The 57,671-nt window shown below is 56.2% G+C and carries 38 protein-coding genes, 2 tRNA genes, 1 pseudogene and 2 riboswitches (1 of these 43 running past the window's edge); of the genes and pseudogenes, 10 read left to right on the top strand and 31 right to left on the bottom strand.

Annotated features, from left to right (window positions below; all coding sequences use genetic code 11):
- The 8 genes from M3089_RS04370 to M3089_RS04335 all read right to left on the bottom strand — a co-directional run.
- Window positions 1-22: the 5' end (the start) of a hypothetical protein gene (locus M3089_RS04370; protein WP_249081932.1), read on the bottom strand. Its footprint begins 1,724 nt before the window's first position; only the first 22 of its 1,746 coding nucleotides appear in the window; it begins with the start codon at window positions 20-22; its stop codon lies off the left edge, out of view.
- A gap of 441 nt (window positions 23-463) precedes the next feature.
- A complete protein-coding gene (locus M3089_RS04365) occupies window positions 464-1,069 on the bottom strand; it encodes a thiamine phosphate synthase (protein ID WP_249082198.1) in 606 nt (201 codons plus the stop codon).
- Complete coding sequence (thiC, locus tag M3089_RS04360; RefSeq protein ID WP_249081931.1) at window positions 1,069-2,646, bottom strand: phosphomethylpyrimidine synthase ThiC; 1,578 nt, start codon at window positions 2,644-2,646, stop codon at window positions 1,069-1,071. Before thiC ends, M3089_RS04365 begins: the two co-directional genes overlap by 1 nt.
- A 161-nt stretch (window positions 2,647-2,807) precedes the next feature.
- Entirely contained in the window at window positions 2,808-3,422 is a 615-nt protein-coding gene (locus tag M3089_RS04355; RefSeq protein ID WP_249081930.1) for a thiamine phosphate synthase, read from the bottom strand.
- Window positions 3,419-4,237 (bottom strand): bifunctional hydroxymethylpyrimidine kinase/phosphomethylpyrimidine kinase, encoded by an 819-nt coding sequence (thiD, locus tag M3089_RS04350; RefSeq protein WP_249081928.1) that lies wholly within the window; start codon window positions 4,235-4,237, stop codon window positions 3,419-3,421. The genes M3089_RS04355 and thiD overlap by 4 nt, the downstream gene beginning before the upstream one ends.
- Before the next feature lie 119 nt (window positions 4,238-4,356).
- Window positions 4,357-5,487, bottom strand: a complete 1,131-nt coding sequence (thiH, locus tag M3089_RS04345) for a 2-iminoacetate synthase ThiH (protein ID WP_205108496.1) — start codon at window positions 5,485-5,487, stop codon at window positions 4,357-4,359.
- Window positions 5,488-5,491: 4 nt separating this feature from the next.
- Window positions 5,492-5,692, bottom strand: a complete 201-nt coding sequence (thiS, locus tag M3089_RS04340) for a sulfur carrier protein ThiS (protein ID WP_249081926.1) — start codon at window positions 5,690-5,692, stop codon at window positions 5,492-5,494.
- Window positions 5,693-5,927: 235 nt separating this feature from the next.
- The gene (locus M3089_RS04335) at window positions 5,928-6,701 is read right to left on the bottom strand and encodes a thiazole synthase (protein ID WP_205108492.1); all 774 of its coding nucleotides are present in this window, start codon (window positions 6,699-6,701) and stop codon (window positions 5,928-5,930) included.
- A gap of 81 nt (window positions 6,702-6,782) precedes the next feature.
- A riboswitch (TPP riboswitch) is annotated at window positions 6,783-6,883 on the bottom strand.
- A 489-nt stretch (window positions 6,884-7,372) separates the two neighbouring features.
- Here M3089_RS04335 and M3089_RS04330 point away from each other — a divergent pair.
- The 7 genes from M3089_RS04330 (at window position 7,373) to M3089_RS04300 (ending at window position 16,063) form a co-directional block, all read left to right on the top strand.
- A complete protein-coding gene (locus M3089_RS04330; protein ID WP_249081924.1) occupies window positions 7,373-8,050 on the top strand; it encodes a response regulator transcription factor in 678 nt (225 codons plus the stop codon).
- The gene (locus tag M3089_RS04325) at window positions 8,047-9,327 is read left to right on the top strand and encodes a sensor histidine kinase (protein ID WP_249081923.1); all 1,281 of its coding nucleotides are present in this window, start codon (window positions 8,047-8,049) and stop codon (window positions 9,325-9,327) included. Before M3089_RS04330 ends, M3089_RS04325 begins: the two co-directional genes overlap by 4 nt.
- A 192-nt stretch (window positions 9,328-9,519) precedes the next feature.
- A complete protein-coding gene (locus M3089_RS04320; RefSeq protein ID WP_205108644.1) occupies window positions 9,520-9,954 on the top strand; it encodes a PepSY-like domain-containing protein in 435 nt (144 codons plus the stop codon).
- 276 nt (window positions 9,955-10,230) lie between these two features.
- Entirely contained in the window at window positions 10,231-11,121 is an 891-nt protein-coding gene (locus M3089_RS04315) for a YitT family protein (protein WP_205108487.1), read from the top strand.
- 131 nt (window positions 11,122-11,252) lie between these two features.
- Window positions 11,253-11,327, top strand: a tRNA-Val gene (locus M3089_RS04310).
- Window positions 11,328-11,544: 217 nt separating this feature from the next.
- Window positions 11,545-14,133, top strand: coding sequence for an ATP-dependent chaperone ClpB (clpB, locus tag M3089_RS04305; RefSeq protein ID WP_249081922.1), 2,589 nt, complete (start codon window positions 11,545-11,547; stop codon window positions 14,131-14,133).
- Window positions 14,134-14,389: 256 nt separating this feature from the next.
- A complete protein-coding gene (locus M3089_RS04300; RefSeq protein ID WP_394802241.1) occupies window positions 14,390-16,063 on the top strand; it encodes a glycoside hydrolase family 43 protein in 1,674 nt (557 codons plus the stop codon).
- Window positions 16,064-16,133: 70 nt separating this feature from the next.
- Here M3089_RS04300 and M3089_RS04295 read toward each other — a convergent pair whose 3' ends face one another.
- Complete coding sequence (locus M3089_RS04295; protein ID WP_249081921.1) at window positions 16,134-16,841, bottom strand: MBL fold metallo-hydrolase; 708 nt, start codon at window positions 16,839-16,841, stop codon at window positions 16,134-16,136.
- 912 nt (window positions 16,842-17,753) lie between these two features.
- On the opposite strand from M3089_RS04295, the gene M3089_RS04290 reads away from it, so the two are divergent.
- On the top strand, window positions 17,754-19,010 hold the full coding sequence (locus M3089_RS04290; RefSeq protein WP_249081920.1) for an aminoacetone oxidase family FAD-binding enzyme: 1,257 nt from the start codon (window positions 17,754-17,756) through the stop codon (window positions 19,008-19,010).
- 195 nt (window positions 19,011-19,205) lie between these two features.
- Here the strand turns inward: M3089_RS04290 and M3089_RS04285 are convergent, their stop codons facing one another.
- The 4 genes from M3089_RS04285 to M3089_RS04270 all read right to left on the bottom strand — a co-directional run bounded on the left by M3089_RS04285 (window position 19,206) and on the right by M3089_RS04270 (window position 26,321).
- Window positions 19,206-20,504, bottom strand: a complete 1,299-nt coding sequence (locus tag M3089_RS04285; protein ID WP_205108477.1) for a hemolysin family protein — start codon at window positions 20,502-20,504, stop codon at window positions 19,206-19,208.
- Between the two features lie 73 nt (window positions 20,505-20,577).
- Complete coding sequence (locus tag M3089_RS04280) at window positions 20,578-22,377, bottom strand: M6 family metalloprotease domain-containing protein (protein WP_249081919.1); 1,800 nt, start codon at window positions 22,375-22,377, stop codon at window positions 20,578-20,580.
- Window positions 22,378-22,453: 76 nt separating this feature from the next.
- Window positions 22,454-24,103: a fumarate hydratase gene (locus M3089_RS04275; RefSeq protein WP_205108473.1), complete on the bottom strand. Its 1,650-nt coding sequence runs from the start codon at window positions 24,101-24,103 to the stop codon at window positions 22,454-22,456.
- 478 nt (window positions 24,104-24,581) lie between these two features.
- A complete protein-coding gene (locus M3089_RS04270) occupies window positions 24,582-26,321 on the bottom strand; it encodes an ATP-binding protein (RefSeq protein ID WP_249081918.1) in 1,740 nt (579 codons plus the stop codon).
- Window positions 26,322-26,911: 590 nt separating this feature from the next.
- Between M3089_RS04270 and M3089_RS04265 the strand changes: the two genes are divergently transcribed.
- Complete coding sequence (locus tag M3089_RS04265; protein ID WP_249081917.1) at window positions 26,912-27,427, top strand: hypothetical protein; 516 nt, start codon at window positions 26,912-26,914, stop codon at window positions 27,425-27,427.
- Window positions 27,428-27,719: 292 nt separating this feature from the next.
- On the opposite strand, the gene M3089_RS04260 is transcribed toward M3089_RS04265, so the two are convergent.
- The 16 genes and pseudogenes from M3089_RS04260 to M3089_RS04185 form a co-directional block, all read right to left on the bottom strand.
- Window positions 27,720-28,298 (bottom strand): flavodoxin family protein, encoded by a 579-nt coding sequence (locus M3089_RS04260; RefSeq protein ID WP_205108467.1) that lies wholly within the window; start codon window positions 28,296-28,298, stop codon window positions 27,720-27,722.
- Window positions 28,295-29,686: a phosphoglucosamine mutase gene (glmM, locus tag M3089_RS04255; RefSeq protein WP_249081915.1), complete on the bottom strand. Its 1,392-nt coding sequence runs from the start codon at window positions 29,684-29,686 to the stop codon at window positions 28,295-28,297. Before glmM ends, M3089_RS04260 begins: the two co-directional genes overlap by 4 nt.
- Window positions 29,687-30,310 (bottom strand): DUF4827 domain-containing protein, encoded by a 624-nt coding sequence (locus M3089_RS04250; RefSeq protein ID WP_205108463.1) that lies wholly within the window; start codon window positions 30,308-30,310, stop codon window positions 29,687-29,689.
- A gap of 142 nt (window positions 30,311-30,452) precedes the next feature.
- A complete protein-coding gene (locus M3089_RS04245) occupies window positions 30,453-31,490 on the bottom strand; it encodes a DHH family phosphoesterase (protein ID WP_249081913.1) in 1,038 nt (345 codons plus the stop codon).
- A 407-nt stretch (window positions 31,491-31,897) separates the two neighbouring features.
- Window positions 31,898-33,430, bottom strand: a complete 1,533-nt coding sequence (locus tag M3089_RS04240) for an acyl-CoA carboxylase subunit beta (protein ID WP_249081911.1) — start codon at window positions 33,428-33,430, stop codon at window positions 31,898-31,900.
- On the bottom strand, window positions 33,427-33,942 hold the full coding sequence (locus M3089_RS04235) for an acetyl-CoA carboxylase biotin carboxyl carrier protein subunit (RefSeq protein ID WP_249081909.1): 516 nt from the start codon (window positions 33,940-33,942) through the stop codon (window positions 33,427-33,429). The genes M3089_RS04240 and M3089_RS04235 overlap by 4 nt, the downstream gene beginning before the upstream one ends.
- Window positions 33,943-34,098: 156 nt before the next feature.
- Window positions 34,099-35,610 (bottom strand): acetyl-CoA carboxylase biotin carboxylase subunit, encoded by a 1,512-nt coding sequence (gene accC / locus M3089_RS04230; protein ID WP_249081907.1) that lies wholly within the window; start codon window positions 35,608-35,610, stop codon window positions 34,099-34,101.
- A gap of 46 nt (window positions 35,611-35,656) precedes the next feature.
- A riboswitch (cobalamin riboswitch) is annotated at window positions 35,657-35,868 on the bottom strand.
- Window positions 35,869-36,252: 384 nt separating this feature from the next.
- Window positions 36,253-37,164, bottom strand: a complete 912-nt coding sequence (locus M3089_RS04225; protein ID WP_205108453.1) for a glycosyltransferase family protein — start codon at window positions 37,162-37,164, stop codon at window positions 36,253-36,255.
- Window positions 37,165-37,957: 793 nt separating this feature from the next.
- The gene (tamL, locus tag M3089_RS04220; RefSeq protein WP_249081906.1) at window positions 37,958-40,279 is read right to left on the bottom strand and encodes a translocation and assembly module lipoprotein TamL; all 2,322 of its coding nucleotides are present in this window, start codon (window positions 40,277-40,279) and stop codon (window positions 37,958-37,960) included.
- A complete protein-coding gene (locus tag M3089_RS04215) occupies window positions 40,263-44,900 on the bottom strand; it encodes a translocation/assembly module TamB domain-containing protein (protein ID WP_249081904.1) in 4,638 nt (1,545 codons plus the stop codon). Before M3089_RS04215 ends, tamL begins: the two co-directional genes overlap by 17 nt.
- Window positions 44,901-45,501: 601 nt before the next feature.
- Window positions 45,502-46,432: pseudogene (locus M3089_RS04210) on the bottom strand (acyltransferase family protein).
- A 1,431-nt stretch (window positions 46,433-47,863) separates the two neighbouring features.
- Window positions 47,864-48,547 (bottom strand): RluA family pseudouridine synthase, encoded by a 684-nt coding sequence (locus M3089_RS04205; RefSeq protein WP_249081902.1) that lies wholly within the window; start codon window positions 48,545-48,547, stop codon window positions 47,864-47,866.
- 448 nt (window positions 48,548-48,995) lie between these two features.
- Window positions 48,996-50,492 (bottom strand): DUF7017 domain-containing protein, encoded by a 1,497-nt coding sequence (locus M3089_RS04200; protein ID WP_249081901.1) that lies wholly within the window; start codon window positions 50,490-50,492, stop codon window positions 48,996-48,998.
- A 2-nt stretch (window positions 50,493-50,494) separates the two neighbouring features.
- Entirely contained in the window at window positions 50,495-52,552 is a 2,058-nt protein-coding gene (locus M3089_RS04195) for an ATP-dependent DNA helicase (protein WP_249081900.1), read from the bottom strand.
- 919 nt (window positions 52,553-53,471) lie between these two features.
- Window positions 53,472-54,218: a 3-oxoacyl-[acyl-carrier-protein] reductase gene (gene fabG, locus M3089_RS04190; protein WP_205108441.1), complete on the bottom strand. Its 747-nt coding sequence runs from the start codon at window positions 54,216-54,218 to the stop codon at window positions 53,472-53,474.
- Between the two features lie 65 nt (window positions 54,219-54,283).
- On the bottom strand, window positions 54,284-54,877 hold the full coding sequence (locus M3089_RS04185) for a TetR/AcrR family transcriptional regulator (protein ID WP_205108439.1): 594 nt from the start codon (window positions 54,875-54,877) through the stop codon (window positions 54,284-54,286).
- Window positions 54,878-55,204: 327 nt separating this feature from the next.
- Here M3089_RS04185 and M3089_RS04180 point away from each other — a divergent pair.
- Window positions 55,205-55,277: transfer RNA gene (locus M3089_RS04180), tRNA-Met, on the top strand.
- A gap of 157 nt (window positions 55,278-55,434) precedes the next feature.
- On the opposite strand, the gene M3089_RS04175 is transcribed toward M3089_RS04180, so the two are convergent.
- Entirely contained in the window at window positions 55,435-56,055 is a 621-nt protein-coding gene (locus tag M3089_RS04175; RefSeq protein WP_249081899.1) for a GDSL-type esterase/lipase family protein, read from the bottom strand.
- A 275-nt stretch (window positions 56,056-56,330) separates the two neighbouring features.
- Window positions 56,331-56,756, bottom strand: coding sequence for a lytic transglycosylase domain-containing protein (locus M3089_RS04170; RefSeq protein ID WP_205108437.1), 426 nt, complete (start codon window positions 56,754-56,756; stop codon window positions 56,331-56,333).
- Window positions 56,757-57,671: the final 915 nt, after the last annotated feature.

The following is a 57,671-nucleotide window of genomic DNA, read 5'->3' as shown; positions in this document are numbered from 1 at the left end:
CCAAATGCTTCATCTGCTTCACAAAAGTTTTATCCCATGCTTGCTACGTGACTTAGGGGGCGTGGCTACAGGGCACAACGATTTAGGCGAACATGCACGAAAGGCACAAACACAAAGGCGGGAGAACGCCCGGTGAACTCCGGGCGCGGCCTACCGAAATGCAAAGATAAGCAAAAAACCACGGAAAAACGATGCCAAGGGCAGATAACTGCAACGGCATGGATGTAAAAAATGTTTGCAACCGCCCGGGCGTGCCTGCCGCGAAGGCAAAGCGCTGCAGGCCAGGCCATTGGCGCAACGGGCCGTTTCGCCCTGCGAAACAGGCCAAACAGCATTGCCGCACGGCCTGTTTTGAAAGGCAAAACGGCCCATGCGGCAACGCTAAACGGCTGCCTCTGGCAAGCATGTGAAGATTTTTTACCGACCCGGACAAAAGTTGCCGCCAGGCAGAGCAGACGGCAACCTACTCCGGCAGGCCGTCGAGCGCCGAGCGCAGCCGGGCGAGATAGCCATCAAAGCCGGGCTGCCCCGCACGCTCCCACACATCGCCAAGAAAGGCGGCACCGCCGAAGCCCCAGTCGCGAAGCATGGGTATGCCCTGCAGGCTCACCCCGCCGAGGGCCACCACACGGCTGTCGATGATGCCCGCCGAGGCCGCGCCGCGCAGTTGGGCATCGGTGTAGGCCGAGCGGTAGCCCTGCTTTGATATGCTGTCGAACACGGGGCTGAGCGTGACATAGCTCAGCCCGGGCTTGCGCCGGGCCACCTCGGCCAGTGAATGGCACGAGGCCGACACCGACCGCGGCACAAAGCCCGACGGCGGCAAGGGGTTGCGGCTGTTCAGGTGCACCCCCATGAGGCCGTAGTCGCGGCAGAGCCCGAAATGGTCGTGCACCACTATGCGGCCATGCCACTGCACGGGTATGGCATCGAGCAGTGCCGCGCAATGGGCGGCCGAGGCCCCCGGCTTGCGCAGGTGGAGCACGTCGACACCGGCGTAGAACAGCCGGCGTATATAAAAATCCTCCCCGGAGAAGAACTCCGGGGAGGTAAACACGATAAACTTCATCACAAGTCGCAGTCTTTGAGCGAGTGGCTTATGCGCGCAGCGCAGAAGTTCGGGCCGCACATGGTGCAGAAACGGCCCTCCACCTCGTTTGACGTCTTGTAGTATTCGAGCGCGCGCTCCGGGTCGAGAGCCAGGTTGAACTGGTCTTTCCAGCGGAATTCGTAGCGCGCCTTGCTAAGCGCGTTGTCGCGGATGGTGGCCCCGGGATGGCCCTTGGCCAGGTCGGCCGCATGGGCGGCAATCTTGTATGTTACCACACCCGTGCGCACATCGTCCTTGTCGGGCAGCGCAAGGTGCTCCTTGGGCGTCACGTAGCAGAGCATGGCCGTGCCATACCAGCCTATCATCGACGCCCCTATGGCGCTAGTGATGTGGTCGTAGCCGGGGGCGATATCGGTGACGAGCGGGCCCAGAGTGTAGAAAGGCGCGCCGTGGCACTTCTCTATCTGCCGCTCCATGTTGGCCTTTATCTTCTGCATCGGCACGTGGCCCGGCCCCTCGATGAAGGCCTGCACGTCTTTGGCCCAAGCCCTCTCGACGAGCTCGCCCATGGTGTCGAGCTCGGCAAACTGTGCGGCGTCGTTGGCGTCGTGGATGCTTCCGGGGCGCAGTCCGTCGCCGAGCGAGATGGCAACGTCGTACTTGCGGCAGATGTCACAGATGTCGTCGAAGTGTGAATACAGGAAGCTCTCCTGCTTGTGCACCATGCACCACTTCGAGATGATGCTTCCGCCGCGGCTCACCATGCCCGTGAGCCGGCCCTGCGAGAGCGGCACGTTCTTCAGGCGGATGCCACAGTGGATGGTGAAATAGTCGACGCCCTGCTCGCACTGCTCGATGAGCGTGTCGCGGAATACCTCCCACGAGAGGTCTTCGGCGCGCCCGCCCACCTTCTCGAAGGCCTGGTACATGGGCACGGTGCCCACCGGCACGGGGCAGTTGCGCAATATCCACTCGCGCGTCTCGTGTATGTTGTCGCCCGTAGAGAGGTCCATCAGCGTGTCGCCTCCCCACTTGCAGCTCCAAACGGCCTTCTCCACCTCTTCGTCAATGCCCGAGGTGGTGGCCGAGTTGCCTATGTTTGTGTTTATCTTTACAAGGAAGTTGGTGCCTATCACCATCGGTTCCGACTCGGGGTGGTTGATGTTGGCCGGTATGACGGCGCGCCCGGCGGCCACCTCCTGGCGCACGAACTCGGGCGTGATGTGGGTCTCTATGCCCAGCTCGGCGCAGTTCATGTTCTCGCGAATGGCCACATACTCCATCTCTTCGGTTATCACCCCGCGCTTGGCAAGGGCCATCTGCGTCTCTCCCGGCTGGCGCTTGGCTATCCAGGGGGCACGCAACTTGGGCAGGCCGCGCTTGAGGTCGGTCTCCACGTCGGGGTCGCTGTACGGGCCGCTGGTGTCATACACGTAGACGGGAGCGTTCTCCGTCATAACTTTCTTGCCGTCAACAATGTCGACGGTCGGGGTCAGACGCACCCGGCGCATGCCCACTCTGAGGTCGGGATAGAGCTTTCCGCTCATGTAAACCTTTTCCGAACTCGGGTAAGTAATCTTGATATTGTTGTCCATAATTAAGTTGTTTACTGTTGTAAATTTTAGGATTCGTTGGGTCGGGATGTATGGGGAGTCAAGGAGTAAGGAAGTAAAGGAGTCAAGACATTTGCCATGCCAGCCTGCCGGGCGGCGGCCATGCGGCGGCACCTGCGGCCATAGCCGCAACTCCCCGGCGCCTAAGCGTCGATCATCCGGCGCATCTCTGCCACGGGGTCGGCAGCGTTTAGCACTGCCCCCGAAACGGCAATGCCGCGCACGCCGGTACGCATGATGGCCGGAATGTCTTCGTAACAGATGCCACCGATGGCCACCACAGGCAGCGGTATGCCCGCCGCGCGCATGCGGTTGACGATGGTGAAGTAGCCCTCGAGCCCCACTATGGGTGCCAGGTTCTGCTTGGTGGTGGTAAAGCGGAACGGGCCGCAGCCTATGTAGTCGGCCCCCTGGCGGTATAGCCGCTCTATGTCTTCGAATGTGTTTGCCGTTCCACCGATGATGAACTCCTCGCCGAGCACTCGCCGGGCCTCGTCGACAGGCATGTCGTTTTTGCCGAGATGCACCCCGTCGGCCTTTATCTGCTTGGCCAGGTGCACCCTGTTGTCGATGACAAACAGAGCCTCGTGCTGCCTGCACAGGGGCTGTATCTCTGCTGCCGCGGCCAGCACCTCGGCATCGGTGGCGCCTTTCATGCGCAGCTGCACCCACCGGCAGCCCCCCTCAAGGGCCATTCGCGCCCCGTCAACATAGCCGAAACGGTCGGTGGCGTGGGTTATAAACTGTATCTGAGTCATACTGTCAGCATCTTTAACGGGTTGAAAAAATGGTTTACCGGGCCATGTCCCTGCCCTATGCCAACGCCTGCCCCGGCCGCAAGCGCGGCCGTGACATAGTCTTTTGCCAGCCTGACGGCATCGGCAACGGCATATCCGCGGCCCATGAAACAGGCTATGGCAGACGAGAGCGTGCACCCCGTGCCATGTGTGTTGACGGTGTCTACCGACTCGGCGGCAAACGTTTCGACCAGCCGTCCGTCAGCGTCGTAAAGCCTGTCTACCTTGTGGCCGCCCTCAAAGTGGCCGCCCTTGATAAGCACTGAGCAGTGGCTGTCGCGCGCAATCACCAGTCCGGCGGCATGGCACGATGCCTCGTCGGTTATGGCAAGGCCCGAAAGCGTGGCTGCCTCATGCATGTTTGGCGTGAGGATGGTGGCCAACGGCACCAGTTCGCTGCGGAAGGCGGCAAGCGCATCGGCCTGCATGAGTGCCGAGCCGCTGGTTGACACCATGACGGGGTCGACCACGACCACCTTCGGCCCGTATGGCCGTAGCGCTCCGGCAATGGCCTTTATCGTTGCGGCATCGTTGACCATGCCCACCTTTACGGCAGCCGGGCGGATGTCGTCCATGACCGCCCGTATCTGGCCGGCCACGACTGCGGGGCTGACAGGCTCAACGGCGCCCACCCCCATGGTGTTTTGCACGGTGAGGGCCGTTATTGCCGAGGCCGCATAGCAGCCCAGGGCAGATATCGTCTTGATGTCGGCCTGTATGCCGGCCCCGCCGCTGCAGTCGCTCCCGGCTATTGAGAGAATTGGTATGTAACGCATAATATGGATTTTAAACAGTTAACGGCTGTGGCCGACGGCCGCACGCCCGGCTGTGCCACCCGGCGACAAGAAGCCGCCTGAGGGGCCCGGCAGCGCGGCGGCCCGGCCACGCCACCGGTTCAGACGGCCATCTCGACGCGGTCGAACGAGGCGTCCCAGTTTTTCCAGACGGGCTCCATGCCCACGGCCTTGAGGTCGCGCTCCACCTCGCGGGCTGTGCGCTCGTCGCTCACGTGGAACTGCTCGAGGGCGTTGGGATAGCACGCATAGCCTCCCGGGTCGGTGTGGCTCTCGGCACTCATGGTGGTTACGCCGAGCGTGGCCATGTTGTTGCGCACCTCGGGAGTCTCGCGCGTGGAGTACGAAATGTCCACGTCGTGGTCGAAGATGCGCATTGCAAAGGTCACCTGGGCCAGCTCGCGGTCGGTCATCTCCACGTTTGGCTGGAACCCGCCGTTCTCGGCCCGGCGCATGCGGGGGAAGTTGACGCTGTACTGCGTGCGCCAGTAGGTCTTCTCAAGGTAGCGCAGGTGGTAAGCCATCATGGTCACCTCGGTGCGCCAGTCTTCCAGCCCGATGAGCGCGCCCATGCCAATCTTGTGCACACCGGCCTGCCCCATGCGGTCGTATCCGTTGAGCCTCCACTCGTAATTCGACTTCGGCCCGCGCGGATGGTACACCTTGTAGCGCGCCTCGTTGTAGGTTTCCTGGAAACAGATGACCCCGTTCAGCCCGTGGCGTCGCAACTTGGCATAGTCGTCGGTGGCCAGCGGCATCACCTCGATCTGCAGGTTGTTGAAGTAAGGCTTGGCCAGGTCGAGCGCCCGGGCTATGTAGTCGACGCCGGCCTTTGCCGGGTTCTCGCCCGTGAGCACGAGCAGGTTGTCGAACGGGCCCAGCTTCTTTATCGCCTGATACTCGCGCACTATCTCCTCTTCGGTGAGTATTGTGCGCGGCATCTTGTTCTGCACGTGGAACCCGCAATACACGCATGAGTTGGCACACGAGTTGGTGATGTATATCGGTATGAACATGTTGATGGTCTTGCCGAAGCGCTCGCGCGTGTACATGCGGCTCAGGCGGGCCATCTGCTCAAGGTACTTGTCGGCAGCGGGCGACACGAGCGCCATGAAATCGTCGACGCTGAGGTGGCGCTTGGCGAGCGCGCGGCGCACGTCGGCATCGGTCTTCCGCATTATCTTCTCGGTGGTCTCGTCCCACCCTATGTTCTTTATTACGTCGTAAAACATTTTGTTATCCTCCACAAAAAGCTTTGAGTATCACTATGTCGTCGCCCTCGACGAGTGTGCGTCCGGACCATTCGGCGCGCGGCACCATGGCGTTGCCCACGGCCACGGCCACACCGCGGTCGGGCAGGTTGCGCTCGGCAGCCAGCTGGGCCAGCGTTGTTCCGTCGGCCAGCACGGCCGGCTCATTGTTTATCTTTACGTTCATAGCAAGTTGTAGTTATATTGGTTTGTGTAAATATTGCTTACCTCTGGCCCGCCTCCTGGGCACGGCGGCCTGAGCCCCTGGGCCACAGGCCGTTACGCCCACGGCCGGACGGCCGGGCCAAACGGGCCGCAACGCGCGCCCGAACGGGCTGTTTCGGCAGCCCATACAGGCCGTTTGGCAGCCCCAAACAGGGCAGGCCGTAAAGCAGGCAGAGCCGTTGTAAAGCATTTTCGCATCAGTTGAGGAACGCCGTGAGGGGCGAGCTGGCGTCGGCTGTCATGTCGGCCGACTGGCGCCCGAGCCCGGCCTCGTAGGCCTCGCGCCCGGCCTCGACAGCCTTCTTGAAGGCCTTGGCCATGGCAACGGGGTCGCCCGCCACAGAGATGGCCGTGTTGACGAGCACCGCGTCGGCCCCCATCTCCATGGCTGCCGCGGCATCGCTCGGCGCGCCTATGCCCGCGTCGATGACCACCGGCACCGATGCCTCTTCGATGATGATGCCGAGGAAGTCGCGTGTGCGCAGCCCCATGTTAGTGCCTATGGGCGCGGCCAGCGGCATCACCGTGGCTGCACCGGCCTCGGCCAGGCGCTTGCATAGCACGGGGTCGGCCTGGCAGTAAGGCAACACCACAAAGCCCTCCTTGACCAACAGCTCGGTGGCGCGGAGCGTCTCTACCGGGTCGGGCAGCAGGTAGCGCGGGTCGGGATGTATCTCCAGCTTGAGCCAGTTGGTGCCAAAAGCCTCGCGGGCCATCTTGGCGGCAAAGACGGCCTCGTCGGCATTGCGGGTGCCCGACGTGTTGGGCAGCAACTGAATGCCGGGGCGCACAATGTGGGCGAGCATGTCGTCGCCCTTGTCGGCCAGGTCGATGCGCTTCATGGCCATGGTCACCATCTCTGTGCCTGAGGCACCTATGGACTCGGCCATCACTTCGTTGGAACTGAACTTCCCAGTTCCCAGGAACAGGCGCGAGCCAAACTCGCGTCCTGCGATAACAAGCTTTTCCATTTAACCTTATTTTATATCAACATGCGCAAATAAGGAGTGTTGTCAGAGATTTGCCCGCGGCTGCCAGACCTGCTAGAAAGCATCATCTACAAGGCAGCTTCCCTACGTCGGCATTATCCGAATCAGGTGTTACGGGTATAATCTCAGCCCGGGCAACAGCCCGGGCACCCCTGCCGGCAATGAAAGCCGGACTCAGCGCGCTTTAGTTTTGTGACTGCAAACTTACACAAAAAAAATGAAACGCGGCACACAACATCACTAAATTGGCAATATTTAAGGAAAAGACAACCACAAACAGCTGCACCGACGAGGCTGACGCCATGCATGCGGGAGGGCGGAAACGGGCTGAATGGCCGCAAGGCATGGCGGTTGGGGGCAACGGCCTCAAAGCCATCGGCGGGCGGATGAGGCCGAGGCAAGGGCATGGAGGATAAAAAATTAACGCGGAATTGTTTTGGGCGACAAGCTATTTAAGCTATCTTTGCAATGGTCAAGCTGCATTCGGGAAACCGGGGGCAAGCTCGGCTACGGCCCGCCGGCATAGGCCACGAAACAGGCAGCGGCACGGCAAGGCCACCGACAGGCGGACGCAAAGCCACGGCGGAGGCGCCTGGGGCGAGGCGCGCCAACCAAAGGCTGCATACGGACACAACAAATCAAGAACGGGAAAAATGAAAATACTGATAGTGGAAGACAACGACGACCTGCGCGAAGTCATTGTAAGGTCGCTGGAAAAAGAACGTTACGTGGCCGAAACGGCCGCCTGCTACGCCGATGCCCGCACAAAGGCGTTTGTGTATGAATACGACTGCATACTGCTCGACATCATGCTGCCCGACGGCAACGGGCTCGAACTGCTGCGCGAACTGCACGCCGCCGGCAGGCGGGTGAACGTGATCATCCTGTCGGCCAAAGACTCGATAGAAGACAAGGTGAAGGGCCTGGAACTGGGGGCCGACGACTATCTGCCCAAGCCTTTCCACCTGGCAGAGCTGCACGCAAGGATAAAAAGCGTGCTGCGACGGCAGATGAGGGGCGGAGAACAGGCCATAAGGATTGCCAACGTGACCATACACCCCGACACGTTTGGCGTTGACGTTGGCGGCAAGCCCCTCGAACTGAGCCGAAAGGAATACGACATCATGCTGTACCTCGTCAACCGCCAGGGGCGGCTGATAGAAAAACAGACCCTGGCCGAAGCCGTCTGGGGCGACGACATAGACCAGGCCGACAACTTCGACTTCATCTACGCGCAAATGAAAAACCTGCGCAAAAGGCTCAAGGCCGCCGGGGCAGGCATAGAGATAAAGACCGTTTACGGATTCGGCTACAAACTCGTTGAGACATGAAACTGCAAAACCAAATCACGCTGCGCCTGTCGCTCATAGGCGCACTCGTGTTTGCCTTCTGGGCGGCACTGTTCTACTTTGCCATCATCGACGAGATAAACGACGAGGTGGACGACTCGCTCGAAGACCACGCGGAGATGATAATACGGCGCTCGCTGGCAGGCGAGAAACTGCCCAGGGAGGCCAGCTACACCAACAACCAGTACTACCTGCACGAGGTGTCGGCACAATACGCATCGCAACACTCGCACATCAGATACGAAGACTGTGAGGTTTACACCAAAGCCAAGAATGAGTTTGAACCCGCACGCACCATCTCTTACATATTCATGGACGACAACGGGAAGTTCTTCGAGGTGGTGGTGTTCACGCCTACCATAGACAAAGCCGACCTCAAGGCTGCCGTGGCGTATTGGCTGATAGCCCTGTATGCGGCCATAGTGACATGCATCATTCTCGTAAACCTGCACACGCTGACCAAAGGCATGCGGCCACTGAGGGCCATACTCGACTGGCTCGACGCCTACAGGCTGGGCGAGCGCAACAAGGCCATGGACTTGCAGACCAACGTGACCGAGTTCAGGAAACTGGCCAACGCCCTGGAACGCAGCACCGAACGCAACGAAACGCTATACGAACAGCAAAAGCGGTTTATCGCAAACGCATCCCACGAACTGCAAACACCGCTCGCCGTGATACAAAGCCGGCTGGAGATGATGCTCGACGACGGGCAACTGACCGAGGCGCAAATGGGCGACGTGGTGAAAACGCTGCACACGCTGAAGACACTGGCGCGCACAAACCGCTCGCTGCTGCTGCTGTGCAAAATAGACAACGGGCAGTTTACCAAAACCAAGCACATCAGCATGGCCGCAACAATAGGGCGGCTGCTGCCCGACATGGAGATGATTTACGCCAACAAAAACATAAAGGTGGAAATGAACGTAGAGGCCGACATGACTGCCGAAATGGACGAGTCGCTGGCCACCACGCTCGCGGCCAACCTGATGAAAAACGCTTTCACCCACGGCAACGACGGCGGACGGATACGCATCTGCCTGAAAGCCAGGGCAATGACCATAGCCAACACCGGGAGCGACAGACCGCTCGACGGGGAAAAAATATTCGAACGGTTCTACCATTCGGCCGACAAGGCCTCGTCGACGGGCCTCGGACTGTCGATAGCTCAGGCTATATGCAGGCTCTATGGCATGGATATATTATATATATATGAAAACGGAATGCACGTGTTTGAGGTGTCACGCCGATGGCCATAAAGCCAAGACGCACAATGGCACAAGGCTACGCAACAAGGCAAACGAAAGGCATCGCGCGCTAAAGAATGTTAAACCGTGACGCAGCCAACCATTTTTCAGATTCTTTTCAGAATGGCTTCGCAACTTTGCAATACGAAAAGAAACAAAGTATTAACAATAAAATCAAAGGAGAAAAGAATTATGAAGACTTTCATCAAGAAGAGCATCATGGCAATAGTTTGCCTCGTGGCATTCCAGACAACGGCAATGGCCGACAACGACAAGCCCATCAACGTGAACCAACTGCCTGCAACCGCACAGCAGGTTATCAAGGGAAGCTTCAGCGGAATGAAGGTTGCGCTGGCCAAGGTGGAGAGCGGACTGATAGACAAGAGCTACGACGTGATATTCACCACTGGCGAGAAGATTGAGTTCGACCGCAACGGCAACTGGACCGAAATAGACTGCAAGCGCTCCAGCGTTCCCTCAAAACTCGTGCCGACGCAGATAAACAACTACGTGAACACCAACTACAGCGGCAACAAAATACTCAAAATCGAGAAAGACCGCAACGAATATGAGATTAACCTCTCAAACGGTGTTGAAATCAAGTTCAACAAAGACTTCATGGTAATCGACATCGACTGACACAACAAACGACTAACTCTAAGTAACAGTCAAAGAACGGCCCGGAAGCAAGACGCCCGCACAAACAAAAAGCAGGCTCTGCTACCGGGCCGCAATGCGCTTCGAACCGACGGCAGAAACAATTGGTAACGCACACACCGGCAACGCCACCAAAACCTTGGACAGACCTCCCGGCAAAGCAAAAAAACAAGCCACAGCATTTAAGTCGTTTTTTCTTTGCGAGTAATGAAATTTATACTATCTTTGCATAGTAACAGAAAAGAGTCAATATCAATCATGAACAAGATTGCAGACATAATAATAAAAAGGAGGCGCAAGCAAGTTTTCAAAGACATGTTCTTCCTGTTTCTGGGCATCGTCATATACTCGCTCGGCTACACGGCCTTCGTCCTGCCCGAACAAGTAGTGATGGGTGGCGTAACGGGTATATCGGCCCTACTCTTCTATGCGTTCGGATTTCCGCCCGGAATATCCATCTGGGTGCTCAACGTCACGCTGCTGCTCATAGCCCTGCGGGCGCTGACAAGGCAGTTCACCATACGCACAATAATAGGCGTTACCATGCTGTCGGCCGTGGTGGGCGTGCTTCAGCCTCTGTTCCAACAGTTCCACCTGATCACCGTCGGCGAAGACAAGTTCATGCACGTGCTCATCGGTGGCGCGCTGGGAGGCACGGGCCTTGGCCTCATCTTCTCACACAACGGATCGACGGGAGGCACCGACATCATAATAGCACTGCTCAACAAGCACTTCAACATGAGCTTCGGGCGGGCAATGCAGTTCATCGACATCACCATCATCAGCTCGTCTTACCTGCTCTTCCACAGCATGGAGACAATAGTATATGGCATCGCCTTCACACTGACCGCAAGCTTCGTGTGCGACTATGTCATCAACGGCACACGCCAAACGGTGCAATTCATCATCATATCCAAGGAATATGAGAAAATCGCCGACAAGATAAACAAGCATGTCAACCGCGGAGTGACACTCATCGAGGGCAAAGGGTGGTACTCGAAACAAGAGGTTGACATACTCATCGTGCTCACACGGAAATATGAGTCGCAGGGCGTGATGAGCCTGGTCAAAGCCATCGACCCGCACGCCTTGGTGTCACAGACATTCTGCCACGGTGTGTTCGGCGAGGGATTCGACAAGATAAAATGATGGACGTGGCCTGTGTCATTGTGGCATAAAAATGCAACATTGGCAGAATTTAACATATACGGCAATAAAAAAAATCCTGATTTTCTTGCGCAAGACGCTTTTATTTATTACTTTTGCACATCGAAACAAAGAGGGGCGTAGCCCAGTTGGTTTAGAGCGCCGCAGTCACATTGCGGAGGTCATCGGTTCGAGCCCGATCGTCCCTACACTTATACAAGTGCCTTGATGTTTTCACACAACAGATTGGAAACAGGCTGAAAGCACATAGAAACACACTACACAACATTTAACAAACAACGCCTCAAGCGCACGACATGGGCGCTTGGGCTCTGCCAAAATGTCATAAAATGGCCGCAGGGCACACTCTTTGTTCCTATGTTCGACGGATAACCAAACAGAGAAACAAAAGAAAGGAGACATAATATGACATTAGACAAATTCACCATCAAGGCACAAGAAGCCATACAGGAAGCCGTCAACGCGGCAACCGCAGGCGGGCAACAGGTGATTGAACCTGTGCACTTGCTCAAAGGAATCATGTCCAAAGCCAAGGACGTGACCAACTTCTTGTTCCAAAAATTAGGCATCAACGCCTCTCAGATAGGCATTCTTGTCGAACAAGAGCTCAAGCACTTGCCACGGGTTCAAGGCGGCGAGCCTTATCTAAGCAACGAGTCGAACCGCGTTCTGCAGCAAGCCATCGACTATTCCGGCAAGATGGGCGACGAGTTTGTGAGCGTAGAGCCGTTGCTGCTGGCACTGCTCACGGTAAACTCCACGGCAAGCCGCATACTCAAAGACGCCGGGTGCACCGAAAAAGAGATGCGGGCGGCCATCAACGAACTGCGCCAAGGACAGAGCGTAAAGTCGCAATCGGCCGACGAAAACTACCAGAGCCTTGAGAAATACGCCAAAAACCTCGTAGAGGAGGCACGCCAAGGCAAGCTCGACCCGGTGATTGGACGAGACGACGAGATTCGCCGCGTATTGCAGATATTGTCGCGCCGCACCAAGAACAACCCGATACTGATAGGCGAACCGGGCACAGGAAAGACGGCAATCGTTGAGGGCCTGGCCCAAAGAATAGTCAGGGGCGACGTTCCCGAGAACCTCAAGGACAAGCAGGTATACTCACTCGACATGGGCGCATTGGTCGCCGGAGCCAAGTATAAAGGCGAGTTTGAAGAGCGTTTGAAAAGCGTCATCAACGAAGTAACCAAGAGTGAGGGCCGCATAATACTCTTCATAGACGAGATTCACACCCTTGTCGGAGCCGGAGGGGGCGAAGGTGCCATGGATGCAGCCAACATCCTGAAACCCGCTCTGGCCCGAGGCGAACTCAGAAGTATTGGTGCCACCACGCTCAATGAGTACCAAAAGTACTTTGAGAAGGACAAGGCACTGGAACGACGCTTCCAAACCGTGATGGTTGACGAGCCCGACGAGCTGAGCGCCATAAGCATACTGAGAGGGTTGAAAGAGCGCTACGAGAACCACCACAAGGTACGTATACAGGACGACGCGTGCATTGCCGCCGTGAAACTGTCGGAGCGTTACATCTCCGACCGGTTCCTGCCGGACAAGGCCATCGACCTGATGGACGAGGCAGCAGCAAAGCTCCGCATGGAGAGAGACTCCGTACCGGAAGAGCTTGACGAAATAACACGACGGCTGAAACAGCTGGAGATTGAGCGCGAAGCCATCAAACGGGAGAACGACCAGCAGAAGATTGCACAGCTCGACAAGGACATCGCCGAACTCAAAGACCAGGAAAAGCAGTTCAGGGCCAAGTGGGAAGGCGAACGCACACTGGTGAACAAGATTCAGGAAGACAAGCAGCAGATGGAGAATCTCAAGCTGGAGGCCGAACGGGCCGAACGCGAAGGAAACTACGAACGTGTGGCCGAGATACGCTACGGACGCCTGAAAGCGCTCGAAAACGACATCGCCGCAATACAGAAGCAGCTGCACAACGCCCAAGGCGACGACGCCATGGTGCGCGAAGAGGTCACGGCCGACGACATTGCAGAGGTTGTCAGCAGGTGGACCGGCATCCCCGTCAGCCGCATGATGCAAAGCGAGCGCGACAAGCTGCTGCATCTGGAGGAAGAGCTCCACAAGCGTGTCATCGGGCAAGACGAAGCAATAACAGCCGTCAGCGATGCCGTAAGGCGCAGCCGTGCAGGGCTTCAGGACCCCAAGAGGCCAATAGCCTCGTTCATCTTCCTCGGAACTACGGGCGTGGGAAAGACGGAGCTGGCCAAAGCCTTGGCCGAATACCTGTTCAACGACGACTCGATGATGACGCGAATCGACATGAGCGAGTATCAGGAGAAGTTCAGCGTAAGCCGGCTTATCGGTGCCCCTCCGGGATACGTTGGCTACGACGAAGGCGGGCAACTGACCGAAGCCGTGCGCCGCAAGCCGTATTCCGTGGTGCTCTTCGACGAAATCGAGAAAGCCCACCCGGACGTGTTCAACATCCTTTTGCAGGTGCTTGACGACGGAAGGCTGACCGACAACAAGGGCCGCACGGTGAACTTCAAGAACACCATCATCATTATGACGTCAAACCTCGGAAGCCAATATATACAGCAACAGTTTGAAAACATCAACGCTTCGAACCGAAACTCTGTGGTGGAAGAGACGAAAACGCAGGTGATGGAGATGCTAAAGAAGACCATCAGGCCGGAATTCCTGAACCGAATCGACGAAATAATAATGTTCCAGCCGCTGAGCAAAGCTGAGATTGCCGATGTGGTGCGCCTGCAAATGAACGCTGTTAGCAAGATGCTTGAGCCGCAGGGCTTCACACTCCGCGTGACCGACGCTGCCATCGACTACCTTGCCGACGTAGGGTTCGACCCTGAGTTTGGCGCACGACCGGTGAAGCGGGCCATACAGCGCTACGTTCTCAACGACATGTCGAAACGAATACTCGCTGAGGAAGTGAACCGCGACAAGCCGATAATCATCGATGCCAACGGCGCCGGGCTGCAGTTCAGGAACTGACAACGGCACCTACTTACATCTTGAACGCCGCAGAGGCATTACCGAAAAGGTAAAGCCACTGCGGCTTTTTTGTGCCCTGGCAAGGGCAAGGGCAGCCGGACTGAGCACAAAGGAGGCAAAAAGGCAAATGCAAATCACACTGCACAATGGTGGTATGTGGCGTTTTTTCCCTATATTTGCACTGAACAAACTGCGCTTTGCAACGGGCAAGCCTGCCGGCCTTGCCTTTGTTGCAAACATACCAAAACTGAAAACAATGACTATCAAGACCAAATTGCAAACCCTGATTGCCGCAATGATGGCCACAACGGCAATGTCAGCACAACAGCAGGCCTGCTTCAACTATTTCAGATACAGCGGCAACGACACACGGTTCGACAGACCCATAGACCGAACCCGCCAATACTTCAACCCCATACTCGCAGGATTCTACCCCGACCCTTCGGTTTGCAGAAAGGGAGACACCTACTACATGGTCAACTCCTCATTCGGATTCTTCCCCGGCGTACCCTTATTCACAAGCCAAGACCTCGTAAACTGGAAGCAGGCAGGCCACGTGCTCGACAGGCCCGGGCAGCTCCCGCTCGGAGGCCAAGGGGTGTCTGGCGGCATATTTGCCCCTTCCATAGCGTACAACGAGCACAACAACACCTTCTACATGATTACCACAAACGTTGGCCGGGGCAACTTTTTCGTAAAGTCGGCCAATCCGGAAGAAGGCTGGAGCGACCCTATATGGCTGCCGACGGTGGGCGGTATAGACCCGTCGTTTTTCTTCGACGAAGACGGCAGCGCTTACATAGTGAACAACGACGAGCCGCGCGGTGGCAGCGGCTACGACGGCGAGAGAAGCATCATGTTGCACAAATTCTGCGTCGAAGGCGACAGCACGACGGGCGAGCAGATCGAAATAATACGCTCGGGCAGCCATGTTGAGCAAAAGCCGATATGGATTGAGGGCCCCCACCTTTACCGCATTGGCAAGTATTACTACCTGATGTGCGCCGAAGGTGGAACAGGGGCAAGGCATTCGGAAGTAGTTTTCAGGGCAAGGCATCCAGAAGGCCCGTGGGAGGAATATGCCGAAGGCAACCCTATACTCACCCAGAGGGATGGCCTCGACCCGCTACGCCCCGACCCTGTGACAAGCGCCGGCCACGCCGACCTGGTGCAGACACCCGAAGGACAGTGGTACGCCGTGTTCCTGGGATGCCGCCCTTACGAAGCCGACATGTACAACACCGGGCGCGACACCTACCTGCTGCCTGTGTCATGGAGCGACGGGTGGCCAACCATTCTCAAGGCCGGGAAAGCCATCGAGACAGTAATCGACAAGCCCGGGCTGCAACCCGGAGGCGACTTGCTGACGGGCAACTTCACTTACACCGACAGTTTCAGGCAAGCCAGGCTGCACCACCGGTGGATAATGCTGCGCAACCCTACCGACTTCTATGCCACCGGCACGACACGCGGACTGGCCATCACGCCAAAGCCGGTGAACATATCGCAACGCCAATCGCCCGCGGCTGTGTTCGCCAGGCAGCAGCACACCGACTTCACGGCCGAGACCGAACTTACCTTTGAGCCTAAGTCGGAGAAAGACCTGGCCGGCATGGTGCTGCTGCAAAACGAAGACTACAACATCGTGATGGGCAAGACCATGGTGGACGGTCGCCCTGCCATAACCCTGACACGCACCGAGAAAGGCAGCGTGAGGGTGGCCACGGCCATGCTCACAGGCCCGGAGGCTGCGTCGCCGCTGCGGCTCAGGATATGCGGACGGGGCAGATACTACGACTTCGACTACTCTGCCGACGGCAAGCAATGGCAAACGCTGGCCCGAGGGGTCGACGCCTCGTGTCTGAGCACAGCTCTCGCGGGAGGATTCACCGGCACGTGCATAGGCCTTTATGCCACCAGCGCCAACTGAACGGCACGCCCCCGGCCACCATGCCGGCCGAGCCAAGTCTACAGCAGCCACTACACCGAAAGGGCGCCCGTCAGACACAGATGCTTTGGCCCGGGCATGACGGCAGCCAGAACCGGCCGCACAGCGGCGAGGCCTCAGGCTCGAAAGCGGCCGCCGAGCCTGCCCCGGAAGCGGTAAAGTGCATGGGCACAAACAGCGAGGTATGCACACGCTCCAAAAACTGGCGCGGCCCGCGCATGTAACCGCCCCCTATGCGGGCATCGACAGGAAAGAACGCCACGTCGACTCTGTCGGCAACCTTGCACACATCCTTCAGTTCGCCGAGATACATTGCTTCGGCCCGATTGTCGCCTACGCCTGCACCGGGCTGTGAAGGCTGCCAGTTGTTAAGGTCGCCGGCATGGAAAAGCCTGCAGCCATCCACGTCGATGACAAACGAAACGCCCGAGTCGGTAGACCCCGTGGCGCCGACCGAAATGTTGCCGTCGGCATAGCTGCCGCCTTTGGCCAGCCAGTGGGCCGCATCCTTTGGGGCGCGGCGGCGGCGCATGATATCCTTCGACAGCACGTATGTCACCCCACCCCGACCGCGCCCCCAGTCAAGCACGGCGGGGTTGAAGTGGTCTTCGTGGAAATGGGAGGCAAGCACATAGATCGGCTTGCCGCCAGCGAGCAGTGGCCCGATGACGCCGGCAGGGTCTTGCCAGAAGTCTATGACAACGGCGCTCTGCTCTGTCTCGACCGCGAAACCACTATGATAAATGTATGTCAGCTTCATGTTCAAACGTATGTTTATGCCTGATTAGGCTTATGAATGTCTGCATCCTGCCAAATGCAATCAGTAGGCATGAGCCTGAAGAAGCAATCACCCGATGCCCCCGTTCATCGTATTAGCCTGCATCACCCACCAAGGCTGTTGTCCGCCAACTACGGGCGACGGTAAGGAAACCTGACTACAGTCAACTACCGATGAGTGCTTGGCAACTTGCTGACATCCATTTTACGCGCTTTACCCCAAACGGCCGTCAGACCGCCGCATGCCTGTCTCGGCATTCTTTTTATCATTGCCAAACCCACCCACGCTCTATGACGCTTCGTGCATGCGCCTTGCCACGCACCGGCCCGATGCACCTTCGGCAATGGCTACGGCCAACCAGCACCGCAACCGGACGCAACAGCCATGGGGCAATATCGCCGATTGGCAGCCCAGACCACCGCCTGCAACCGTAGCGCAGCCCAAGCAATCCTGCCGGAAAGGCCGTTTCACGGTGCAAAACGGCCCGAACGGGAACGCAGAACGGCCTGAACGGGAACGCAAAACGGGCCATTCGGCAAGTGGCTGGCATACAGGCAGTTGCACAACGGCATTTTAGTCATGGCGATTTCTGGCCGAACCAACCGCACTGCACCGCCACCCCCGGCTCTTCACGGAGCTAAGCCGGCCAAGGCAAAGTTAACCATTTTCCGCCGAAAAACGCGCGATCAAAACCTCATTTTGCTGCGGAAGCGGGCTTTTACGGGGCCTGCCTACCGCCAGCCGGCGCATTATTACGGAGAGGGCGAGGCTTTTCTCGCGATTTTTTATTAAGTTTGCAGACCGATGGGCCGGCTTAGGCCACAAACCGGGCCCGGCCGAGGCGGGCCACTACGGCCGCCACACCGCCCGGAAAAGCAAACAACCAGACAAACGATGAAGATAGCAATAATAGGGGCAGGGGCAGCCGGATGCTTTGCCTCGATACAAATAAAGCGGCTTTGCCCCACTGCCGACGTGACTGTATATGAAAGCGGCCGAAAGCCTCTGGCCAAGGTCTCGGTGACCGGCGGAGGCCGCTGCAACCTTACAAACACATTCGACAACGTGCGCAGCCTTGCCTCCGTATATCCCCGTGGCGAGAAACTGATGAAGCGACTGCTCAAAGAGTTCGGGCCCACCGATGCGTGGCAATGGTTTGAGGCCGAAGGCGTAAGGCTTGTGGCACAACCCGACGGCTGCGTGTTTCCCGCCTCGCAAGACGCCATGGAGATTGTGGGCACCCTGCTCCGCCTGATGGAGCGCAACGGGGTAAGGCTGGAAACGGGCCACAGGGTGAGCCTTGTCACCCCTGACGGCGCCAGCGGCTGCAACCGGTTCGTCATAAGTTTCGCTGCCGAAGGGCTCGCGCCACGGCAGGCCGACATAGTGCTTGTGGCCAGCGGAGGCAGTCCGAAGGCGGCAGGCATGGCCATGCTTGCGCCCACGGGGGTGGCGACGGTGGCCCCGGTGCCGTCGCTGTTCAGCCTGTGCCTGCCCGGCGACAGCATCACCGGGCTTACAGGCACGGTGGTGAAGCACGCCACGGCAAGCATGACCGGAACAAAACTGAAGGCCTCGGGGCCGCTGTTGATAACCCACTGGGGCATGAGCGGCCCGGCGATACTAAAGCTGTCGGCCCATGCGGCGCGCCTGTTGCATTCCAACGGCTACAAAGCCGACATAGCCATCAACTGGCTCGGCGAATGCAATGCACAAGACGCCATGGAGACCATTGCCAAACTGGCGGCAGACAACCCGAAGAAACAACTGGCTTCGGCTTATCCGGCGCAACTGAACGCCCGCCTTTGGATGCACATAATAGGCAAAGGCGGGCTCAACCCTGCCATGAGGTGGGGAGAGATGGGCCGCAAAGGCATGAACAAACTGGCGGCTGCGCTTACGGCCGACATATATCATGCCGACGGCAAGTGCCGTTTCAAAGAAGAGTTCGTTACCTGCGGGGGCGTGGCGCTCGGCGGCATAAATCCCTCGACGCTCGAGAGCCGCAGCTGCCCCGGTCTGTTTGTTGCCGGCGAAGCGCTCGACGTCAACGGCGTCACCGGAGGTTTCAACCTCCAGGCCGCATGGACAACGGGCCACGTGGCGGCAAGTGCCATTGCCAAACTGTGCCGCCACGGCGCCACGGATTAACCCCCTAACCGGCCATCAAGACCGAGGGGGATATGCAATACCGATTTCCACGGCTTTCAAATCGCTCCAAAGCTGCTGCCGGCATCTTGCCGCCCGCTACGCCACGGCTCATGCCTCAAAGCCACAGGCAAGGGCGGCTGCCAACCAACACGGCAACACAACCAAACCACAGTGGCCCCGAACGGCCTGCCGGGGTCAATCGTCCTGCTCCTTAGACGGCTCTTTTACCCGGGTCACAAGCAGCTTGTCTATGCGCGCCCCGTCCATGTCGATGACTTCAAACTTGAAAGACTCCCACACGAAAGTTTCTCCGCAGTCGGGCACATGGTCCAATTGGAACAGGCACAACCCGGCCACGGTGTTGTAGTCCTCGTCGTCGAGCAAGTCTTCCTCGCCGAAATAGCTCAAGAAATCATACATGGGGCATTGGCCGTCGACAAACCATTCCTCGCCTTCCTTGCGCGGTATGATGTACGGTTCCTCCTCGGCCGGCTCCTGCACCGTGCCGACAAGGCTCTCAAGAATGTCATTAAGGGTGATTATGCCTATGCACGATCCGAATTCATCACACACCAACCCTGTGCTTATGTGTTGCGCCTTCATGTCTTCAAGCACCTTGTACACATCGGTGTTCTCGTAGAAATAGGTAGGCTTGTGCATTATCTTGCGCAGGTCGAAGTCGTTGTTGCCGAGCGTGAGAAACAGGTCTTTTATCGAAACGATGCCCTTCACGTGGTCGAGGTCGCCTTCGGCCACGGGGTATACGGCATACATGTTCTCCTTGATTATCTCTCTCACCTCGTTGGCCGTCATCGAGCAATCGAGCCATGTTATCTCGCTGCGATGCGTCATTATGGCATCCACCTCGAGGTCGCCTACGAGAAACACACGCCGCATGATGTCTTGCTCCATCGGTTGCACCTCTCCGTCTTCGGCCCCTTCGCGTATTATAGACTTTATCTCTTCCTCGGTCACCTTGCTGCCCTTGTCCTTCAGGCCCGTAAGACTGAAGATGAGCGAGGTGCTCTTAGACAGAAGCCACACGAAAGGATAGGCCACAAGCGACAGGCCGTACATGGGCACGGCCACCAGCTTGGCGGCTTTCTCGGCCACGGTGAGCCCGATGCGCTTAGGCACAAGCTCGCCGAAGATAAGCGTGAGGTAGGTCACCACAATCACGATGATGGCCTGCGAGAGCACAGACGCGTAATGTGAGGTCACCCCAATGCCGGCGAGCCATTCAGAAAAGATGACCGCCACCTTGTTGCCTGAGTAAATACCGGTAAGGATTCCGATGAGCGTAATGCCTATCTGGACGGTGGAAAGAAAACGGTCGGGCTCTTTCGCCAGCTTCAGCGCATACCGCGCAGAGCGCAGCCCGCTGTCAGCATCGGTAGAAAGGCTCGACTTTCGGGCGGAAATCAATGCAATTTCCGACATGGCAAACACACCATTGAGTAGGATTAGGCCAATAATGATGAATATTTCGTCCATTAAATGATTTGTGAATATATACTTCTTTCCGGGCTGAAACGGCGGCGGGAGAAGAGCCTCCCGCCTTTTGCCGTCATTGTTTTATTACTTTTATTGTTGTTCCGTTACTTGATTTCACCATATATACACCTGCGGGCAGCATGTCTGGCAGCCCGTCATAGGCGTCGACACGGGCCACACACCGGCCCGAAGCATCGAACACCGTTGCCGGATTGCCTTCCAGCAAGCCGTCGGTGGCTGTCTCGACGGTTGCAATGCCGGAGTTGTCGGCCCCGCCCATAAAGTCGAACGACACCTCGCCCGTGGCATTGTCGCGCCTTATGTGCGTTATGGGCTTGCCCATGAATTTCGTTCCGCGCACGTTGGTGTTGAACACCGTGGCTGCCGGACGAGAGTTGTCGGTGAGCGAGTCGCGCCTGTTGTAAGGATAAGTCACGCGCGACGAGTTGGGGTCATAAATGCCGCTGGCCGGTATGATGGCCACGCCGAAGTGGTCTTCGTCGTCGTTCACGCTGTTGTAATACCATTTATCGGCATCATAATCAACATGCATCACTATCAGTCCGTTGCCGGGCACGTAGGCGTCCCAGCCTGTCATGCGCCGGTTTTCGAGCAGGTAATACTCGTCGACGTCGCCATAGCAGTCGTTGCGCACCTTGTAGGCGGTGCCTCCGTCGCTCATAGGCAGAAGCCCGGTGACCGTCGTCGGTTCTGTCAGCTCTACGGCCTGGGCCCATCCGCTGAGCTCTTTCTCATGTATGGTATAGTTTGGCGGGCACCATCCGTTGGCATTGTAGCACCCGCTGGAAAGCAGGTCCCAATCGCCGAGCATGTCGTCTCCGCCCGTAGTATTGTAGAAGTCGGGCAACCCAAGGCAGTGTGAGAACTCGTGGCAGAACGTTCCGAGGCCGCTGAGCTCACCGCGGTTGTATGTCTCAATGCCATAGAGCTCGCATCCGCAGGCATAGGTGTCTATCTTGACTCCGTCTACCTCATAGCCGTCGGGCCACTGCCTGTAGGCCGACACATAGTATTCGTGAGGCCAGATGAAGCTTGTGGGATTGCCAGTGCTGGCCTGTCCGCCGCCGGCATAGAGCACAAACACCTGGTCTACCTCGCCGTCGCCATCCCAGTCGTAATCGCGGAAATTGACTCCGGCGGCCTTTGCCGCATCGCAAGCCTCAACCACCAGCTCGCCGACATGAATGTCTATCATGCCTATCGAGTCTCTGCTGGTGCCCGAATAGTCGGCTCCGTAATAATTGCGGTTGTGCTTTGCCATGACAGGGCCTATGATGTCGAACTTCAGGTTGAACAGTCCGGCGCTCTGGTCGGCAAAATAGTCGCTCACGCTGCCGTTGGCCCCGAAGTCGTTGAAGCCCTCCTTGTTGAGTATGTCGCCCCATACGCCATTTGCGTCAGCGTCGTAAAACCTCTTGTCGGGAAACTCCATCATTACCACAAGGCCCCGATGCTCGCTGCCGTCGGCCAGAGCCCTCGTTGCCGTTCGGTTTGAGGCGCGGCGCTTGGCCACGTAAGCAGCCCTGGCCGAACGCTTGACCACGGCTTCAACCGAAGCGAGCGACGACACCTGCCTGCGCTCCTGGGGCGAACGGCGGGCCTGCTCGTGGGCAACCACTCCCGACGACTTCAGGCTGAAGCCCAACGCATCGGCATAGCAGAAGTCGCCATTGGCATCGCGCAAGAGTGGCACGCCATCCTCTGTGAGGTAGTAGTGCATGTTCTCATCTCCACACAGGCGCACGGTTATTGTTGTGCCATCAGACTGCGTGAACGTGCGCCATACAGACTGGGCCGGCACTGCCCCCACCCTGACAGAGCTAAAGAGCAGCGCCATTGATGCTAATGTCAATCCAAGTTTTTTCATATCTTATCAGTAAAGAAAATAGTCCCCGCCCCGGGTCGAGGTGAGGACTAATGTCTTGCATTTATTTGCCGCACACGGGAGCCCAAGGCTTCAGTTGCTTAAAGAAGTCGTTGCCCTTGTCGTCAACAAGTATGAACGCGGGGAAGTCCTTAACCTCTATCTTCCAGATGGCCTCCATTCCGAGCTCCGGATACTCTACGCACTCAATGCTCTTGATGCTGTTCATCGAGAGCACGGCAGCCGGGCCGCCTATGCTTCCGAGGTAGAAGCCGCCGTGCTTCTTGCAGGCGTCGGTGACCACCTGCGTGCGGTTGCCCTTGGCTATCATCACCATCGAACCGCCGTGGTCTTGGAACTCGTCTACGTAGGGGTCCATGCGGTTGGCCGTTGTTGGGCCCATCGATCCGCAGGGCATTCCCTCGGGCGTCTTTGCCGGCCCGGCGTAGAGCACGGGATGGTCTTTGAAGTACTGCGGCAGGTCTTCGCCGGCATCAAGGCGGGCCTTGAGCTTTGCATGGGCGATGTCGCGTGCCACGATGATGGTGCCGTTGAGGCTCACTCGTGTGGCCACGGGATACTGCGAAAGTATGTTGCATATCTCGCTCATGGGCTGGTTGAGGTCTATGCGCACGGCATTGCCCTCGCCTGCGTTACGCAGTTCTTCGGGTATGAGCGAGCCGGGGTTGTCGTCCAGTTTCTCTATCCATATACCGTCCTTGTCTATCTTTGCCTTTATGTTGCGGTCGGCCGAGCAGCTCACGCCGAGGCCTATCGGGCAGCTGGCGCCGTGGCGCGGCAGACGGATTACGCGTATGTCATGGGCGAAATACTTGCCGCCGAACTGTGCGCCAAGGCCAATCTTGTGGGCCTCGTCGAGCAGTTGCTTCTCCAGCTCCACGTCGCGGAAGGCGCGCCCTGTCTCGTCGCCCGTCGTTGGCAGGTTGTCGTAATAGTGTGTCGAGGCGAGCTTTACCGTGAGCAGGTTCTTCTCTGCCGATGTGCCGCCGATGACAAAGGCTATGTGGTAAGGCGGGCAAGCGGCCGTGCCGAGCGTCTTCATCTTCTCGACAAGGAAGGGGACAAGCGTGCCTGGGTTCTGTATGCGGGCCTTTGTCTCTTGGTAGAAGTATGTCTTGTTGGCCGAACCGCCCCCCTTGACCACGCAGAGGAACTTGTATTCGCAGCCCTCGGTGGCCTCGATGTCTATCTGTGCGGGCAGGTTGCAGCGCGTGTTCACCTCGTCATACATGGTGAGCGGGGCGTTCTGTGAGTAGCGCAGGTTCTCCTCGGTGTATGTCTTGTAGACGCCGAGCGACAGTGCCTCCTCGTCGCAGAAGCCTGTCCACACCTGCTGGCCCTTCTCTCCGTGGATGATGGCCGTGCCTGTGTCCTGGCAGAAAGGCAGCTTGCCCTTGCACGAAACCTCGGCATTGCGCAGGAAAGTGAGCGCAACATACTTGTCGTTGTCGCTGGCCTCGGGGTCGCCCAGTATCTTTGCCACCTGCTCGTTGTGCGAACGGCGCAGCAGGAAATTAACGTCGCGGAAGGCGGCATTGGCCAGCATGGTCAGCGCCTCGGGCGATACTTTGAGAATGGGCTTGCCTTCAAACTCACCCATCGACACACCATCCTTGCTCAGGAGGTAATATTCTGTCTCATCCTTACCCAACTGGAACATTGGGGCATACTTGAAATCCGGTGTACTTGCCATAATAGTTATTTGATAGTTTAATGTCGGCCTGAACACTGGCGGGCCGAACCTGCAGGCGTTACCTGTTTGTCGGCGAGCCGCAGACGGCCGTGCGTGACGACTGCAAAGTTATAACTTTTTTCTGTATTTTGGCTATATTGTACACGATATTTAACGCAATTGACAGACGAATGGCTCTATATACCACCTGCAACAGGCTTAGGGGACTGTGGAGCCGGCCCGTCAACTGTCACGGCCACGGCACAGACGGGGCTAAGTTTTATTCTCCCGAACGAGCCGCGGACGCAAAGGCAGTGTAACCAACTGACAGCCAACACACTGCGACAGCGGGCCGTTGGCAAGCCAAGCCACAGCTTTTCGCATAGCGCTACAACGTGCATTTGGCGCGCCTTATAACCGTCGGCTGCAACCAAAGCCCATCAAGCTGGCTTAGGGTTCGCCCGTATCAACGCAAGCCGACAGTTGCCTAATGGCGTTATCACAGCGAAGCAATGAAGTCGTCAAGGTTACCTGCCTCACGACCGGAACCGATAAAACGCTCTTGCAACTTGGTTTTTGCTTTCGACACCGCACTCTTTGTCCTGCCCATGACCGTGGCCATGTCTGTACCGCTCAGCCCCCCGAGCCTGATAAGCAGGCACAGGTGGTAGTCTTGCTTGCTCAGTTTGCTGATGCCATAAAGACTCGCCTTAAAACCGGGTATCAGTTCGTTGACAAACGAATCAAGCTCATCCCATGCCGAATCAGACAGTATTGCACCGGCAGCAGCTGCATCCCTCACCATCATATATATTGAGGAACCGGCCAGACGTTCCTTTATGGTTGTGCGGATTGACCGCCGCCTGTTTGCCATGTCTACAAGGGCTTCGAGCTGAGCCTGCTGCATAACCAGTTGCTGAGCCTGTTGTGCGCCATGCCTTTCGGCCTCGCCAAGTTTCAATTGCAACTCTGCCATGCGCCCCTCCAGTTCTCTTATATGGGCATCGCTGTGCTCTGCCATGTCGCGCTTCAGTATTTCGAAGCGCATTTCGCGCGCCTTGGCCCTTTTGCGAACCCACAACAAACCCACTATCAGCAATGCCGCAAGCACAAAAGCAAGGCTGCCATAAAGCATTTTCCACATGTTGGCCCTGGCATTCTCCACTTCCAGATTGGCCGCCTTGGTCTTATAGTTGCTGTAATTGTAGCTCGCATTCATACGGGCCACCACGTCTGCAGCCTCAATCACCCTTACAGAGTCTGTGTATTTGTCATACAAATCAATATATCGCGATGCATTGCGAACGTCATTCCGAGCCGAATGATACATTACAAGAAGCCGACAGGCCTTTTGCTTGAAATAAACATCCCCTTTATCTAATAAATATAAACAATACATATTGCCCTTATCACATCTCCCTGTATTCATGCATACATCGGCCATAAGGCCATAAAACACCATTTTATCAGCATCATGTACATACTCCATATATGGTGCCAAACAACTATCAGCCATAGAATATTCACTATTCTTTATATAGTAAGAAGCCAAAGATGCTGTTATCTGCTTAACTAACAGAGAGTTTCTTTGAGTTTTTGCTAATGATATGGCACGATTAAAATACAATAACGCACTATCAATCTTATGCGAATCCATATAAGCAAAAGCCTGCTTTTCGAGACAATAAACCATCATTGCAGTGTCTTTACGTATCTGTTCCAAGTGATATGATGTTCTAAAATAATCTAACGAAGGAGCATACACGCCTTGGTTCAGCAATAAGAAACCTATTCTGAAATTAAGAGCACTGCGGAATTGCAAGTCCGTCGTATCAGCCAATGCGTCCATTGCACGTTGAAAATATTCTACTCCAGCAGGTGCATCCCCCAAATCATAGGCCACACTGCCCGCATAATAATAAGCACGCGACAACAAATTGCGGTCGCCACTGTTCTCGTAATGGTCTAATACAGCCATGGCCTCAACCTTATCACCCTCATTATATTTTATATAAGCCTTGCACTTGGCTTTAAGACGAAGCAACCTGTAATACCAACGAGAATCGTCGTCAAACTCAGATTGATGAGAAGACAATCCAGACAAAAAAGCAATGGCACTGTCAGGATTTGCCTCACAAAGACTGTCGGCAATAAGAAGCGAAGACGGATAACCTTGATGTCCGCACGAAAAGAGGCTGGACAAAACCAGGATAAAAGGAAATATAAATATTGACTTCATCCGTAATTAGAATAGATTTCTATCATGAAAGACCTTGTCAATTGGTCGTAAACCAACTTAAAACAGTAACACAAAGGTAGAAAAATTTACCCAACAAACCATAACAATGGCCATTTTTTCGCATTTCATGCATAACATTACACATTCATCCGAATTATATTCAATAATAAATCACTGCATGTTGTCAACTTTCAAAATGGCTGTTGAAAGGTAAACATTGACATTCCATATATTACAATCTGTTATTCGTGCGCAAAAATTCACCGTTGAACAAAAGTTGAAAAGCACAATTCAACTATAATTCAACTAATATATGAGCAATAATTCCACAAAAACCATAACTTTGTAACGCAATTTATTACAGGTTGAAACCTTGCTATCATGAAACAGGAAGCAGCTCCGCTCATGACGCTCGCATAAGCAACAGCCATTGGCACCAATGACGCAATGGTGGAAAAGTGAAGCAAGCACACAACATGCACAACGATTGCAAACGGCATGCAGGGTCACACGATACAATAAATAATATCCGTGGCCGACGGCAGCGCCAAGTTATGGAACACTGACATATTCTTCAAATAAAACCGTTTATGCTTATGGAAATACGGAGGTTTACACTCATCATGATGCTAACAGGATGCTTTGCGGCAGCGGCTCAGGCACAAAAGAAAGAACTGACGCTTGGTGTCGACGCCCACTCTTCGTTCTACGACATGTCGTTTGCTCCGATAGAACTGGGCCTCGACGTTGGCTACGGCTTCACCAACTGGCTGAAAGCCGGGCTGCGCATAGAGCAGTCGATAGCCCTCATGGAAGAAGGCGACGCGCGGACGTTTGCCAAGAACAACACTGCAGGAGCCTTTGCCTGCTTCGAGATGCTGCACTTCAACACGTGTGCGCTGTCGCTGAAAGCCTCGGGCGGCGCTTCGCTGAAAAGCGACGACTGGAAATACGTATATTACGACGGCTACCTCTGCCTTTCTAAACGCAAGGGCGACCTCGGCACCAACGTCGGCATAGGAGTCAGATATTACGACTCGCGCTCCGAATTCATGGACAACAAACTGCGCGGTTACTTGTCGATAGGAGTATCTTACACGCTATAGACACAGCCTGGAAACGGCAAACGGGGCGCAAGCCCGGCTCCCGTATGGCGGCGTTGACACCATGGCCAACCAATCGGCATGTCGCTCAACGCCGCTAAACCAACACTGTGCGTATGGCCGCCAAACAAAATCATTGCGCTTGTGGCACGCCGGCCAAACGCCCAAGCACCCTTTGCGGCATCATGCCGGCTGCTTTGTAGCCACGCAACACCCTGCAACTCGGGCAAAGGCTCAGGCCCGCACAGTCGGCTACAGGATATAGAAGCCCGTGTGCCACGCCGCCCCATCGAGGCTAAAGCCTGCCCACAAGCCTGGCGCAACGGCGCAACTTGCGGGCTCCTACCAGCGGCGCCCCTTTCGTTCCGCCATGCTGCACGGTGCCGACAATGCCGAAACCGCTGTAATGCAGTATCTCGCGCAAGGCCCTGACGGTGCCGGCCGATTGGCCGAACAGGATGTTGAAAGGCCACGGCGTGGTGCATGCAGTCACGATAATGGCCCGCTTGCCCTTGTGCAGAGGGCGCGGCAAGCCACGCTTCCCCTCGCCCATCATGGCGTAGACCATGCGGTCGAACAGCACCTTCAGCTGCCCCGGCATGTTGCCCCAGTAACAAGGGGCTCCCACAACCACGGCATCGGCATCACGCAAAAGCGCAGCCGTGCGGTGCGCATCGTCTTCGGGAAGCACGCAACAGCCTTTGGTCCGGCAAGCCATGCACCCCGTACATGGAGCCACATGCAGGTCGGCCATGCGCACGACGGCGACGTCGAACCCTTTGCCAACAGCCTCGCGCTCAATGGCCTCGAGCATGGTTGCCACATTGCCGCCACGGCGCGGGCTGCCGTTGATTACGAGCAGGCGACGGCTCATGCATTCTGCTGCATGTCGTAAACCACCTGCATCAGTTCCTTTCCGATGGCCTCGGCCTCGTCGATTGTCGGGGCCTCGCTGTAAACGCGTATTATCGGCTCGGTGTTCGACTTGCGCAGGTGAACCCATTTGTCGGGGAAGTCAATCTTCACACCGTCGATGTCGTTCACCTTCTGGTCTTTATACATCTGATTAACGCGCTCCAATATGGCATCTATGTCGGTGTCTGGCGTGAGGTCAATGCGGTTTTTGGCCATGAAATAGGTTGGCAGCCCTGCACGAAGCTCGCTCGCCTTGCACCCCTTGTGGGCCAAGGCCGACAGGAACAAGGCTATGCCAACCAGGGCGTCGCGCCCGTAATGGCTCTCGGGATATATTACCCCGCCGTTGCCTTCGCCACCGATGACGGCCCCCGTCTGCTTCATCAGCGTGGTCACATTGACCTCGCCAACGGCCGAAGCAGCATATTTCCCCCCGTGGCGCTCAGTGACATCGCGCAGCGCGCGGGTGGAACTGAGGTTGCTCACGGTGTTTCCGGGCGTGTGGGCCAGCACGTAGTCGGCCACGCTGACCAGCGTATACTCCTCGCCAAACATCTTTCCGTCTTCGCATATAAATGCAAGCCTGTCTACATCGGGGTCGACCACAATGCCAAGGTCGTAGGCCCCGCCACGCATCTCGGCCATTATCCCGCCCAGGTTTTTCTCAAGAGGCTCCGGATTGTGGGCGAAGTCGCCCGTGGGCTCGCCGTTGAGCATCTTGTAGCCAACGCCAAGGCTGTCGAGCAACTCAGGCAAGATGACGCCGCCCACGCTGTTGATGGCGTCGACACACACCTTGAACCCGGCCTTGCGCACAGCCTCAACGTCGACAAGCGACAGGGCCAGCACCGACTCGACATGGCGGCGTGCATACGACGAATCCTGCACGTAACGGCCCACATGGTCGACGTCGGCATAGCAGAAGTCTTCGGCCTCGGCCATGGCAAGCACCTCGTTGCCGTCGGCCTTGGTCAGGAACTCGCCCTCACTGTTTAGCAGCTTGAGCGCATTCCACTGCCTCGGGTTGTGGCTGGCGGTGATGATGATGCCCCCGTCGGCCCCCGACATGCGCACGGCGAGCTCGGTGGTCGGCGTCGTGGCGAGCCCTATGTCAACCACATCGAAGCCCATGCCAAGAAGCGTTCCGCAGACAATGCTGCGCACCATCTCGCCCGAGATGCGGGCATCGCGGCCCACCACTATCTTGCAACGCCCGCTGTTGCACCCACGCCTGATGAAGGCGGCGTAAGCCGTGGTAAACTTCACTATGTCAAGCGGGTTGAGCGTGTCACCCGTGCGGCCCCCGATGGTGCCGCGTATGCCGGATATTGATTTTATAAGCGTCATTTATCTTTCCCTCTGATAAGTTATCACATAATAACACGGATAAACGTTGGTCGAGGCATACGTCTGCCCCTGTGAGTGGGGCACGATGAGCTTGACCATGGCAATCTCCTCTCCGGGAGTGTTCTGCCGCCCTATGTTGATGTATGTAAAGGGCACCAGCCAGCCTGTAGGCACCGAAGAGCCATAAGTGGAATACATAACCCCGCTGACGAACGAGGCCGTGTAGGTGGCCCCGGTGCGCACAACGGTCATCTTGTCGTAATTGCGCGCGTCGTAGTCGTTGCGGGTCTGCATGGCCCGGTCGAGTATGTTGTATTCGGTGTAGCGGCACAGCACGTTGACCTGCTTGTTTTCCTCAAGCTCGTCGCCGCACCCCTTGCGCACTATCTGCATGTATACGCCGCTGTTGTCGAGGTATACAAACTCGTTGTCCTCGACGCTGGTGGAGTCGCCCTGCGCATGAAACTGGTCTTCGCCTATCACCTTTATCCCCTCTTCGGAGATGAAAGCGTTTATCGCATCCTGTTCTTTCTCTTTCTTCTCGCCATAGGTCTCGTAGTCGTTGCACGAAGCCAAAGCCAGCACGGCAACCATGGCGAGCACGGCATAAAAAGTCTTCTTCATTGTCGTTTCAAACATTTTGTCCACAGTGGCGGCCCGGGCGCTTCGGCGCCAATGCCCTGCATGCCGGCGGCAGCCACTGCGGGTAATGGAAAAATAGCGTGGCAAAGTTAATAAATTCTTTGCAACGAAGGGCATTATTAGGCTACTTTAACGTCGGTTCAAAGTGTGCTATGGCCCTCTTGGTTATCTCGACGGCCTCGTCGATGCTGCAGTTGAGCCTGCCGCCCGAGGCGTTGAGGTGGCCACCCCCGTTGAAAAACATCTCGGCAACCTTGTTGCACGGGAAGTCGTCGACGGAGCGCAGGCTCACCCACACGAGGTTGTCGCGGTCGCGGTCTTCGCGCAACGATATTGACAGTTTGAGCCCCTTAATCTGCAGCGGTATGTTCACCAGTCCCTCGGCGTCGCCTTTTATGAAGTGGAAATCGAGCAGGTCGCGCCGTGTGAGCGTGAAGAACGCGGCGTGGCGCGCCTTGTCTACCACGAGCTTGCGGTAGAGCACGTACCCCACGAGCCTGAGCCTGTTTTCGCTGTAGTTGTTGTAAACGTTGCGGTATATCTTGTCCTTGTCTATCTGCTTGGTCAGCAACTGGCTTATAATGAAGTATATGCCGGGGCGGGTGCTGTTGTATGTGAAGCCCCCCGTGTCGGTCATCATGCCGCAATACACCGGCGCGGCGAATGCCGCCCCCAGCCTGTCGAAGCCCCCGAGCTGCCACACCACCCTGAAAACAATCTCGCTCGTCGAGCACATCTCGGTGCGCGACACCATGAGTGCGCATCCGGGCATGTCGGGAGCCAGGTGATGGTCGAACATCACCTTTGGCGCGGCAGCCCCCACAAGGGCGTCGGCCATGGCGTCGGTGCGCGAAGGCTGGTTGAAATCAAGGCAGAACACCAGGTCGGAACCGGCAAACAGGGCGTCGGCCTCGTCCTTGCGCCTGTCGTAACGCACTATGGTGTCCGTGCCCGGCATCCATTGCAGGAAGTCGGGAAACTGGTCGGGCACCACTATGGCGGGCTCCTTGCCGAGCGTCTTCAGGTATTCGGCCCAGCCCAAGCTCGACCCTATGGCGTCGCCGTCGGGGTTGACGTGGCAACAAATCACTATATTGTGTGCGCCGTCTATAAGTGAGCGCAGCATGCCGCATTCGGCAGGCGATAACAAATCTTTAAGCATAACAGCTGCAAAGATACTTATTTATTGGCAAAAAACGTCATCAGCGGCATTAAAATATGCCGGCGGGCAGGATGGCGCGGCAAAAGCCGGCCGGAGCCGGACAAGGCGCAAATCACGACAATGCCGGCGCGGCCGGGCCGCGGCGGCGGCATCGCCCTGCCAAACGGGCCGTCCGGGCAGCCCGGACGGCCCGTTTGGCAGGGCTATCGGGGCCGTTTTGCAGCGCCACCACGCCCATGCGCCAACGCGCTGTGTGCCAGGCGGTTGCACCGACGGGGCCACACGGTAACAAATTACGACAAAATCAGTCGCCTGCCACATGCCCCAAGCCATTACAACACGGGCCGCCCGGCCACCTTGAGGCGGTGGCATGGCGGCCCGTGCACAAGCATCTGCCGACGCAGCTGCTACAGCGGCATGTTGCCGTGTTTCTTCGGCGGGTTGCTCTGGTTTTTGTTGCGGCACATCTCGAGGGCGCATATCAGCTTGCGGCGCGTGTCGCGAGGCATGATGACCTCGTCGATGAGCCCCCGCTCAGCCGTGCGGTACGGGTTGGAAAACTCCTCCTCGTAGGCAGCGGCGGCGGCGGCCTTCTCTTCTGCCGACGCCTTGCGGTAGAGAATGTTCACAGCCCCCGAGGCCCCCATGACGGCAATCTCGGCCTGTGGCCATGCCATGCACACGTCGGCGCCGGTGTTCTTGCTCGACATCACGATGTAGGCCCCGCCGTAAGCCTTGCGTGTAATCAGGGTAACCTTGGGCACCGTTGCCTCGGCGTAGGCATAAACAATCTTGGCCCCGTGGCGTATGATGCCTCCGTGCTCCTGCACCGTACCGGGCAGGAAACCGGGCACGTCTTCAATGGTAACGAGCGGGATGTTGAAACAGTCGCAGAAGCGTATGAAGCGCGCGGCCTTGTCGGAAGAGTCGATGTCGAGCACTCCGGCAAGGAAGGCCGGCTGGTTGGCCACGATGCCCACGGTCTGGCCTGCCAGCCGTGCGAAGCCCACCACGATGTTCTTGGCAAAGTGCGGCATGACCTCGAAGAAATAGTTGTCGTCTACCACCGGCTCTATAACGTCCTTGATGTCGTAAGGCTGGTTGGGGTCTTCGGGCACGACGGTCTGCAGGCTCTCCACCTTGCGGTTCACGTCGTCGGTGCACTGTGCCACAGGGGCGTCTTCCATGTTGTTGGGAGGCAGGAAACTGAGCAGCTCGCGCATCTCCATGAGCGTCTGTTCCTCCGACGAATACATGAAGTGGGCCACCCCGCTCTTGTTGCTATGGGTGTAGGCGCCGCCCAAAGTCTCTTTGTCCACCTCCTCGTTGGTCACAGCCTTCACCACGTCGGGGCCCGTGATAAACATGTGGCTCTTCTCGTCGACCATGAAAATGAAGTCGGTCAGGGCAGGCGAATAGCAAGCGCCTCCGGCACACGGGCCGAGTATGGCCGTGAGCTGCGGTATGACGCCCGACGCCATGGTGTTCTGATAGAATATCGATGCGAACCCTGCCAGGCTGCTGACGCCTTCCTGTATGCGTGCGCCGCCCGAGTCGTTCAGGCCGATGATGGGCGCCCCGGTCTTCAGCGCCATCTGCTGCACCTTGACAATCTTGGCGGCGTTGGTCTCGCTGAGCGACCCTCCGTGCACGGTGAAGTCGTAGGCATAGACAAACACCATGCGCCCGTCTATCTTTCCGTAGCCGCATACCACGCCGTCGCCCGGTATCTGCTTTTTGTCCATTCCGAAGCGGGTGCAGCGGTGGTTCACAAACTTGTCCACCTCGCAAAACGTGCCCTTGTCGAGCAACATGTCGATGCGCTCACGCGCCGTCATCCTTCCAGAAGCGTGCTGCTTCTCAATCTTGTCGAGCCCGCCACCCTGGGCAGCCCTCTTGTCCAGTTCCTCAAACCGGGCATATACTTCTTCTCTGTTCATTCTTCCTTGCTTAAGTCCAATTCAATCAACGTCTGGTTATCCTGTACCGAGTCGCCCTCGGCCACCAATATGCTGCGCACGGTGCAGTCGGAGCTCACCTTGTAGTTGCTCTGCATCTTCATTGCCTCGAGCACCACGGCTATGTCGCCGGCCTTGAGCCTGTCGCCCACGGCCACGGGTATGCTTACAACCTTGCCCGGCATGGGTGCCACAATCTTGTCCGACTGGCGCTCCGACGAGTCTTTGCGCAGGTGCAGGTACTTTGCCTGCGTGTCTACCACATCCACATGGTATGAGCGGTAGAACATGTTTACATCGTAACTCTTGCCACCCTCGCCCCTTATGAGCTCGGCGTTGTACGAGTTTCCTTCGTGAAGGATGGAGCAACTGCCGTTTTCGGCCATCACTATGTCAACCACAACCGGCTTGCCGTCGATGGTAAGCTCCACCCTGTTGCCTTCCTTGCTGACCAGTGTCACGTCGGCGACACGGTCTCCTATGTGTATCTCCATATTTTCTTATTAAGTTAAAACGGTTAATAGGCCAACGTGCAGGCGGGCCACCGTAATGCCCGGCCCTGCCCGGCGGCAATGGCCCGGGGGCCCAACGAGGGCCCGCACACCGGCCGGCGCGCCTACAGCACCGCCGGCCACGGCTTGCAGCCGCTGTTATATCCTGAGCACACCTTTCTGCAACCCGAACTCGCGCCAGCGGCTGATGGGCCGCGAGTCGACCGTCCGCACGGGCGTGTTTTCATCAAGGTTGAACAGATAGTCGACGTAGGCGGCAACCATGGCCATGTTCTCTATCTCCTCGTTGCCGCCGTTGGGACGCTGCAACGAACGTGAATATTTTTCAAGGAACGACGTGTCATACTCGCCCTTGACAAAAGCCGGGGCGTACATTATGCGCCTCAGGTAGCTTATGTTTGTCTTCAGGCCCGTTATCTTAAACTCATACAGCACTCTCCTCATGCGCTCTATGGCATACTGGCGGGTGACGGCCCACACTATCAGCTTGCCTATCATCGGGTCGTAGTACAGCGGTATCTCGTAGCCCTCGTACACATAGCTGTCTATCCTCACGCCAATGCCGTTGGGCTCTGTCAGCTGATGGATGACGCCGGGGCACGGTATGAAGCCGTTTTCGGTGTCTTCGGCGCAGATGCGGCACTCGATGGCGTGGCCGCGCTGGAAGAGTTCGTCCTGGCGGAAGCGCAACTTCTCGCCGTCGGCCACACGCAGCTGCTCCTTGACGAGGTCGACGCCCATCACCTCTTCGGTTATGGGGTGCTCCACCTGCAGGCGTGTGTTCATCTCGAGGAAGTAGAAGTGGCGGTACTTGTCAACCAGAAACTCTATCGTGCCGGCCCCCCTGTAGCCGACGGCCTTGGCTGCCGCCACCGCCTTGGCGCCCATCTCGCGCCTCAGCTCGGGCGTGAGGAACGGCGACGGGCTCTCTTCGACAATCTTCTGGTTGCGGCGCTGCACCGAGCACTCGCGGTCGAAGAGGTGCACAACGTTGCCATACGAGTCGCCGAGAACCTGGAATTCGATGTGGTGGGGCTCTTCGACGAACTTCTCGAGGTATACTGTGTCGTCGCCAAACGACGACAGCGACTCGGAGCGGGCGGCATCATAGGCCTCCTTCACCTCGTCGTCGCTGTGTATGAGGCGCATGCCCTTGCCCCCGCCTCCCATAGATGCCTTGAGCATCACGGGGTAACCTATTTCCCGGCAGATGCGCAAAGCCTCGTCGGCACTGCCCAACGGCTCGGTGGTTCCGGGCACCACAGGCACGCCGGCGGCCAACATGCGCTTCCGTGCGGCAATTTTGTCGCCCATTTCCTCCATGGTCTCGGCGGTGGGGCCGATGAAGATGATGCCCTCGGCGTCACAACGGCGCACAAAGTCGGCGTTTTCCGACAGGAAGCCGTAGCCGGGATGTATGGCGTCGGCCTTGCAATGCTTGGCTACGGCGATAATCTTTTCGATGTTAAGATAACTCTCGTGCGACTCTGCCGGGCCTATGCAATAGGCTTCGTCGGCATACATCACGTGACGGGAGGTGCGGTCCACCTCCGAGAACACAGCCACCGTGCGCAATCCCATCTCACGGCACGAGCGCATGACACGTACCGCTATCTCGCCACGGTTGGCTACTAAAACCTTTCTAATCATCCTTATTATATTAACAACATACTTGTCCGGCCAACCCACGGGCCGGTACAGCCTTAACCGAATGGCAGGTCTTCTGACTGACTCCTGTTTCTGAAACCTTCCCGAACTTTACACAAGTAAAGGCCAGTGGCGTTGAGTTTCCTTTCAGAACGTAAGCGGAGCTTCACAGCAGCGGGACTGTCCGGGAGTTCCACCCGATTCCCTTTTAATCCGGGGCGCGAGGTATCGGCGCCGGAACCAATTCGGGCGCAAAGGTAATACTTTTTCGTTTTATGGCCTAAAAAAATGCTAATTATTTTTAACCACCGCCGGTCGACAGACAGCCTGGCGCCTGGTTCGGCGCCGTTGCCTTGCTACCCAAACGCCCGCATCATCACCGCCGCGCCTTGCCCGGCGCCTTGCCCCGACGCAGCCCCATGAGCTTTCGGCATTGCCGGCCGCCACGACGTGCTGATTTACGGCGTTTACGCTTGTGCCCCGCAGACAGCCCGGGACTAACGCCGCACGCGGGCACAAGTGCTTTCAGGACCAAACTTACAACAGCGCCCAAGCCGAAAGCAAACAAAAAAACACGCCCCGGGGCACTTGCGGCGTTGCGCTGGGCTCCATGGGCGTGTTACGATTAAAACCTAAGAACAAAGTTCAGAAGAGCTTGGCGGGGTAAACGCCCTCGTCGATGAGGCTCTGTATCTTGTCTACCACTCCTTGGCGGTCGGCAGAGTAAGTAACTCCGAACCACTTGCTCGTAGTGTCTAGCACCTTGACCGTAGCCGTCTGCTCGTTGATGAGCTTGTTGACCATCAGCGGAATGAAGAACTCGGCCTTGGGGTTGGCCATGTTCTTCGGGTCGGCCAGGAACTCCTTGAAGTATGCCTCGCTGTGCTCGAAATAGTCGGGAGTGAAGCCCCACATGTTCATCGACACGGGAGTGTTGTCCTCGACGGGCACCCAGGCGCCCTGTTCGTCCTTATAGCATATCGGGCCGTCTACGCGCATGATCTCCGTACGCTCAACCACGGTGGTCAGGTTGCCCTTGTCGTCCTTCGAGCAAATGCCGCGTGCCACAGTGCCATTTTCCGAAAGGGTGTTGCCAACGCGGAATCCCACCATGGCATAGGCGTTCTTGCTGCCCTCGGGCAGGTCGGAAAGGAACTTGCCAATGACCATGAATGCGTCGCGGTTGTAGAAGTCGTCGCAGTTGATGACGCAGAACGGCTCGTGTATTACGTCCTTGGCCATGAGCACGGCATGGTTGGTTCCCCACGGCTTTACGCGCCCTTCGGGGCAGCTGAAGCCCTCGGGCAGTGCGTCGAGGCTCTGGAAGCACAGCTCTGCCGGCACGTGACCCTCATACTTGCTCAGTATTTTCTCGCGGAAATCCTGCTCAAAGTCTTTGCGGATGACGAAGACAATCTTGCCGAATCCGGCCTTGATGGCATCGTAGATAGAGTAGTCCATTATGGTCTCGCCGTTGGGGCCGAGTCCGTCGAGCTGCTTGAGCCCTCCGTAGCGGCTGCCCATGCCGGCGGCCAGGAGTAACAATGTTGGTTTCATAATCTTTTATATTTGGTGTTATTTATAGTTGCTTAAGTTTGATGCTTAGTTTATGCAAAAGTAACAAATATAGTTGAGAGTGGAGCAATGCGGCCGCATAGTTAATATTATTTAACCCCAGAATGACGCCGGGGCGCAAGGCGATGGCATTCAACTGCCGGCACATTGGCCGCCGGCCGCGGCGAAGGTGCAGCCCGCCACGCCGTCGGCAAGCGTCACGCCGGATGCCTCAGGCATGGCGGAAGCGCCGGTGGGGCATGCCTGCAATGCAAAAAACGAACAGCAGGCGGCATGGCGGCCGAGCGCAGGGGGCCCAATGTGGTGGCTGCCGGGCCCCGCGCCCACGGCCCCACCCGCCCCGTTGCCGTGGCCCGCAGGTGTGAATATTGTTTACAACATGCCCCGTGAGAATGAAGCGGACGCCGGCTTCCGCCATCTCGGCGGCAAATACGCCGCTCTCGGAACACGTAGCTCAACGTCCTCTGCCTAAGGGCGTTGCGACGGCAGCAGCGGCACTTGCCGCGCCCGAAGACGTCACCGGGGAGGGCCAAACGGGCCGTATGGCCGGCCGGAAATGATAAAACCCGTATGCCAAACGACCCGCATTGCTGTGCAAAACGGCATGTAATGCACAGCAAGACGGGTCGTTTGGCTTTTCAATCCTTGCCGTTTTGCCCTGCCCGACGGCCTCAGGCGGCTTCCAACGGGGCCCAAGCGCCGCCACGGCAGCTGTTTGAGCCGGTAGGCTGGTGGCTTTTTCCGGCAAATAATGCTGACAAAGCGGGCTTGCTGCTCAGAACGGATAGCCTATGGCAAAGTGCACCCCGAGCCCGTCGGAAAACTTCGGAATGTTGTAATAGCCGCTCTTGCCGGTGTCGTAAGGCACGTGGAGGGCTATGCCAAGGTCGAGCCGCAGCACGAAGAAATCGAGGTCGTAGCGCACGCCGAGGCCCGTGCCGGTGGCCAGCTGGCGCCAGAAGGTGTCGAAGCGGAACTCGGCGTCGGGGCGGTTTTCGTCTTTCTTCATCAGCCAGATGTTGCCAGCGTCGAAAAACAGAGCCCCATACAGGCTCCCGAAGATGTTGAAACGGTACTCAAGGTTCATCTCGAGCTTTATGTCGCCGGTCTGGTCGAGGTATGAATACGTGGACGAAGGGGCAACATATTTGCCCGGCCCGATGCTGCGTATGGTGAACGCCCTGATGCTGTTGGCGCCTCCCACGTAGAACTGTTCGCTGTAAGGGCCGCGCACGGAATTGCCGTAAGCATAGAGCACGCCGGCGGCCACGTGGCCCACGAGCTGCGACTTGTATCCCAGCGACCACGTCTTGCGCAGCGAGGTGCTGACCTTGACAAACTGTGCAAACGGATTTCCGAACAGGTCTTTCTCCTTGTCGTTAAACTTCTTGCCGGCAGCCATGTAGCCCAGCGAGAGCAGGTTGCCCGACTCGGTGAGGCTAAGCTCCCATGCCACGGGGTTGCGGTATGACGCAGGGCTGGTGTAAGTGTACGTGTACTTTATCTTCGGCACAAACTGATTGCGCATCGACACGTATATCGCGGGATTGGCATCCATGATAGAGTCGAACGCCTCGGTGGTGTGGTTCAGCATGGTGTAGTCGAGCAGGAAGGGGCTGAACTCGTGCATCGAGTTGGGCGAAGTCTGGAACTTGTACGTCACTGCCCCTGTGACGGTGAGCATCTTGAAATAGTCGGCGCGGTTGAGCACGTTGCCAGAAAGCGAGAACAGCGTCGAGGGCGTCGACGCAAAGCGGTGGCGCCGGAACAGCTTGAACGGCGTCTCGAGCCTCGGATACTCTATCGACACGTCGGCGCCATACTCGTAGGAGTTGATTTTAGAGCTGTTGCCGTCCACCTTCCTGCCCGTCTGCCACTCGTATGAGCCCTTGAGGTTTACCGTGAGCTTCTCTGCCCCGCGGAAGGCGTTGCGCTTGGTAAGCCCAAGCACGAGGCCCGGGCCTGTCCGGTCGTTGCTCTTCAGCGAGTAGTTGGCCTCTATCGAGCCGTCGTATGGCTTGTCGAGCACGCAGTTGAGCGTCATGTCGAGCGTGTCGCAGTTGGCTGTAGTGTCGCGTGGTGCAAACGAGAAGTCGGCCAGGCTGAACATGCCGAGGCTGTTGACGTTGTTGGCCGACTCCATGTAGGCATCCTGGCTGAACAGCTGCCGCGGCCTCAGCTTTACGTCGCGCAGCACAGCCCCCGGGCGTATGGGTATTTTCTTGCCCACACTGCGGCCGGCAAAATAGATGGACAGGTAGCGGTGAACGAACGAGTCGGTGAGCTGCTCACCCATGTCGCGCCTGAGGTTGACGCGCAGACGGCCCAGGTACCACTTGCGCTTGGCCAGCTCGGGCATGCCCCCCGCCGGCTGCACATGCACCTCTACCTTGCCGGGATTGGACACCGAGTCGGCCACGAACACGGCGTGGCCCGCGCTGTAAAAATAATAGCCGTTGTTGCGGAACAGCGTGGCCAGCCTGCTGCGCTCGGCATCGAGGGCCGCCGTGGCGAACGGCTTGCCGGGCTTCAGGCCGCTCTGCGCGGCCGTGGCGTGTATCAGGCTGTCGGCCGCCGGCTCGTAGCCCACATACTTCACGGTGTCGATGGTGTACAGCTTGCCCGGGGTGACAATGTAGCTGAGCTTGGCTTTCTTTGGGTTCTTTTGTGGAATGATGCCGTAGGCCACCTGCGCGTCAAAGTAACCGTTGGCCCTGAGCAGGTTCTTGGCCACGAGGGCGCGCGTCTCGGGGGCCACATAGCTGAGCAACACGGGCGCCGAGCCAAACTTGTCGCGCATCCAGCGCCCGAACTTCGAGTCGGCGTTGGCATACTTGTTGAACACGGCAAGCTTTATCTGTAGCGGCGACCGGTAGTAAGGACTGCCCAGCAAGGAGCCGTTGGGCTTGCATGCCAGGGCCGCCTCGACCTCGTCTTTCACGTTGTCAAAGTTGGCATCAGAGTCTGCCACGACGTATTGCGTCTTCTTCATGCCCGTATACAGCATATCGTCGTCGGGCAGGTTGCTGGTCGTGGAGCACGAGGCAAGCGCCCAAAGTGCCACAGCCGACAGCAGTATGTCAATAGTCTTTCTCATTGCTTTTAATCGAATCTTGTTCCGCCCTCTCGCGTTGCTTTCGCTTCTTGCTGCGCAAGTCGAACAGCTCGCTTAGGCTTGCCATCTTCTTTCTCCATACGAAACCGGCGCCATACTCCGTGATCTCGCCTTCAAGCAGGTCGTTGGCGTTCTTGTTATAGAACAGCCTTACATAGCGCTGGGCCGTCTGGTCGAGCCTGTACTCGAGCGACACGTTGTCGATGAACGCCTCGTTCTGGGTGCCTGACGCCGCATTGTCGGAGCCCGACGACACCTTGCCGCCAATGATGAAGCTGAAACGGTTGTTCCAGAAGCGCTTTGCAAACTTGAAAGAGTAGTCGGTGCGGGTGTTGCCCGAGGCGTCGGAGCTCTGGTCCATGCCCACGCTCATGTCGATAGACTGCATGGCGCTGTTGGTGATGCTGTTTATCTCGCTCTGCAAAAACGAGTTGAGCGCATTGTTCATCGAGAAGCCCCCGGTGTTGCCATCGGCCAGGTACATGCCCGTGGTGAGCATCGTTACGGCAATCTTCCCCCTCTGCTCCACGCTCATGGCCGCCAGTTCGTTTTTCAATGTCATGTCTTCGGGGGCGTCGAGGGTAAACTCCAGGCCCATGTCCTGCAGCGTCTTGGTCACCTTAACGCCGCAGTCGAACAGCACAGTGCGGCTGCTGCCCGACTCCGACGGCACGTTTGCCTTCACCTGCTCGGTGGCGGCAATGTTCAGTCGCGGGTTCATCACATTGCCGTTGAACTCGATGTAGCTGCCCTGCTGTATATGGAAGGTCTTTAGCGGGATTATCGGCAGGGCGTACTTCATCTCTCCCTCGTTGAGCGTGTAGCGCCCGTAGAGCTGGAAGTTGTCTATGTCGTTGTAAACGAGGCGCAGCTCGCCGCCTCCCTCGAGGTTGACGTAGTTAGACTGGTCGGCGTTGAGCGCACACATGATGCGCGCTCCCTGCTCTATGTTGAGCATCAGCTCCATGTCGAGCCCGCCCATTTGCGGGGCGCTGCTCTTCACAACCTTGGTCGTGTCGCGGAAGTCGGTAAACGTCACAAGCTCGCTCAAGCGGTCGTCGGAGCTTAGGGGCGAGTCTTTCAGCACATACGTCAGGTCGGTCGTCCCGAGCACGTCGAGCTGCCCCCTCATGCTCAACCTGTCGAGAGCCCCGTTCATGCGGCCGTTGAAATTGACAAAGGCCTTGCCGTAAGCCACCGAGCTCGGGCGCTTCCTGGCGTTGATAAGCTGGTAGTTGCGAGCCCTCATCTGCATGTCGAGCGTCATCCGTGAGGGGTCGGAGAAGTCGACGTTGCCGTAGATGTTGAGCGGGTTGTTGTTGTGTGAGTACAGCGTGAAGTTCTCGAAAAGCAGGTTGCTGCCCACGATGCGCACCGGATCGTTGTCCATGCGCAGCTTAAGGCCGTAGGGAACGCTCGTGATGTACGACGAGTCGAGGTATATCTCGCCGTCTATCTGCGGCTTGTCAAGCCCCCCGTTTACCGTCAGCTCGCCGTCGGCATATCCCGACAAGGCTATTATCTGGTCGGGTATGAAGCCGTTGGCCAGCGCCAGCGGCAGGCGCTTCATGTTGAATGTGGCCTCGATGCGGCCCCCGTCGGCATCGGTGTACTTGCCCCGCAGCAGGCCCACCTCGGCGTCGTTGTGGCTCAGGCGTGCGCCAACGAAGTGCGACCCGGAGTCGCGCATGAGATAGGCAAACTCACTTCCCACGTTGCCTATGTAGCTATGCTCATACGAAAAGTCGTTTACGGTAAGGTCGGACATTACCGTCAGCTTCTCTTCCTTGTCTTGTATGATGTGGAAATCGCCGAAGAGCAGCCCCCCTATGCTCGGTGCGAACGGCAAGACCGCCGTAATCTTGCCTAAGTCGAACTTGTTGAGACTGACCGTCAAGTCTTGAAGCACATCGGGATTGCTGTCTTCCGTGTAAATCTTCACGCCCGTATAGTCGTCGGCAATGAGGTCGACGCGCGCATGCACCCTCCTGTCGCGGCCCAGGAATATGTAATTGTCGGTGTTCAGGGTGAACTCCTTGTATCCCAGCACTGGCTTGTCGGGCGTGAGGCGCACATTGATTCCGCTGTCACACATCTCGGCCCTTGCCCCGAGATACGCCCCCAGGCTGTCGGCAGCGTCGTAGAACTTGACGTCGAGCCCGGCCTCGGTCTCGAAGTAATAGCCGTTTAGAAGAGTGGTGAAAGCCAGCTGCGGGTTGTCCTTGCGGTTGTGTACGCGCCCCACGAAGCGCAGCCGCGAGGCCGAGTCTTGCGCCACGTAGAACCTCACGGTGTCTATCATGGTGCTGTCGGCCACGAGCGAATAGAGGTGCATGTTGCCGTTGAGGCCCCGCTCGGGCGACGAGTTGAGGCCTAGGAAGAGGTCGTCGAACACCACGCCCTTGGTCTTGAGGAAGTTGGCAAACGGGTTGCCGTCGCGGCTGGCCAGCCTCAGCTGCAGGTAAGGCAGCAGTTGCGTGAGCCTGTCTTGGTCTATCACCTTGTCCTTGCGCTGCCGCTCGGCCTCGGCCATGATGCGCTCCACGTGCTTCATGATGGCCTCATAGCCGCCTCGCGCCGCCAGCCTCAGGTCGAGGCTGCCGCTGCTTACCATGGCCCACGTGGTGTCGGGGCTTGTAGACAGGTCGACATTGATGTCTGTGGGGTGGAACTTCATCTTGCCGCTCTCTATCCTTATGTCGGCCACAGAGCCCTTGAGCATGTGCGTCTGGCGCAGGTTCGACGCGAAATCGAGGTGTGCGCAGATGCCGGTGGAAAGGGGTTGCCCTGTCAGGTGCATGCGGTAGAGGTCGGCATTGCGCAGGTCGGCCACGAGCGTAGTCTGCACCTTGCGGCGGTTGAGCAGCGCGTAAACATCGACGCTGCCGTCGAACAGGGCATTGGTGCCGGCCACGCTGACGTGCCCCTTGCCGCCGCTGAGCGTGGCACCGGCCTCAAGCCGCCCCACCCCGAGCGACCCGTATGCCAGCGTATCTACAGCCAGCTTGGCGCGCAACCGGCTCGACGGCGACAGGAAGTCGAGCCCCCGGCCGGCAGCCTCGGCCCTGCACGATACGGTGAAAGCAGAGTCTTGCGGCAGGAAATGGCTCACATTGAGACCGTTAACGGCCAGACGGGCCTCATAGGCGGTGGTGGCGGCATTGAAACGGCCGTCGACCGTCAGCTGCCCGACGCCCTCGCGCGCCGACAACCTTGCCGAATAAGCGTTGCCGTCTACGGTGGCACGCCCATCAAGAGCTATGCCACGGGGTATGCGGAAGGCCGGTTGGGGCCCGGCCAAAGCTGTGACGAAGGCCAGGTTTTCCGTACGCCCGGTGAGCCTGACGTCGGCACGCAAGCGGTCGGCGGAGGTCACATTGTGGGCCTTGCCCGACGCCGACAGCCTGAAGGCAGTGGGCAGACTGACATCTATGCCGGCAATGTCAAGGTCGCGCACGGTGCCGCTCACTGTGGCACGCACCGTAAGCGGCCTGTCGGGGTATGCCCTGACAAACTGCCCCGGCAGCCCCCCGGCAAAGCGCATGATGTCTTGCTTGCCCACCGAGGCCAGCAAGCGCAGGTCTATCTTGCCCGGGTTGCGCTCATCCATGGCGCTGAAGTCCACCGACGCCTCGGCCCTGAGGTCGGAGTCGGGCGTGCGCAAAGATAGCGAAGGCAGGCTCAGGCGCACGGAGTCCATGAGCACCCGGCCCTTCAGGTCGGAAAGCCTTATGCCGCTCTTCTCGTCCATGCGGCAATAACGCAGGTTGAGCCGTGTCTGCGGCGACTCGTAGAACACAGAGTCAATGCCTATGGCTATGCCGCTCAGGGCTATGTGGTTGGGGTCGAGGCCGTCGGCACGCGGGGCGAAGTTGTTGTCGAACGCCACCGTGCCGCCTGCCCACTCTATCGTGCCCACGGTATAGCGGCCACGCTCAAGGTCTATTACGGCGGCGGCGGCGGTGAGCCTTTCGGTGCGCGCCCTTACGCTGATGGTGTCTCCCGGCGTGTGTATTGCCACGGCGGTGCGCTCTATGGCCAGCCGGTCTACGTTAATGCGCCATGGCGTGGGGGCCGACGCGGTGTCGGGGGGAACCACCGTGTCGCACAGCTCCACCACCACATCGGCATCGGCGAGCCTGGCATCGTTGACCTCGGCCGTTCCCGATCGGAGGTCGATGCCGCGGCTGTGAAGGCTAAGCCGCCCTATGCGGCCGCGCACGCGGGTGGTGGCGATGAAACCGGCGGTGTTGACATGGGCGTCGGTGAGCTCGAGGGCGTCGACCGTCAGCCTGCTGCGAAGCAACTGGCCAAGGCCTACGTCGACCACCAGGCGGCCCACGTCGGCAATTGTGTCGCGCACCTGCGGCAACGAGTCGTTGCGCTGGGTCATCCTGAATCCATCGACACCAATGTCGAGCGGAAACACCAGCGACACGCGGCGCACGCTGATGTCCATGCCCGTGGCTTCCGATGCCGACGACACTACGGTCTGCACGGCCCAGTTCTGAACCGGCGGTATGTAAAGCAAAACCGCCAGAACAATGAAAAGAACCACGGGAAACAGCAGGATGCCCAATATCCAGTACAATAACCTTTTCATTTGCTTATTCACACTTATAAGGTGTTACGTGCTTTCAAAGCGCCGGTCACAGCAAACCGGACGAAATGACAAGATGCCTGATTCCGATTGTATGGTGCCGCCGTTTGTATTTACAAAGGTAAGGAAAAATATCGAAAGCAAACACTTTCACATCAAAAAAAGAGCGTGGAGGAGCAGTCCGTCCCTTGCAATGAAATGCTTTGCAAGCCTGACAAAGCGGCCGCCGCTGTCATTACAGCCCCAAAAGGCATTGTAATGTTGCAAAGCATAAGTAGCTGTTCAAAATTAACCGATACAATAGACCTTGCAGGTGTCCTCTATATCTTTGCCACCATCTTGTGTGCTCTTTCGGGCCGCATGCCAAAGTCTCATCGGTCGCGTAGCCCGCTACGCTCTCTCTTCGGACTTTGGCATGCATCTCCGAAATAGCGCACAATTTGATGGCAATTAATTTTGAACACCTACTTATAGACCAATCTCTTCGATAGAACATGCCATGGGTTACGTTGAGACAACGCGACTGAAGAAGCGAGCTGATGAAAACAGCATGCCATTAAATGATAACAAAACAAACAGACGGTCGCCTGACGTGCCATTGGAGTTATCTAAGAATTCTTTTACGCCCCAAAAGGAATGACAAACGTGTACGGTCCATGAGCTTTGCCATGCACAGGCTACCGGCGATGCACATTACGATGGTAAAGAAAGCATGCAACAGTCCTGTTGGCTCAAACCGGAAGAAGGGAAGCAAAAACTTGGACAGCATGGTGAATATCGGATGGAAAACGTAAATTGGGAAAGTGTTCCTGCCTATATATTCGGCCACGGTCTTGGCGCGACCTTTGAAGAAAGTGAATAGAAACGAGGAGAAACACAAGAAGCAAACCGCACAGATAAGGATGGATATTGAGCCCCAATCGTGGAAGGCCGGATTGGATATAAGCAGGCCGAATGGCAAAGCAGCCCAACAGGCTTTTTACATACACACGGGAGAAGTCGCCAACGTATAGCCTTATCCCCACGCCAACGAAATAATACACAGCAGCTTTGATGTTGAGTATCGGCGTCAAAAGCGCAACGGCGATGAGCACAGCCGCAAACAGTGAATATTTTGCAGCGGTGCTGAGACTGCGAAAGGTTTGAAACACGGTATAATAAATCGTTCCACATACTATCATCGTGTGGAAAAACCAATACGGGCCTATGGACTTTACGCAAAGCACATTGACTATGGTTGGCCAGTCGAGCGTTTCTATTCCATCGCGTACCGGCAGGTACAACGACAAGACGGCGTAGCCCATCACAAATATTATATATGGCAGAAATATCTGCAGTAGATAACGAAGGAAATCCTTGATCGACTTATCTATGTTCACCAAATAACCTGTGATGAATAGGAACGTTGGCATCATAAACGCCAATATCGAACTCTTAGCCAATGGGTACAGGTTGCCAAAGTTTACAATATGGACGAGAATGACCAAGACTATCAGAACTGCTCTGGAAAAGTCGAGTTCGTTGTTGTGCTTCATACAGAATATTTAAAATCCATCCACGAAGATTATTGCACAAAGTTATGCATATTTCATCGACGGACAAAATATGTTAATAGACAAATGCACCAAACATTTAAAGAAACAAAACACCAATTACAAGGAGAACAAATTGTAGACGAAACCGAGCACTTCGTTGTATCATATTACGTGAGTTTGATTTAATGAATTAAATGTTCGCATGAAAATTAGCGGCATTGCTATAATGGCAGCTCATTAATAGTGGCAAATCAAAACATTTATGCGACAACAGCTATATTCTCAGATGAATATGCCTGCAAGCATACGGCGCATTTATTCTACAGGCATACGTTGGATAACCGTTTCGTGGAACAGGAGAAGGAGTTACTTTTGGCGTTGGGCCTCGTCATCAAGGAGGTTTTGCCGACACCTTTACCGGCATGAGTTTCGAGGATTCCACGCAGCCGGGCGCATGGCGGAACCTGCACATATAGATTGACAGACCTTTGAGGGAAGAACGCCATCGTTAGCGTAGTATACAAAATCTCGCTTAAGAAGCGGGCCTTGAGGGAAACGGCCGACGACGAGTTGAGGTATATTTCACGGGCAGAACTCAACCGGCGGCAATCCTTAAACAAATTCATTGACAGTTTGCCCTATGCCATCGCCGGGTGCGATTATTTGGAAAGCAACCCGCCGTTGACCTGTGTTTTGTAAAAGACGGGCAACTTACTCGATTTTGAATTAATGAACATCAGCAAACAGACCATACCAGACAAGCCGGTTGGAAGGCGCACACCGTAGTCAGCATTTTTCCGTAAAAGCCACCCGCAACGCCCTTTTCAGCTAACCCCCTGCCACTCAATGAGTTGCAAGACGTGCCGTTTTGCATTTCAATTCGTGCCGTTTGACGGGCTGAAACAGGCCATGTCACGGCGCAAAACATGCCGTTTCGTGACGCGGCATGGCGCATACTGATAACCTACAATAAAAGCAGAGGTCTGCGGCTGCATATTTGCGGGTATGGGCTAATTGCGGATAAGTAGGTGTTCAAAATTAATTGCCATCCAATTGTGCGCTATTTCGGAGATGCATGACAAAGTCCGAAGAGAGAGCGTAGCGGGCTACGCGACCGATGAGACTTTGGTATGAGGCCCGAAAGGGCACACAAGATGGTGGCAAAGATATAGAGGACAACTGCAAGGTCTATTGTATCGGTTAATTTTGAACACCTACTTATTCATATTGAATCATATCAAACTCACGCCAACATTAAAGGTTACGACAACAAGCTCCATGGCTTACACACCGTAAGCCTTGGGCAGAAAAACGCTGCGTAACGCAAAAACGGCGATGTGAAAAGGCATGGACAACACGGCTTTAACCACTGCATGCCGACCGCCGGATGTTTGTTTTCATTACCGACTGAGGTTATGCCCCGAGCAAGAACTACCCCTCGACGGCCCCCGCGGCAAGCTCGCGCCAAAGCCTGTCGGCAGGCAACGGGGCCTCGACCACTATGCGCTCACGGCTAACCGGGTGCACAAACTCTACCCGGCGGGCCAGGAGCGAGATGCTGCCGTCGGGGTTGCTGCGCTGAGCCCCATACTTAAGGTCGCCCTTTATGGGGCAGCCCATGGCCGCGAGCTGGCAGCGTATCTGGTGGTGGCGGCCTGTCAGGAGAGTCACTTCGAGCAACGAGTAGTTGTCGCCCCGCCCTATGGTCTTGTAGCGCAGCACGGCCTGCTTGGCCCCAGCCACCTCGCGGTCGTGGGCATAGCTCTTGTTCTGGCGCTCATTGCGCACAAGCCAGTGGGTGAGCGTGGCCTCGGCCTGGCGCGGCGCCTGCCTCACGATGGCCCAATACGTCTTGTGGACGTCGCCGTCGCGGAACATGCCGTTGAGCCGCGACAGGGCCTTCGACGTGCGTGCAAACACCACCACGCCCCCCACGGGCCTGTCGAGCCTGTGGACCACGCCGAGGAACACCTGCCCAGGCTTGGCGTATTTTTCCTTGATGTAGGCCTTGACGTCGTCGGCCAGCGTGCGGTCGCCTGTCTTGTCGCCCTGGACTATCTCGCCCGGAGCCTTGTTTACTATGATGATATGATTGTCTTCGTAAAGTACTTGCATTTTATCTTTGTCTTGAAATGTTTATGCCGGCATCCGGCCAGCCGTGCCGACAGCCCGCGGCAATGGCGCCTACATCAAGCTGCGGCATGGGCCTGAGGGCACACACAAGCCACCGTAGGGCGACAAGCCTGCACCGCACGGCTCGTTTTCCATGCAAAATTACTCTTTTTTCGCGAGAATATCATTGCATCGGCCCATTATTTGGGCCACCGAAGCAAGCCGGGCCCGAACCACCCCGACATGGTGGTAGCGCCGCAAGCAGTATGTAGCCTTGTCAACGCCACGTTTTCCAAACACTTCCGTCCGGCTGACGGCAGCCGGGCCGACTGCCGATGCTACGGCATCACGACAACACGTGAACGCCACCGGCAAGGCTGCGCGCCACCACCAACACAGGCAACAGACAGCAGAAACCGGCCGAAGCAGGCTTGGCACAATGCACCGACGCCTATTGGCTCTTGCATTTTAGCGACGCACACCGCCAAGACCACTCGTCGCGCTTTTTGTTATAATCATACACGGCTATGGCCGTTGCAGCCTCGTTGCCAGCCAGACAGTGCTTCCGGACGGTCGCCGGGGTGATGAAACACCTCACCCCCTGCCCTTCGATAAAGGCAAAGGGCTTGTCGGCTGGCTTGCGTATGTTGCCACTGACCAGCTTGATATATCCGTTGCCACCAAACCCGGCCGCGTCCAACAGCCTCGAACCGACAACGCATGTCTTGCCGTCGGGCCCGGCCACCCAGTTGAGTGTGAGCAGAGTTCCTTCGGCAACCCGGGCTTTCAAGTCGCGCAACGTCACCACCATGCGTTTCTTCTCGCCATATACAATGGCTGCGCGGCGGGCTGCGATGTCGACATGAGTAACGACAGCCACACTCTCGTTTGTACCATAAGACAGCATGGCGTCTGTCATACGCTTGTAGTCCAGCCCGTTGCTGCTGTCGGCAACGGCGGTTTGCATCCACGGCGCCCTAAGCCAGTCTTGCACTTCGTAGGGCAGCCGCCACCCCTGCCGGGTGTAACATCCTGCAGTTTTCTCTATGTGAAACTTTGCCCGCCCGTAGTCGTTGAGCGACAGATATGCCGACGCCAGCCGAACCCTGACCTTGCCAAGAAACGACTCCTGGGCCTTGCAGTGAACAGCACGCAACAGGCAGGCCATGCTTTTTTCCGTGTCGTCGCAATACACCTCGGCCAACAACTGCCATATCCAAAACTCCGACTGCTTCTTTCTGGCAAAAGGCATCACCACAGTCAGCGCGTCATCCCTTGCCGCCCCGGTGGCAAGCATGAGCTTGCCGCAGAAGTAGCCGGGGTACATCATGTCGGGAAAGTCTTCGGTCAGCTTCTCTATCTTAGGCAGGAAGGCGCTTATGCGGCCAACGTCTCCCTTGCGCAGCAACGCCTTGGCATATCCTATGTAGGCCTGTTCGGCCAACGACATGGCTTTCTTTCCGTTTTCCAATCTATACTGCTCGAAGTCGTCGGGCTGCAGGTTGTCAAGGTTCCACCACTCAATGAAATCGGCCAGGCGCTCCCATTGGCCAAGGCGCAAGCACGACTTCAGCAGGCAGGAATATCCTTTCGACGGAGCAAAGGTGTACTTGCCGACAAGGCCAAACAGGCTGTCCATCTCATGCAATGAGCCCGGGGCCACGGTCTTGGCAAACTCTGCCATTTTCCACAACACGTTGCTGAACATCATAGCGTCGCCCGATGTGGTCAGCAAATCCAGGCCCGCAAGCTCTTCGGCGTGTGCCAAGAATCCGCCGCGGTCGTTGTTCTCCAAGTCCGTTTTGAGCAAGTAATACAATGCCCACCCCATCTCACGCTGTGCCCAAACGTCTTGCGGCGCCTCGCCAAGGTCTGCCTTAGCCTGTTGGTAGGCCTTGGCCACGTCGCCCGCCTTGCACATTGCCGTTATGTCTTTAACTGTTGCCATGGCTATTCAAAATGAAGTTTTATTTCCTCTATCAATGCGGCAAGCTCACTGTCGGCCGCCCCCATGAGCGACATGGGCATGGCATAAGTCACAAATCCGGAGCCGTTGACATAAATCTTGATGTAAGAGTGGCTGCACGACGTGCGAAAGTAAAATGCCACGCTGTAGTCTTCGCTGTGCTCAACGACGTTGGTCATGGCTACGCCCAGCCCGTCGCAGGCTGAGCGCACAAGGCTGTAGAGTTGCTCATGCGTATCGTCTGAGGGCTCATAGCCGAAATATAGCGGCATGGCATTCTCGTCGTCAAGCAGCATGCCCACCATCACACTGTGGGCAGTGGCACTTTGCGGCACCGCCTTGAGGAAGATGCCGCCCTTCTTGTACCTTATGTCATAACGCTCAATGCCGTCGGGCGTGGTTATGTAATAAATCTCTTGGTATGGCCGGCTTTCAACCCTGTCTATACTGTATGGCGTCAATTTCAGGTTGGCGTCTATGCACATCCATTTAGCATGCAGGTATACCGGGGCATTGGCATCGTGGAACGGTGAACGGTCGACACTGCCGAAGACCCTGCATTCCTCGCTTATCTTGGAGCACTGCCGTATCGGCTCGATGCGGAACCTTGCAAAAGGGGTGATGTGGGGCAGGTTGACAAACCCAAGGTAACGGCGTGCCCGTGTGGTCGCAGTGTACGCCCAACGCAGGCATTCGTCGCTCAGCCCGGTGCGCCCGCTGTAATCAACAAAAGCGCATGCCCATTCTCCGCCCTGGCATTTGTGGCCTGTCACGGCATAGCCATACTTAGCCTGAAGGCAGTTGAAATAGGGGTCTTGCCTCAAGGCGTCTGCAAACCCGGGCGTTCCGGGGCGGAGATTTGGATTGCGCATGCGGAAGTTGATGAACAACGCCCTTTGTTCGTCTATACCCAAAGACGGCCTGCCGTCATTGAGCAAGTCAAGAAGCAACATGCAGCCTTGCGTGCCGTCATGCGGGTTGGGCACCTGTATGTAGGCAAACTCCATCTCTATCACCTTGCGAACCTTGACGCCGCCCTCCTGGACGTAGACAGGTGCTGACTGCCTTACGGTCTCGCCGACGTGCCGCACGGTGACGAACTCGCCGTTCATGCGCTCGAGCAGGTAATTGTTTTGGACTATCATAAGCACATCGCCGGCTCTCAAAGCTGGTTGGTCCTCACCGTACAGCCGCCTGCGCACCTCCTTGTTGTACTCGCAAGCCGACCTGTTTGAATAACATATTATCACACTGTCGTTTCCGGGCGCCCCACTCCTTGCCTCCATATACCTGTCTATCAGCCGGCCGGACGGCAACGACTCTACTTCGCCCTGCCGCTCCTCGAAGACCATCCGGTTGCGCTTTTCTTGCTTCAGCAGGTCTCTTATCTGCATGGCGTTATTCAATATCACGCTCCCGCCCGTCTGTCTCAGCACCTCGGTAAGTTCGGCCGTCATCACCTTCAGGCCCTTGCCGGCAAAAAAGTCGGCTGAAAGTGCATTCGAAACGGTTTCGCCCACCGGCGGCAACTGCATTGGGTCGCCAACAAATATGACCTTGCCACCCGACGCGGGGCGCACGTAGGTCAGCAGGTCGTCCATCAGGTTGTCTGTGCCAAACACAAACAGCTCCTGCTCCTTTTTTCGCGAACACAACATGGAGGCCTCGTCGACAATTGCCACTACCATCTCGCTTGTATTGCTTATCGGAAAACACAGCCGGTATTTGGCATTGGCCATATCCTCTGCCTCTGTGGTTTGCAGTGCCGCCCCGCTATATATTGCCTTGTGTATTGTGGTTGCAGCATAGCCTGTCTTCTCGCTGAGCACACGTGCGGCCCTGCCGGTGGGAGCCATCAACGCCACGGTACGGAACCGTGAAACATGGTCGGCAATATGCTTGACCATAGTGGTTTTGCCTGTGCCGGCATAACCACATAGGATGAAGACCGATGCATCGCCCTTCATAAACTCGTCGACTTTGTCGAGCACACGCTGCTGCTGTGCTGTCAATGTCATCTCAACAATGCTACCATTACTCATAACCAAACTCTTTTTCCGGGCATGCATACATTGCCTGTGCATGGCGCCCGACAATCCTTTTGTCAGTACTCACTGTGTCCAACAGCCCGGCTGGCTCTCCGGCCGGCGCCGGAAGAGACGCTTTGCCATGGCGGTTGAACAAATGTTCATATAGAGCATCATATCCTACATTCGCTTTCTTGTCAGTAGGCATCAGTTCATAGATTTAACCTTGGCGAATAAACAACCGTGCATTAAACGCCACATGCTTTCAAAACTTCAAATCGGTTTGCTGCCCTACGGCCATCGCCAATAGCCACAGAGCGCTTGTTGTTGCAAATATAATAATAATAGTTTGTTTTCAGACAAACATCTATAAAAAATTAAAATGAATGCGCGCAAATTGCCAGGCAGTTGTTGAGAGCTTACGGTAGTCGGGCTTCCTTACGGTGGCCCGGAGTTGGCATACAACTGCCTTAGTGGGTATTGCCTGCCGGATGCATTAACGAGCGCTGCGGGCGACAACTCATTATAACTCCCCGATAACGCCTTCTAACCCTTCATGACTACTCGCATTTGGCAGAATGGGGATATTCATTAAACCCAAATCACATGCGCGCGTGCAGCCTCCAGAGCGCCCATGCCCGTACGTTCAGCAGGGTGCAAAGGGCACCGATGCGGCAAGCATGCCTGCACCCGCGTTTGCCGACGCCTCCACGGCACACCTTGCTCTGCAAGGGCGCTGCGGATATTAATATAAAACGACATGCATTGCCATCACCAACGGCAGTTTGCCAACTCAACAAACGAAAGCTGAGGCAACAGCTAAGGGGCGAAAAAAGCAATCCATGACCCACAACCGCCGTGGCAAGCGCTAAGCTGTGCGTAACGACGACCATAAGTCATGGATTGATGTTTACGACTGTCTATGTTCTATTTTTTACATGTTCATTCCACCGTCAACCTGGATTACCTGGCCGGAGATGTAGCTCGACATGTCTGATGCAAGGAAGACTGCGCAGTTGGCAATGTCGTCTACATTGCCGCCACGGCGCAAAGGTATCTTGCTTATCCACTCCTTGCGTATGTCGTCCGGCAAAGCCTGGGTCATGGCCGTGTCGATGAAGCCGGGGGCTATGGCATTGGCACGTATGCCCTTGGGGCCCATTTCCTGGCCTACACTCTTGGCAAGGGCTATGAGGCCTGCCTTGGAAGCGGCGTAGTTGCTCTGGCCTGCGTTGCCATGCACACCCACCACCGATGCCATGTTGATGATTGAGCCCTTGCGCTGGCGCATCATGACGGGCACACAAGCATGGATGAAGTTGAACGCGCTCTTGAGGTTGACCGCGATGACTGCATCCCACTGGGCCTCGGTCATTCTCAGCATGAGCCCGTCTTTGGTTATGCCGGCATTGTTGACAAGGATGTCTATCGAGCCGAACTCCTCCTTGACCTGCTTAACCACCTCTTCGGTCTGTGCAAAGTCGGCAGCATTGCTGGCGTATCCCTTCACTTTCACTCCCTTGGCGGCAATCTCGGCCTCGGTGGCCTTGCCGTTATCATCGATAACGAGGTCTGTGAATGCGATGTTTGCACCTTCTTCAGCGAACTTGAGCGCTATGGCCTTGCCTATGCCGCGCGCAGCTCCGGTAATCAAAGCTGTCTTACCTGATAAAATTCCCATATCTAATGTTGTTTTTAAGTTTGGTTTTGCTGTTTGGCTACTTGCCCGGCAGTGCCGCCGGGGAGTTACTTTATAAGACGCTTGCCCAATGCACCGTAGACCACCTTGGCCACGAGCGGACGGCTCATCTCTTCTGTCATGCCGTGGCCCAGACGCCCATATATATAAGGAACCTCGAGCCCCTTGATGCAATAATGGGTGATGTCGGCCACAAGGTCGATGTTGTCTATGTCGAACTCGCCTTCGGCCTTGCCATCGGCATAGACCTTGCGGAAGAGCTCTATTTCGTCTTCGTCAAACTTCTTGCGCACCTTCTCGACCATCCATATGTTGCGGAAGAACTCGGCCCGGAGATTGCCGTTGCGCACAACGGTTTCTTTGATCATGCTCAGATGGGTGTATATCAGCTCTATGATTTTGTCTTGCGGACTTGTCTTCTTTGCTGCCACCTCGTCGAGTTTGTCCGACAGGCGCTCCAACTCCGACTCAATCACTGCATAATATACATCCTCCTTGCTCTTGAAGTATGTGTAGAGCGTACGACGCCCTTTGCCCGAAGCCACGGCAATATCGTTCATTGTAGTGCCTTCGATGCCCTTCTTTGCGAAAAGCTGGCGGGCAATGTCCACTAATTTCTGCCTCGTCTTCAATATCGACATACACAATTCTCCTTTAATGGGTTAATGCTGATGGTCTTGCACATTGATTTTGACGTGTGCAAAAGTATTAATTATATTTCAATTGAGCAAATAAATGCCAGATAAAAAACAAACATTAGCACATTTGAAAACGACGCTCATTTGTCATCGCCACCAGCCTTGCCTTTTTGCCGACAAACGCCAACAGACTGGTCGAAACGCCAATAATAATGCCCCAAAATGGCCATATCAACCTGTTTTTTGCAAATAAATGCAAAAAGATGGGCGTAATATTTGCACATGAAGAAAAAAAGCAGTACCTTTGCACTCGCAATTAAGAAATAACATCGCGGAGTGGAGCAGTTGGTAGCTCGCCAGGCTCATAACCTGGAGGTCGCATGTTCGAATCCTGCCTCCGCAACACAGTGAAAGCGCAAGACCAATATCTTGCGCTTTATTTTATTTATATGCCCCGTCCGAAATCATGGAATCACTATGCAGACAAACGAAAACGGCTGCACGGAAAAGTCACTCTCCGCACAGCCAAGATTGATGTCATTGGGCAAAATGATTGATGGTCAGCGTGTCAGCTGCATTACGTGGCGGCGCAATTCAAATGCCCACAGCTTATAACCTTGGGCCGACAGATGCAAACCGTCTGTGGTCAACTCACGACGAAGGGTGTTGGTGCCACGCCTTACAAACTTGGAATACAGGTCTACATAGGCAATGCCCTTGCCATTGCAATAGGCGTACAAAAGGCTGTTGACCTCGCCCACGACTCCCGTCTTGCCTTCAAGCAGCTTCCACTTGCCAAACGACTCATTGATAGGCAACAAGCTTTGAACGTAGAGCTTTGTCGATGGCGACTCTCGCCTTATTGCCGCAATGACCTTTTCCACCGCGCTGGCCACTTGTGAAGCTGTCAAGCCATGGCTTATGTCGTTTATCCCGACCATAAGGAATATTGCGCGCGGCCTGCCTGGCAAAATCTGGCGCAACCTATGGTATATGCCTGTTGCATCATCACCGGCAATGCCGCGATTGACAACAACCGGCGAATGGAGCAGCTTTCCCCAATCGCCGCCAAACTCGGTTAGGCTGTTGCCAAGCATCACTATGTCGCAACTGTCTACGGGCGGCATCTTGGCAAACTGTGCCACGCGGTCTGTATAGTGCTTGAAAGGCTTATATGTCACATCCTGCGCCGCAATTGCGCTTGCCGCAAGAGCTACGGCACAGGCACATAAACATCTTGAAATAGTGTTCATCTATAAATCTGTTTTACGTGCAAAGTTACATCTTATGAATGAACGAATGCCGTATTTTACATTTTTTTAGTTCATTGTGACTATCCCATAACATCAATCCATGAGATGGAAGCTGTAAACCAAACATGCCGTTCACACTCTGCAAAAAAATTGCGGCCATAACGCCGCAAGGGCGTCATGGCCGCAACATTGTTTAAAATTAATCACTTCATTGCTTTCATCACTTTGTCAAAGTAACGCTGCGTTCGCTTTACACTGTAATTCATACCTCCATTCCAAGAACGTATGGCCTTCTCGATGTTGTTGCCGGGATTGAAGTATGACTGTATCAACAGGAACATCTCCTTTGATTTAGCAACACTGAATCGATCGCGCAATGTGAAACGCTTCTTGCTCTTTTTACGCTTGAGAATCTGGTTGCACTCTTTCACCAGGATAGGGGTTATCTGCATCGCGCCACACGAACTTCCACTCCTCGCATTAGGGTTTCCACTACTCTCAACTTGAATTATCGCCTCCATCACAGGTTCCCAATTAAAGTCCGAAGCCTGAATGTTATCCTCTGCTGAAGCAACGGAAGGAACAAGGACTAACAAAGCGATAACTACAATCTTTGTTATTCTCTTCATTATCATTTAATTTATGGAGATAGGATTCAAAGGTGCATCCCGCAGCGCGACTGAAAGAGAAAATCAATCTGCGCTTTCTCCAGTTAATACTCTTTAGATGACTATTCCCACTCGGGAACTTACAATGTCATCTGGATTTATTTACGGGTGCAAAATTACAAAAAACAGCTTTAACCACCAAATTTTTTGAAGAAAATTAAGAGATTTAGCACTTCCTACAAACCTGATTATCAATATTTTAGCCCGAATATCAGATAAATGGGTACTGTGTAATACTCTCGATAATGGGAAACAATGCAAACGCAATACTATCATAATTGCTATCGTAAAATCACATAGTATTTCTATAACAGGATTGATGGGAATACATAGTCATGCATTTCAGATTCAGATTAACTGATATACGTAAAATCAAGGCTTCAGATATGGTTTTGCTGATGATGCAACTCACATCAATCGAATATATTATATCAACAAACCAAATATATTGATTATAATCATAATAATTGCAGCTTACTGCGTGTTACATTAATAATAATATGTGGCAACTTTGTCATGCATGTATGCCGCCAACAGCCGGACAACATTGCTAAGCCGTGTTGTCATGGTTTCATTAAAGCGTGACCTCATGTTCGCACATCCGACAGTTAACCCAAACGGAACTGCCAACCATGATTCTAACCTGCAGAAGTGCAGTCGCTCTGATAAAATCCAGGCATCAACAAATTAGCATGCAAACCGAATCCTGTCATTGCTAAGCGGCGGCGGGCTGCAAAACTGCAAAGCGGCAGCATGGTATGTGGGAAAGAGGATTGGGTAGATTGGCCGGCGCAATGGAGCAATCCGGCCCGCGTGGCCGCCCCAGGCAGACCTGGGGGATGGGATGCGCGGCCGGGGCCGCAGGCGGGGATACAG

This window comes from Marseilla massiliensis (assembly GCF_023336985.1).
Lineage (GTDB): Bacteria > Bacteroidota > Bacteroidia > Bacteroidales > Bacteroidaceae > Prevotella > Prevotella intestinigallinarum.
Note: the sequence above shows the minus strand (reverse complement) of the source record. Positions and strands in the feature narration are given on the sequence as shown.

Bases quoted from the DNA above. Each gene is read 5' to 3' on its own strand.
- M3089_RS04215 (WP_249081904.1), bottom strand. From the start codon at position 44,900: ATGAAAAGGTTATTGTACTGGATATTGGGCATCCTGCTGTTTCCCGTG.
- M3089_RS04355 (WP_249081930.1), bottom strand. From the start codon at position 3,422: ATGACTCAGATACAGTTTATAACCCACGCCACCGACCGTTTCGGCTAT.
- M3089_RS04205 (WP_249081902.1), bottom strand. From the start codon at position 48,547: ATGCAAGTACTTTACGAAGACAATCATATCATCATAGTAAACAAGGCT.
- fabG (WP_205108441.1), bottom strand. From the start codon at position 54,218: ATGGGAATTTTATCAGGTAAGACAGCTTTGATTACCGGAGCTGCGCGC.
- M3089_RS04200 (WP_249081901.1), bottom strand. From the start codon at position 50,492: ATGGCAACAGTTAAAGACATAACGGCAATGTGCAAGGCGGGCGACGTG.
- M3089_RS04235 (WP_249081909.1), bottom strand. From the start codon at position 33,942: ATGGAGATACACATAGGAGACCGTGTCGCCGACGTGACACTGGTCAGC.
- thiD (WP_249081928.1), bottom strand. From the start codon at position 4,237: ATGCGTTACATACCAATTCTCTCAATAGCCGGGAGCGACTGCAGCGGC.
- M3089_RS04225 (WP_205108453.1), bottom strand. From the start codon at position 37,164: ATGAAACCAACATTGTTACTCCTGGCCGCCGGCATGGGCAGCCGCTAC.
- M3089_RS04365 (WP_249082198.1), bottom strand. From the start codon at position 1,069: ATGAAGTTTATCGTGTTTACCTCCCCGGAGTTCTTCTCCGGGGAGGAT.
- thiH (WP_205108496.1), bottom strand. From the start codon at position 5,487: ATGTTTTACGACGTAATAAAGAACATAGGGTGGGACGAGACCACCGAG.
- M3089_RS04290 (WP_249081920.1), top strand. From the start codon at position 17,754: ATGAAGATAGCAATAATAGGGGCAGGGGCAGCCGGATGCTTTGCCTCG.
- M3089_RS04240 (WP_249081911.1), bottom strand. From the start codon at position 33,430: ATGAACAGAGAAGAAGTATATGCCCGGTTTGAGGAACTGGACAAGAGG.
- tamL (WP_249081906.1), bottom strand. From the start codon at position 40,279: ATGAGAAAGACTATTGACATACTGCTGTCGGCTGTGGCACTTTGGGCG.
- M3089_RS04195 (WP_249081900.1), bottom strand. From the start codon at position 52,552: ATGAGTAATGGTAGCATTGTTGAGATGACATTGACAGCACAGCAGCAG.
- M3089_RS04260 (WP_205108467.1), bottom strand. From the start codon at position 28,298: ATGAGCCGTCGCCTGCTCGTAATCAACGGCAGCCCGCGCCGTGGCGGC.
- M3089_RS04325 (WP_249081923.1), top strand. From the start codon at position 8,047: ATGAAACTGCAAAACCAAATCACGCTGCGCCTGTCGCTCATAGGCGCA.
- M3089_RS04330 (WP_249081924.1), top strand. From the start codon at position 7,373: ATGAAAATACTGATAGTGGAAGACAACGACGACCTGCGCGAAGTCATT.
- M3089_RS04250 (WP_205108463.1), bottom strand. From the start codon at position 30,310: ATGAAGAAGACTTTTTATGCCGTGCTCGCCATGGTTGCCGTGCTGGCT.
- M3089_RS04315 (WP_205108487.1), top strand. From the start codon at position 10,231: ATGAACAAGATTGCAGACATAATAATAAAAAGGAGGCGCAAGCAAGTT.
- M3089_RS04300 (WP_394802241.1), top strand. From the start codon at position 14,390: ATGACTATCAAGACCAAATTGCAAACCCTGATTGCCGCAATGATGGCC.
- M3089_RS04185 (WP_205108439.1), bottom strand. From the start codon at position 54,877: ATGTCGATATTGAAGACGAGGCAGAAATTAGTGGACATTGCCCGCCAG.
- M3089_RS04270 (WP_249081918.1), bottom strand. From the start codon at position 26,321: ATGAAGTCAATATTTATATTTCCTTTTATCCTGGTTTTGTCCAGCCTC.
- M3089_RS04295 (WP_249081921.1), bottom strand. From the start codon at position 16,841: ATGAAGCTGACATACATTTATCATAGTGGTTTCGCGGTCGAGACAGAG.
- M3089_RS04245 (WP_249081913.1), bottom strand. From the start codon at position 31,490: ATGCTTAAAGATTTGTTATCGCCTGCCGAATGCGGCATGCTGCGCTCA.
- thiC (WP_249081931.1), bottom strand. From the start codon at position 2,646: ATGGACAACAATATCAAGATTACTTACCCGAGTTCGGAAAAGGTTTAC.
- M3089_RS04335 (WP_205108492.1), bottom strand. From the start codon at position 6,701: ATGGAAAAGCTTGTTATCGCAGGACGCGAGTTTGGCTCGCGCCTGTTC.
- M3089_RS04265 (WP_249081917.1), top strand. From the start codon at position 26,912: ATGCTTATGGAAATACGGAGGTTTACACTCATCATGATGCTAACAGGA.
- M3089_RS04170 (WP_205108437.1), bottom strand. From the start codon at position 56,756: ATGAAGAGAATAACAAAGATTGTAGTTATCGCTTTGTTAGTCCTTGTT.
- glmM (WP_249081915.1), bottom strand. From the start codon at position 29,686: ATGACGCTTATAAAATCAATATCCGGCATACGCGGCACCATCGGGGGC.
- accC (WP_249081907.1), bottom strand. From the start codon at position 35,610: ATGATTAGAAAGGTTTTAGTAGCCAACCGTGGCGAGATAGCGGTACGT.
- clpB (WP_249081922.1), top strand. From the start codon at position 11,545: ATGACATTAGACAAATTCACCATCAAGGCACAAGAAGCCATACAGGAA.
- M3089_RS04275 (WP_205108473.1), bottom strand. From the start codon at position 24,103: ATGGCAAGTACACCGGATTTCAAGTATGCCCCAATGTTCCAGTTGGGT.
- thiS (WP_249081926.1), bottom strand. From the start codon at position 5,692: ATGAACGTAAAGATAAACAATGAGCCGGCCGTGCTGGCCGACGGAACA.
- M3089_RS04285 (WP_205108477.1), bottom strand. From the start codon at position 20,504: ATGGACGAAATATTCATCATTATTGGCCTAATCCTACTCAATGGTGTG.